General features: G+C 56.5%; 56 protein-coding genes (2 of these 56 running past the window's edge). 20 read left to right on the top strand and 36 right to left on the bottom strand.

All coding sequences use genetic code 11. The annotated features are described in order from the left end of the window. The 5 genes from WG622_RS06975 to hslO all read right to left on the bottom strand — a co-directional run. Nucleotides 1–454, bottom strand: the 5' portion of a protein-coding gene (locus tag WG622_RS06975; RefSeq protein WP_339402924.1) for a L,D-transpeptidase family protein. Its footprint begins 35 nt before the window's first position; 454 of the gene's 489 nt are visible here — the first part of the coding sequence; it begins with the start codon at nt 452–454; its stop codon lies off the left edge, out of view. A gap of 69 nt (nt 455–523) precedes the next feature. Beyond that, nucleotides 524–1,741 carry a class I SAM-dependent RNA methyltransferase gene (locus tag WG622_RS06970; RefSeq protein WP_339402923.1) on the bottom strand — a complete coding sequence of 406 codons (1,218 nt, stop codon included), beginning with the start codon at nt 1,739–1,741 and terminating at the stop codon, nt 524–526. A 92-nt stretch (nt 1,742–1,833) separates the two neighbouring features. Next, a complete protein-coding gene (locus WG622_RS06965) occupies nt 1,834–2,988 on the bottom strand; it encodes a CCA tRNA nucleotidyltransferase (protein WP_339402922.1) in 1,155 nt (384 codons plus the stop codon). Further along, nucleotides 2,985–3,581: a CoA pyrophosphatase gene (locus tag WG622_RS06960; RefSeq protein ID WP_339402921.1), complete on the bottom strand. Its 597-nt coding sequence runs from the start codon at nt 3,579–3,581 to the stop codon at nt 2,985–2,987. Before WG622_RS06960 ends, WG622_RS06965 begins: the two co-directional genes overlap by 4 nt. Then, a complete protein-coding gene (hslO, locus tag WG622_RS06955; RefSeq protein WP_339402920.1) occupies nt 3,578–4,579 on the bottom strand; it encodes an Hsp33 family molecular chaperone HslO in 1,002 nt (333 codons plus the stop codon). The genes WG622_RS06960 and hslO overlap by 4 nt, the downstream gene beginning before the upstream one ends. A 91-nt stretch (nt 4,580–4,670) precedes the next feature. On the opposite strand from hslO, the gene WG622_RS06950 reads away from it, so the two are divergent. After that, nucleotides 4,671–5,114, top strand: coding sequence for an NUDIX domain-containing protein (locus WG622_RS06950; protein ID WP_339402919.1), 444 nt, complete (start codon nt 4,671–4,673; stop codon nt 5,112–5,114). A gap of 50 nt (nt 5,115–5,164) precedes the next feature. Here the strand turns inward: WG622_RS06950 and ilvA are convergent, their stop codons facing one another. Further along, nucleotides 5,165–6,403 (bottom strand): threonine ammonia-lyase IlvA, encoded by a 1,239-nt coding sequence (gene ilvA / locus WG622_RS06945; RefSeq protein ID WP_339402918.1) that lies wholly within the window; start codon nt 6,401–6,403, stop codon nt 5,165–5,167. 69 nt (nt 6,404–6,472) lie between these two features. Continuing rightward, nucleotides 6,473–6,964, bottom strand: coding sequence for a hypothetical protein (locus WG622_RS06940; protein ID WP_339402917.1), 492 nt, complete (start codon nt 6,962–6,964; stop codon nt 6,473–6,475). Between the two features lie 387 nt (nt 6,965–7,351). Here WG622_RS06940 and WG622_RS06935 point away from each other — a divergent pair, with 387 nt between their 5' ends. Next, nucleotides 7,352–8,578, top strand: coding sequence for an argininosuccinate synthase (locus WG622_RS06935; RefSeq protein ID WP_339402916.1), 1,227 nt, complete (start codon nt 7,352–7,354; stop codon nt 8,576–8,578). A 76-nt stretch (nt 8,579–8,654) separates the two neighbouring features. Continuing rightward, nucleotides 8,655–8,933, top strand: a complete 279-nt coding sequence (locus tag WG622_RS06930; protein ID WP_339402915.1) for an SCP2 sterol-binding domain-containing protein — start codon at nt 8,655–8,657, stop codon at nt 8,931–8,933. 89 nt (nt 8,934–9,022) lie between these two features. Here the strand turns inward: WG622_RS06930 and WG622_RS06925 are convergent, their stop codons facing one another. Further along, nucleotides 9,023–9,748, bottom strand: a complete 726-nt coding sequence (locus tag WG622_RS06925) for a sulfotransferase-like domain-containing protein (RefSeq protein WP_339402914.1) — start codon at nt 9,746–9,748, stop codon at nt 9,023–9,025. A 168-nt stretch (nt 9,749–9,916) separates the two neighbouring features. On the opposite strand from WG622_RS06925, the gene msrA reads away from it, so the two are divergent. Continuing rightward, nucleotides 9,917–10,585 carry a peptide-methionine (S)-S-oxide reductase MsrA gene (gene msrA / locus WG622_RS06920; protein ID WP_339402913.1) on the top strand — a complete coding sequence of 223 codons (669 nt, stop codon included), beginning with the start codon at nt 9,917–9,919 and terminating at the stop codon, nt 10,583–10,585. A gap of 64 nt (nt 10,586–10,649) precedes the next feature. On the opposite strand, the gene WG622_RS06915 is transcribed toward msrA, so the two are convergent. Beyond that, the gene (locus tag WG622_RS06915) at nt 10,650–12,905 is read right to left on the bottom strand and encodes an NADP-dependent malic enzyme (protein ID WP_339402912.1); all 2,256 of its coding nucleotides are present in this window, start codon (nt 12,903–12,905) and stop codon (nt 10,650–10,652) included. A 176-nt stretch (nt 12,906–13,081) separates the two neighbouring features. Between WG622_RS06915 and mutS the strand changes: the two genes are divergently transcribed. Next, nucleotides 13,082–15,694 (top strand): DNA mismatch repair protein MutS, encoded by a 2,613-nt coding sequence (mutS, locus tag WG622_RS06910; RefSeq protein WP_339403011.1) that lies wholly within the window; start codon nt 13,082–13,084, stop codon nt 15,692–15,694. Here mutS and WG622_RS06905 read toward each other — a convergent pair whose 3' ends face one another. From WG622_RS06905 to hrcA, 3 genes are all read right to left on the bottom strand, one after another. Beyond that, nucleotides 15,695–16,744: a TPM domain-containing protein gene (locus tag WG622_RS06905; RefSeq protein ID WP_339402911.1), complete on the bottom strand. Its 1,050-nt coding sequence runs from the start codon at nt 16,742–16,744 to the stop codon at nt 15,695–15,697. It abuts the gene before it with no gap. A gap of 470 nt (nt 16,745–17,214) precedes the next feature. Then, nucleotides 17,215–17,775: a nucleotide exchange factor GrpE gene (locus tag WG622_RS06900; RefSeq protein WP_339402910.1), complete on the bottom strand. Its 561-nt coding sequence runs from the start codon at nt 17,773–17,775 to the stop codon at nt 17,215–17,217. A gap of 9 nt (nt 17,776–17,784) precedes the next feature. Beyond that, nucleotides 17,785–18,849: a heat-inducible transcriptional repressor HrcA gene (gene hrcA / locus WG622_RS06895; protein ID WP_339402909.1), complete on the bottom strand. Its 1,065-nt coding sequence runs from the start codon at nt 18,847–18,849 to the stop codon at nt 17,785–17,787. 116 nt (nt 18,850–18,965) lie between these two features. On the opposite strand from hrcA, the gene rph reads away from it, so the two are divergent. The 4 genes from rph to WG622_RS06875 are packed head-to-tail and all read left to right on the top strand — an operon-like array spanning nt 18,966 to nt 21,795. After that, nucleotides 18,966–19,679: a ribonuclease PH gene (gene rph / locus WG622_RS06890; protein WP_339402908.1), complete on the top strand. Its 714-nt coding sequence runs from the start codon at nt 18,966–18,968 to the stop codon at nt 19,677–19,679. Further along, on the top strand, nt 19,676–20,287 hold the full coding sequence (gene rdgB, locus WG622_RS06885; RefSeq protein WP_339402907.1) for an RdgB/HAM1 family non-canonical purine NTP pyrophosphatase: 612 nt from the start codon (nt 19,676–19,678) through the stop codon (nt 20,285–20,287). The genes rph and rdgB overlap by 4 nt, the downstream gene beginning before the upstream one ends. Then, complete coding sequence (gene hemW / locus WG622_RS06880; RefSeq protein WP_339402906.1) at nt 20,280–21,437, top strand: radical SAM family heme chaperone HemW; 1,158 nt, start codon at nt 20,280–20,282, stop codon at nt 21,435–21,437. The genes rdgB and hemW overlap by 8 nt, the downstream gene beginning before the upstream one ends. Nucleotides 21,438–21,441: 4 nt before the next feature. After that, nucleotides 21,442–21,795, top strand: coding sequence for a YbaN family protein (locus tag WG622_RS06875; RefSeq protein WP_339402905.1), 354 nt, complete (start codon nt 21,442–21,444; stop codon nt 21,793–21,795). A gap of 74 nt (nt 21,796–21,869) precedes the next feature. Here the strand turns inward: WG622_RS06875 and WG622_RS06870 are convergent, their stop codons facing one another. The 7 genes from WG622_RS06870 to hemJ all read right to left on the bottom strand — a co-directional run bounded on the left by WG622_RS06870 (nt 21,870) and on the right by hemJ (nt 29,243). Next, nucleotides 21,870–22,766 carry a ParB/RepB/Spo0J family partition protein gene (locus WG622_RS06870; RefSeq protein ID WP_339402904.1) on the bottom strand — a complete coding sequence of 299 codons (897 nt, stop codon included), beginning with the start codon at nt 22,764–22,766 and terminating at the stop codon, nt 21,870–21,872. Nucleotides 22,767–22,782: 16 nt separating this feature from the next. Then, on the bottom strand, nt 22,783–23,595 hold the full coding sequence (locus WG622_RS06865; RefSeq protein WP_209357785.1) for a ParA family protein: 813 nt from the start codon (nt 23,593–23,595) through the stop codon (nt 22,783–22,785). After that, on the bottom strand, nt 23,588–24,211 hold the full coding sequence (rsmG, locus tag WG622_RS06860) for a 16S rRNA (guanine(527)-N(7))-methyltransferase RsmG (RefSeq protein ID WP_339402903.1): 624 nt from the start codon (nt 24,209–24,211) through the stop codon (nt 23,588–23,590). Before rsmG ends, WG622_RS06865 begins: the two co-directional genes overlap by 8 nt. Next, the gene (mnmG, locus tag WG622_RS06855; protein WP_339402902.1) at nt 24,208–26,085 is read right to left on the bottom strand and encodes a tRNA uridine-5-carboxymethylaminomethyl(34) synthesis enzyme MnmG; all 1,878 of its coding nucleotides are present in this window, start codon (nt 26,083–26,085) and stop codon (nt 24,208–24,210) included. The genes rsmG and mnmG overlap by 4 nt, the downstream gene beginning before the upstream one ends. Nucleotides 26,086–26,088: 3 nt before the next feature. Next, nucleotides 26,089–27,405: a tRNA uridine-5-carboxymethylaminomethyl(34) synthesis GTPase MnmE gene (gene mnmE / locus WG622_RS06850; RefSeq protein ID WP_339402901.1), complete on the bottom strand. Its 1,317-nt coding sequence runs from the start codon at nt 27,403–27,405 to the stop codon at nt 26,089–26,091. Continuing rightward, nucleotides 27,398–28,669, bottom strand: a complete 1,272-nt coding sequence (gene rho / locus WG622_RS06845) for a transcription termination factor Rho (protein WP_209357789.1) — start codon at nt 28,667–28,669, stop codon at nt 27,398–27,400. Before rho ends, mnmE begins: the two co-directional genes overlap by 8 nt. Before the next feature lie 124 nt (nt 28,670–28,793). Beyond that, nucleotides 28,794–29,243 carry a protoporphyrinogen oxidase HemJ gene (gene hemJ / locus WG622_RS06840; RefSeq protein WP_339402900.1) on the bottom strand — a complete coding sequence of 150 codons (450 nt, stop codon included), beginning with the start codon at nt 29,241–29,243 and terminating at the stop codon, nt 28,794–28,796. 413 nt (nt 29,244–29,656) lie between these two features. On the opposite strand from hemJ, the gene WG622_RS06835 reads away from it, so the two are divergent. The 4 genes from WG622_RS06835 to dnaQ are packed head-to-tail and all read left to right on the top strand — an operon-like array spanning nt 29,657 to nt 32,400. After that, on the top strand, nt 29,657–30,256 hold the full coding sequence (locus WG622_RS06835) for a Maf family protein (protein WP_339402899.1): 600 nt from the start codon (nt 29,657–29,659) through the stop codon (nt 30,254–30,256). Then, a complete protein-coding gene (locus tag WG622_RS06830) occupies nt 30,253–31,086 on the top strand; it encodes a shikimate dehydrogenase (RefSeq protein WP_339402898.1) in 834 nt (277 codons plus the stop codon). The genes WG622_RS06835 and WG622_RS06830 overlap by 4 nt, the downstream gene beginning before the upstream one ends. Continuing rightward, nucleotides 31,083–31,676, top strand: coding sequence for a dephospho-CoA kinase (gene coaE / locus WG622_RS06825; protein WP_339402897.1), 594 nt, complete (start codon nt 31,083–31,085; stop codon nt 31,674–31,676). The genes WG622_RS06830 and coaE overlap by 4 nt, the downstream gene beginning before the upstream one ends. Beyond that, entirely contained in the window at nt 31,669–32,400 is a 732-nt protein-coding gene (gene dnaQ, locus WG622_RS06820) for a DNA polymerase III subunit epsilon (RefSeq protein ID WP_339403010.1), read from the top strand. Before coaE ends, dnaQ begins: the two co-directional genes overlap by 8 nt. 93 nt (nt 32,401–32,493) lie before the next feature. Here the strand turns inward: dnaQ and secB are convergent, their stop codons facing one another. Both secB and WG622_RS06810 read right to left on the bottom strand, forming a co-directional pair. Next, a complete protein-coding gene (gene secB, locus WG622_RS06815; protein ID WP_339402896.1) occupies nt 32,494–32,988 on the bottom strand; it encodes a protein-export chaperone SecB in 495 nt (164 codons plus the stop codon). Nucleotides 32,989–33,043: 55 nt separating this feature from the next. Continuing rightward, entirely contained in the window at nt 33,044–33,553 is a 510-nt protein-coding gene (locus WG622_RS06810) for an FxsA family protein (protein WP_339403009.1), read from the bottom strand. A gap of 103 nt (nt 33,554–33,656) precedes the next feature. Here WG622_RS06810 and WG622_RS06805 point away from each other — a divergent pair, with 103 nt between their 5' ends. Genes WG622_RS06805 through WG622_RS06795 form a run of 3 tightly spaced genes read left to right on the top strand, consistent with a single transcriptional unit; the run spans nt 33,657 to nt 35,937 of the window. Beyond that, nucleotides 33,657–34,313 carry a Tim44/TimA family putative adaptor protein gene (locus WG622_RS06805; protein ID WP_339402895.1) on the top strand — a complete coding sequence of 219 codons (657 nt, stop codon included), beginning with the start codon at nt 33,657–33,659 and terminating at the stop codon, nt 34,311–34,313. After that, on the top strand, nt 34,304–35,347 hold the full coding sequence (mltA, locus tag WG622_RS06800) for a murein transglycosylase A (protein WP_498371366.1): 1,044 nt from the start codon (nt 34,304–34,306) through the stop codon (nt 35,345–35,347). Before WG622_RS06805 ends, mltA begins: the two co-directional genes overlap by 10 nt. After that, on the top strand, nt 35,344–35,937 hold the full coding sequence (locus WG622_RS06795; RefSeq protein ID WP_339402894.1) for a Smr/MutS family protein: 594 nt from the start codon (nt 35,344–35,346) through the stop codon (nt 35,935–35,937). The genes mltA and WG622_RS06795 overlap by 4 nt, the downstream gene beginning before the upstream one ends. Here WG622_RS06795 and WG622_RS06790 read toward each other — a convergent pair. Genes WG622_RS06790 through hslV form a run of 4 tightly spaced genes read right to left on the bottom strand, consistent with a single transcriptional unit; the run spans nt 35,934 to nt 40,214 of the window. Further along, complete coding sequence (locus WG622_RS06790; protein ID WP_339402893.1) at nt 35,934–37,055, bottom strand: alpha/beta hydrolase; 1,122 nt, start codon at nt 37,053–37,055, stop codon at nt 35,934–35,936. The genes WG622_RS06795 and WG622_RS06790 overlap by 4 nt on opposite strands. A gap of 39 nt (nt 37,056–37,094) precedes the next feature. Further along, complete coding sequence (locus WG622_RS06785; protein WP_339402892.1) at nt 37,095–38,327, bottom strand: MFS transporter; 1,233 nt, start codon at nt 38,325–38,327, stop codon at nt 37,095–37,097. Between the two features lie 3 nt (nt 38,328–38,330). Continuing rightward, nucleotides 38,331–39,641: an ATP-dependent protease ATPase subunit HslU gene (hslU, locus tag WG622_RS06780; RefSeq protein WP_339402891.1), complete on the bottom strand. Its 1,311-nt coding sequence runs from the start codon at nt 39,639–39,641 to the stop codon at nt 38,331–38,333. 15 nt (nt 39,642–39,656) lie between these two features. Then, nucleotides 39,657–40,214, bottom strand: a complete 558-nt coding sequence (gene hslV / locus WG622_RS06775; protein ID WP_339402890.1) for an ATP-dependent protease subunit HslV — start codon at nt 40,212–40,214, stop codon at nt 39,657–39,659. A 224-nt stretch (nt 40,215–40,438) separates the two neighbouring features. On the opposite strand from hslV, the gene WG622_RS06770 reads away from it, so the two are divergent. Beyond that, nucleotides 40,439–40,621 (top strand): DUF1127 domain-containing protein, encoded by a 183-nt coding sequence (locus WG622_RS06770; protein WP_339402889.1) that lies wholly within the window; start codon nt 40,439–40,441, stop codon nt 40,619–40,621. A 117-nt stretch (nt 40,622–40,738) separates the two neighbouring features. Next, a complete protein-coding gene (locus WG622_RS06765; protein ID WP_339402888.1) occupies nt 40,739–41,644 on the top strand; it encodes a hypothetical protein in 906 nt (301 codons plus the stop codon). Nucleotides 41,645–41,696: 52 nt separating this feature from the next. Here WG622_RS06765 and trxA read toward each other — a convergent pair whose 3' ends face one another. The 8 genes from trxA to regB form a co-directional block, all read right to left on the bottom strand. Next, the gene (gene trxA, locus WG622_RS06760) at nt 41,697–42,017 is read right to left on the bottom strand and encodes a thioredoxin (protein WP_209357803.1); all 321 of its coding nucleotides are present in this window, start codon (nt 42,015–42,017) and stop codon (nt 41,697–41,699) included. Nucleotides 42,018–42,077: 60 nt separating this feature from the next. Further along, nucleotides 42,078–45,428 carry a double-strand break repair helicase AddA gene (gene addA, locus WG622_RS06755; protein WP_339402887.1) on the bottom strand — a complete coding sequence of 1,117 codons (3,351 nt, stop codon included), beginning with the start codon at nt 45,426–45,428 and terminating at the stop codon, nt 42,078–42,080. 2 nt (nt 45,429–45,430) lie between these two features. Further along, nucleotides 45,431–48,361: a double-strand break repair protein AddB gene (addB, locus tag WG622_RS06750; protein WP_339402886.1), complete on the bottom strand. Its 2,931-nt coding sequence runs from the start codon at nt 48,359–48,361 to the stop codon at nt 45,431–45,433. Next, complete coding sequence (locus tag WG622_RS06745) at nt 48,354–49,046, bottom strand: nucleotidyltransferase family protein (RefSeq protein WP_339402885.1); 693 nt, start codon at nt 49,044–49,046, stop codon at nt 48,354–48,356. Before WG622_RS06745 ends, addB begins: the two co-directional genes overlap by 8 nt. Continuing rightward, nucleotides 49,022–50,029, bottom strand: a complete 1,008-nt coding sequence (locus WG622_RS06740) for an aminoglycoside phosphotransferase family protein (RefSeq protein WP_339402884.1) — start codon at nt 50,027–50,029, stop codon at nt 49,022–49,024. Before WG622_RS06740 ends, WG622_RS06745 begins: the two co-directional genes overlap by 25 nt. Next, nucleotides 50,019–50,495 (bottom strand): tRNA (adenosine(37)-N6)-threonylcarbamoyltransferase complex ATPase subunit type 1 TsaE, encoded by a 477-nt coding sequence (gene tsaE / locus WG622_RS06735; protein WP_339402883.1) that lies wholly within the window; start codon nt 50,493–50,495, stop codon nt 50,019–50,021. The genes WG622_RS06740 and tsaE overlap by 11 nt, the downstream gene beginning before the upstream one ends. Nucleotides 50,496–50,540: 45 nt before the next feature. Next, nucleotides 50,541–51,938: a PAS-domain containing protein gene (locus WG622_RS06730; protein ID WP_339402882.1), complete on the bottom strand. Its 1,398-nt coding sequence runs from the start codon at nt 51,936–51,938 to the stop codon at nt 50,541–50,543. A 239-nt stretch (nt 51,939–52,177) separates the two neighbouring features. Beyond that, nucleotides 52,178–53,548, bottom strand: coding sequence for a sensor histidine kinase RegB (regB, locus tag WG622_RS06725; protein ID WP_339402881.1), 1,371 nt, complete (start codon nt 53,546–53,548; stop codon nt 52,178–52,180). Nucleotides 53,549–53,705: 157 nt separating this feature from the next. On the opposite strand from regB, the gene WG622_RS06720 reads away from it, so the two are divergent. Both WG622_RS06720 and WG622_RS06715 read left to right on the top strand, forming a co-directional pair. After that, nucleotides 53,706–54,323 carry an SCO family protein gene (locus tag WG622_RS06720; RefSeq protein WP_339402880.1) on the top strand — a complete coding sequence of 206 codons (618 nt, stop codon included), beginning with the start codon at nt 53,706–53,708 and terminating at the stop codon, nt 54,321–54,323. A 71-nt stretch (nt 54,324–54,394) separates the two neighbouring features. Then, nucleotides 54,395–54,949, top strand: a complete 555-nt coding sequence (locus WG622_RS06715) for an ActR/PrrA/RegA family redox response regulator transcription factor (protein WP_209357812.1) — start codon at nt 54,395–54,397, stop codon at nt 54,947–54,949. 57 nt (nt 54,950–55,006) lie between these two features. Here WG622_RS06715 and WG622_RS06710 read toward each other — a convergent pair whose 3' ends face one another. The 3 genes in view from WG622_RS06710 to WG622_RS06700 are tightly spaced (each overlapping or abutting the next) and all read right to left on the bottom strand, a layout consistent with a single transcriptional unit that may run on beyond the window. Continuing rightward, nucleotides 55,007–55,501, bottom strand: coding sequence for a GNAT family N-acetyltransferase (locus WG622_RS06710; RefSeq protein ID WP_339402879.1), 495 nt, complete (start codon nt 55,499–55,501; stop codon nt 55,007–55,009). After that, nucleotides 55,498–55,989, bottom strand: coding sequence for a GNAT family N-acetyltransferase (locus WG622_RS06705; RefSeq protein WP_339402878.1), 492 nt, complete (start codon nt 55,987–55,989; stop codon nt 55,498–55,500). The genes WG622_RS06710 and WG622_RS06705 overlap by 4 nt, the downstream gene beginning before the upstream one ends. Beyond that, nucleotides 55,986–56,379, bottom strand: the 3' portion of a protein-coding gene (locus tag WG622_RS06700) for an HD domain-containing protein (protein WP_339402877.1). 191 nt of this gene lie beyond the right edge of the window; 394 of the gene's 585 nt are visible here — the last part of the coding sequence; the start codon falls outside the window, past its right edge; its stop codon occupies nt 55,986–55,988. Before WG622_RS06700 ends, WG622_RS06705 begins: the two co-directional genes overlap by 4 nt.

The following is a 56,379-nucleotide window of genomic DNA, read 5'->3' as shown; positions in this document are numbered from 1 at the left end:
CCATGGCATAGATCTCGCGCATCTCGCGGTTTGTGACAGCGATACAGCCAAGCGTCCAATCAATCAGATCGCTTTGGTATTTCTTGGGACGCCCGTGGATAAAGATATCGCCCCCGGGATCGACGCCCAGCGCCTTGGCCTCGGCTATGTCTTGTTCGTTGGGATAGGAAATGCCCAGCGACAGGTAAAACTGGCTCTGCGGATTACGGCGGTCGATTTCATAGACCCCTTCCGGCGTGCGCCCGTCACCCTCTTGGACCTTATCGCCAATCGGCGCGAAGCCTAGCCCGACGTCATATTCGCGCAGCACAATTGGGCCATGCATCAGATACATTTTGCGCTCGGCCTTCTCGACCACAATCCGCGTGACCTTTGGCCCCGTATAGGTGCCATAACTTTGGCCACAGGCCGCAAGAAACAGCCCCGCCACGATGATCAGAAAAAGCGCCCGCATTTGATGCTCTGTTTGTTGTTTTGGCGGACCATATCACGAAAGCGCGGCGCGGCCCACCTCACAAATCCGTCAGCGCGCGAATGCGCCGACCAGCTCGACGTGGCTCGACCAGCGGAACTGATCGACCACCTGCACCCAGTCCAGACGATAGCCTGCGTCCACCAAGACCTTGGCATCCCGCGCGAAAGTCACCGGATTGCAGGACACAAAAGCGATCCTCGCCAACTCAGACCGCGTCAATTCCACCGTCTGGGCCAAGGCCCCTGCCCGCGGCGGATCAATCACCGCTGCGTCATACCGCAGGTCCTCAGCCATCAGCGGATTGCGGAACAGATCCCGTGTCTCAACCGAAACCCGCTTCAGCCCCTGCGCCTCGCGCCACCCTCGATCCAAAGCCTTCATCATCGCAGCCTCGCCCTCGATCGCATGGACCTCAGCGGTCGCAGCCATCGGCAAAGAAAACGTCCCACAACCGGCGAAGAGATCCACAACGGATTTCGCATGCCCCACGATCTCTTGCGCCGCCGCGACCAAAGCCGCCTCACCCTCGCGCGTCGCCTGCAAAAACGCCCCCGGAGGCGGCACAACCCGCGCCCCTCCAAAACGTTGCACCGGAGGCACCAAGGTCGCGATCACCTCACCATCCCAAGTCAGCCGCGCCACCTTCAAACGCTGCGCCTCTTGCCCCAACTGCGCCTCAAACGCTCCATCCAAAGGCTTGCCACCGGAAACAGCAATATCCAGACCCCCGTCAGACAGCGTCGCCGTGACCGATAATTCGCCTTTCCGAGACGCGCCCAAAACAGCCAACTCACGCGCGATGTCCAAGGCGGGCATCACATCAGGATGCAACACATCGCAGTCCGTGATCTCTGCGATCACTGAACTCGCCCGCATATGAAATCCGGCCATCGCCCCTTTTTTCGTGCGCCGCGCCGAGATCACAGCACGCCGCCGACTGCGCACCGGAGAGGTTTTGATCGGGCGAAACGTGGTCTCGAGCCCAACCGCCCCCAAAGCCTGCCGCACCACATCCACTTTCCAAGCGGCAACAAAGGGGTCAGAGGCGTGCTGCAACCCACAACCGCCACAGGATTTGAAATGCCCACAGGGCGCTTTCACCCGATCCTCGGACGGCGTCAAAACCCGCAAGTCCTTCAGCCGATCACCTTCCAAAACGCCACTGACGGTCTCGCCCGGCAAAGACAAAGGCGCAAAAACTGGCCCCGCAGCGATCCCGTCGCCATGGTGCCCAAGTCTCTCAATCTGGTGTTCTGTCCGTGTCATCCCGCGCCTTTAGCCCGAGGCCTACCCGAAAGCCAAGCCTCTTCATTTTGCCAAAAATACTCATATCCCTAGCACGCGGCGGGATGGCACGCCTAAAGGGAGCGCAACAGGTCGTCTTTGGTCAAAGCGAACCCCGACGCAATCCACGACGCTTCAAGGGTTTTCAAAGCCTCGCCCAACTTCACGCCCGCGAACTCTGGCATCAAATCCGCGGCCTTGACCGGAAATTCCGCCTCTGCGCCCAGCGCGATCTCTGTTTTCATCTCGGGCTGCAATGGCGTCTCAAAAACCGCCGCGCGCAATAGCGCAACGGAATGGGCCACATCCGCACCATGCCGATAGGCCACCGCGGCCAAAGCCTCCATCGAGCCGATTTCATCGCGCAGCACATCAAGTATTTCAGTCTGTTTTTTAGACAGGCGGAGGTTTTCTGAAACCGCATCCCCACCCAAATTGGCAAGACGACGCAGCGCATCCGGCGCGAGACCCGCCTCACCTTCCAAATGCACCAAGGGCGCAAGCGTGCGGTCATCGGCTCCGGGTAGGACCTGTCCCAAAACACCAGTCTGACGCATGGCCGCGACTGAGGGGGCTGGATCTGTGGCAGACAACAGCTTCAAAATATCCGCTCCGACCCGCTCTTTGGAAATCCGCTCAAGACCCTCAAAGGTCTCAGAAATCGCCGCCAAAGCCTCAGAATCCATCCCCGCCGATGGATCCCCGTACCACGCATGAAAGCGAAAATACCTCAGGATCCGCAGATAATCCTCGCGAATGCGCTGGGTTGGATCATCAATAAACCGCAAAATACGCGCCTCAAGATCAGCCATCCCGCTCAGAGGGTCCAAGACCTCTCCGTCCCGATCCACATAAAGCGCGTTCATCGTGAAATCCCGACGCCGTGCGTCATCCGTCACGCTCGTGGAAAAGGCAACGGTCGCGCGGCGGCCATCCGTGGCCACGTCTTTGCGGAAGGTCGTGATTTCATGCGGGATACCGCCGGACACGACAGTGATGGTGCCGTGATCGATACCCGTTGGTATAGCCTTGAGCCCAGCCGCTTTCGCCAATTGCACGACCTGATCTGGCAGCGCGTCAGTGCTCATGTCCACATCAGACACAGCGACGCCCATCAGCGCATTGCGCACGCAGCCACCCACCGCATAGACCTGATATCCGGCGTCTGAGAGCATCGCGAAAACAGCCTGCGTTTCCGCTCGCGTCAGCCAGTCGCCAGAGATCTTCACGCGGACATCCTCTCGGCCAACCCCCGCAAAATACGCGCGGTCGCGCCCCAGATGTAATAAGGGCCAAATGGCACAGTGTAGTAATGCCGCCTCTGACCCAACCAGCGACGGCCTTGCACGGAAAAGTTCGCCTTATCAGTCACATGACCAAGTGGAACGCGAAACACCTCTTCGACCTCTCCCTGTTCCGGCGTGATCGTAAAATCACGTTCGATCAGGCCAATCACAGGCGTCACGGTAAAACTCGTCACGGTCTCATGCGTCGGCAAGACACCCAGAACCTGCACTGCATCTTCAGGTAACCCGATTTCTTCGTGCGCCTCGCGCAGAGCGGCGGCGGTGACATCCGCGTCGCTCTCTTCCTGCTTGCCGCCGGGAAAGGCGATCTGGCCCGGGTGATGTTTCAAATGGCTCGCGCGTTTGGTCAGCAGGACCTGCGCCACGCCATCAATCACCTGAACCGGCATCAAAACGCCCGCTGGACGCAGCTTGCGTCCCTCGGGCAACACGACACCGGGGTTCAGATCGAAATCAGACGAGCTCGCGGACTCCCGCGCCAAAGCCGCAAGCAAAGGCGCGAGAGGATCGCTCATTGTTCTGCCGCCTTACGGGCCTTTTCGGCCTCTAGTCCGACAGTTTTTGGATCAAGCTGGTAATGCGTGCCGCAGAACTGACAATCCGCTGTAACCCAGCCCTCAGCCGTGGTCATCTTTTCGATGTCGCGCGACGAATAGATCGAAAGACTTTGACGCACCTTGTCCTCAGAACAGCTACAGCCAAATTTCACCGCCTGCGCGTCATAAACCCGCGGAGCTTCCTCGTGAAACAGGCGCACCAGGAGGTCCGCCGGCGTGACCGATGGGCCGATGAGCTCCAGCTCTTCCACAGAGTTCAGCAGGATATTGGCGCGGTTCCAGTTTTCCTCATCATCTTCGAACAACAGGTCCGAGGCTGTCAAAGTGCCGCCCTCGCCAGACCCACCTTCGCCAGAGGCAAAGGGCGAGGCCTTTGGCATATGCTGCAGCATTACGCCACCGGCACGCCAATGCTCTTCGCCACCAGCTTCGGTGGATTTGCCGAATTTCAGCGAGAAGCGCGTCGGCAGCTGTTCTGATTGCGCGAAATAGCCTTCGGCACTTGCGGCCAGAGACCCGCCAACCAACGGCGCAATCCCCTGATAAGGCTGCATCCCTTCGCCCTGATCGATCAGAACCGCGAAATAGCCATTGCCGAGCTGCGCAAAGCCGTCGCCCTCGGTCAGACGCTCTTCGTCAAAACTCGCATAGGCACGGATGCGCGCAGGCTCGCCTTCTTCAGACGGACCATAGTAGTCGGTCGCAATCATCCGCACCGGACCATTGGTCTGCACCTGCAAGGACAGCTTCCAGCGCAGCTTGATCGATTGACCGATCAAAGCCGTCAGCAAAGCCATCTCGGCGACCAGAGCCTCGACCATCGGAGGGTACGCGTGTTGTTTCAGGATGCCATGCAGCACCCCGTCCAGACGCGCGACGCGGCCACGGATGTCAGAATTGTCCAGTTGGAACGGCAATACGGTGTCGTCCCATGCGATTTTATTTCCAAGAGTCATGATCTGTCCTTGGGGGTTTTAGAAAGCGCCCAGAATTGGCATACCGCAGCTATATAGGTGCGACAAGACGCGTGAAAAGGCCCCCTATCTTATGATCAGACGCTTTGGAACCCCTCCTGACGGCGCGCGGCGCTATAAACGCCGGCCCGGTGCTTATGTGGCGCTTTTGCGGGGCGATGACATCTTGGTGACGCGCCAGTATCTGCCCGAGACCATGGATGCGCCGGAAATCCAGCTGCCCGGTGGCGGAATTGATCCGGGCGAGTCGCCCATCCCTGCCCTGCATCGTGAAGTCTATGAAGAGACCGGCTGGCATATGACACCCCCGCGCCGATTGGGGGCGTTTCGGCGGTTTACCTATATGCCGGAGTATGGGTTCTGGGCGGAAAAGCTCTGCACGATCTATGTGGCGCGGCCGACGGTGCGGTTGGGGCCTCCGATTGAAGCGGGGCATGAGGCGATTTGGATGCCGAAGTCGGTGGCTTTGCGCGTCTTGTTCAACGAGGGCGACGCGCATTTTCTATCCAAGCTTTAGGCTCGGATGCACCGTTCAGATTTGAGTATTTTTGGCAAGATGAAACGGCGTCAGATCACAAACTGCGCCAGCGTCTCGTCCTGCGTTATGTCGGTATAGGCCATGCCCAGTGCGTCAATCGCCGCGAAGAGGCGTTCGAAGTTCGCGGGGTCTTTGGTTTCGATCCCGATCAGGACCGAGCCAAAGTTGCGCGCGGATTTCTTGAGATACTCAAACCGCGCGATGTCATCATCGGGGCCAAGGATGCCAAGGAACTCTTTGAGGGCGCCGGGGCGTTGGGGCAGCCTGAGAATGAAATATTTCTTCAGGCCTTCGTATCGCTGTGAGCGTTCTTTGACCTCATTCAATCGCTCGAAATCAAAGTTGCCGCCTGAGGTGACACAGACCACGGTCTTGCCTTTGATCTCGTCCTTAATGTCGCGAAGAATATCGATCGCAAGCGCACCTGCGGGTTCCAGTACGATGCCTTCAACATTGAGGATCTCTAGAATAGTCGAGCAGATCCGATCCTCAGGCGCGGAGCGAACGTCGCTTGGATCGATGTCTTTTAGAGCGTCAAACGTCGTTGCCCCAATCCGCGCCACGGCCGCGCCGTCAACAAAGCTATCGACATGTTCAAGCGTTGTGGGGGCACCTTCGGCCAAAGCCGCTGCGAGGCTTTTGCCGCCTTCGGGCTCGACCAATGTGTAGGCGCAATCCTCCCCGAAATATTGCGTCACGCCCGCCGACAAGCCTCCGCCCCCAACCGGCAAAACCACACGATCCGGCACGCGACGCAACTGGTTTTCGATTTCAACGCCAACGGACGCCTGCCCCTCAATCACATCAGGATCATCAAACGGCGGTAGGAATGTCCCGCTTGCCTTAACACAATACTCCTGTGCTGCTGCCAGAGTGTCGTCGAAGTAGTCTCCGATCAGGCGCACTTCGATGGAGTCGCCACCAAAAACCTCTGTCTTAAAGACCTTCTGCTGCGGCGTGGTCACCGGCATGAAGATCACACCACGCACCCCGAAGTGGCGACACATATAGGCCATGCCCTGCGCGTGATTGCCGGCCGAGGCACAGACAAAGAGATCTTTGGTGGGATCCGCAGCCAATACCTTGCGCATCGCATTGAAGGCCCCGCGCAGTTTGTAAGACCGCACCGGGGTGAGGTCTTCGCGCTTCAGATAAATCTCAGCCCCGTATTTCTGGCTGAGGTGGTCGTTGCGCTGCAAGGGCGTCGGCTCAAAGACGCTGCGCATGGCGGTTTCTGCGACTTTGGCGAGGGTGCGGAAATTGGTCATTCCGCTTTGGTGACGCAAGCCATGACAGAGAGCAAGCCTTCGCGCCAAAGAATACCAATGAATACTGCGCTAAAGCGCCCTGTTTTCCACAGTAACACCGTAAATTGTCGTCAGGATGCTCACGCCAACCATAACCGTGAACCAAATTTGTATTGACGACAGCGCAAGGTACATGGGGCCAGAAATGTACTGAATTGGCTCAATCACGATCACCAAAACAAAGGACACAACACCAAGCAACAACACCATGACCAGAATAGCGCCAGACAGTCTGCGGGTCACATTCCATGCTCCTCTGATCGAAGCCTGTGTGTCCAATGCAGCGGCCGGAAGAACAGGTGAGAGCCTGTAGAAAACCCAAAATGCACCGACAATGACCGATATGACGATAAGGGCAGAAGCGCTTTCGCCGGCAGACGAACTGCTAAGCACAGCCAGAAGGATCGCCGTCAAAATACCTCCGCAAAGCAGCAGAAGAAAGATCTTCAGCCCTAGAGTGAAGTAAGCAACGATCCGCGCCGCGTTTAGCGAAGGTATCAGCGCCCCGCTGTCTTCTTCCATCAGGACATACCTGTGCCACGCAACCGCCACCCAGAGGCCCGCAAGAAATTGTAGAAATCCTGCGATAGTGGACGATGCGCCAGACGTGGTACCCAAGGCGTCACTGTCTGTTTGCTGCAGGTAATCGACGCCAAACACGATGGGCGACAGGACAAGCAAGAGCACCAGTGGCGATGAGAGCCGAAGGGCAACCCTCCAATTCCGCAAAATCAGGCGCACTGAATGCAGAAGTATCTTAAAACCCAACAAAACCGGCTCCAAATGCACATCGATCACTACGTTGATCGACTTTTTCTTTCGACTCGGCAACCCCGATAGGTCACACCGCTTGCCCCCTTGCGCAAAACGCGTTATCGGCCCTTCGTTGCTCGTCTGAAGGGAATGAATATGTCCGCGCCAAAGAAAGTTGTTCTGGCCTACTCCGGTGGCCTTGATACCTCGATCATCCTGAAGTGGCTGCAAACCGAATATGGTTGCGAAGTCGTCACCTTTACCGCTGACCTTGGTCAGGGCGAAGAACTGGAACCCGCGCGACAAAAGGCTGAACTTCTGGGCATCAAGCCAGAGAACATCTACATCGAAGACATCCGCGAAGAATTCGTGCGCGACTTCGTCTTCCCGATGTTCCGCGCCAATGCGGTTTACGAAGGTCTGTACCTCTTGGGCACCTCGATTGCGCGCCCGCTGATCTCCAAACGTTTGATTGAGATCGCAGAGGCCACCGGTGCCGACGCTGTCGCCCATGGCGCGACCGGCAAAGGCAACGATCAGGTCCGTTTCGAACTGGCGGCTTACGCCTTGAACCCAGAGATCAAAGTGATTGCCCCATGGCGCGAATGGGATCTCTCCAGCCGCACCAAGCTGATCGAGTTCGCCGAAGAGCACCAGATCCCAATCGCCAAAGACAAACGTGGCGAAGCGCCCTTCTCGGTGGACGCGAACCTGCTGCACACTTCGTCTGAAGGCAAAGTCCTCGAAGACCCAGCCGTAGCGGCCCCTGACTACGTCTATCAGCGCACCGTTGCACCAGAAGACGCGCCTGAAACGCCGGAATTCATCGAAATCGGCTTTGAAAAAGGCGACGCGGTCTCGATCAATGGCGAGGCGATGAGCCCGGCGACCATCCTGACCAAACTGAACGAGCTGGGCGGCAAACACGGCATCGGCCGTCTGGATTTCGTCGAGAACCGCTTCGTCGGCATGAAATCCCGCGGCATCTATGAAACCCCAGGCGGCACTGTTCTGCTCGAAGCCCACCGCGGCATCGAACAAATCACCCTGGATTCCGGCGCGGGCCATCTGAAAGACAGCCTGATGCCACGCTACGCAGAGCTGATCTACAACGGTTTCTGGTATTCTCCTGAACGCGAAATGCTGCAGGCCGCTATCGACAAATCGCAAGAAAACGTCACCGGAACTGTGAAACTGAAGCTCTACAAAGGTGCGGCAACCTGTGTAGGCCGTTGGTCTGACCACTCGCTCTATTCCGAGGCCCATGTGACCTTTGAAGAAGACGCAGGTGCTTATGACCAAAAAGACGCGGCAGGCTTTATCCAGCTGAACGCCCTGCGTCTGAAACTTTTGGCGACACGTAACAAGCGGGTCGAGAAGTAAGCTTCCCCAAAGTCATCATTGATCCATTTCCAAAGCCCGCCTACCCATGGCGGGCTTTCGTGTTAGGAGCCTCCAAATGGATCAAATCGCAGAAAAAATCGGCGCGGGCCTGTCTGGCAAAGACTTCGACGGCTCGCTGAAATTCGACTGCGGTGAGGACGGTGTGATCGTTCTGGCGGATGGCGCGGCCAGCACCGAGGATCAGGACACGGATTGCACCATCAGGATCAGCCAGGACAATCTGGTGAAGCTCCTGACCGGTAAGCTTAACCCTATGACGGGCGTCATGATGGGCAAGCTCAAAGTCTCAGGCGATATGGGCGTCGCAATGAAACTCGGCAAGCTACTGGGCTAAACGCGGGCGCTCTTTGGTGCCCGCATCGCTTTCATCTTGCCGCAAGTACTCTGGGGGAATTGGCGCGTGCCAAGGGGGCAAAGCCCCGACTACAGTTTCACCGCCGCGAGTTTTTCATAATAGGGCAATGCCGCCTCAAGCACGGGCTGCAACACGTCCGGAACCTCGGGCATCTCGCCCTCTGCTCCCGCAAATGTTTCAGAATTCCACACGGCCCCATACCAATGCGAGGCCCAAACCCCGTCATTTGGATGCCCTCCACGCGCCCAGGACATCATATTCGGTGAAAACCCGATCCCAATCGCCTCGCAAAGCGCCTCAAGTTTCTCTTGTGGCGCATCTCTTAGATCGCTGCTGTCCAGCACAACCGGCACCTGCCCCCAGCCACTGACCAAATCAAACAATTCGGCTTGTTGACGAAACCCTATATCCTCAAGCGTCGGGTTTTCCCGCTTGGCGGCATAGCTCGCGATAACCCGCGCCGGATGGCGGATCAGGAACACATTGATCACGTCACGCATCCAATCGCGCGGCACACCGTCGATCATGTGCTGGGTCATATGCTTCTGATAGTAATAGGGTTTTTGGCCTGGATTGTCCCCCATCAGGCAATCCGCAACCTTCTGAGGATCTCGGCTTTGGCTCGCCAGAATTTCATCCCGCATCGGATGATCCAACCCCGTCATGTCCAGATAAGCCGCATAAAACGGCTCATCCACCACCGCACAATCCGCGCGGCTGCCAAAGCTGTACATCATCGCCGTCGACAGATTTCGCGGCCCGCTCCACATGGCGATCTTCTTGGGGGTTTGCATCGCTACCTCGCTCGTTTTGCGCGGACGTTATGCGCCAAACCTCGGAAATCCAAGACTTAAACAAACTTCACCAAGCTGTGACGTCACGGGCCTGTGACTTGGCCGAAAAGCCCCTCTCGGGCAAGGTGCCCTCAATTTTTCGCCATCACGGTTTGAAAGGACAGGAATATGACGCGCATGGTCGCTTTGAAATATTGGCTGCTGGCTGGCTTTATCGCCATCGGCGCTTCTCTGCATCACGCGCCGGCTCAGGCTGGTACGGAAAAACTCATTGTGGCCGGCGGCTGCTTTTGGTGTGTCGAAAGCGATTTTGAATCGGTGAGCGGCGTGAAATCGGTGGTCTCTGGCTACACCGGCGGTACCCTCGCGAACCCGACCTACAAGGACGTCAGCAAGAAGGGCTCGGGCCACTATGAGGCCGTCGAGATCCGTTTTGACAACAACAAGGTCACCCGCGATGAGCTGCTCTATAAGTTCTTCCGCTCTGTGGATCCAACCGACGCTGGCGGTCAGTTCTGCGACCGAGGCGCCCCCTATCGCACAGCGATTTTCTATAAAAACGACGCGCAAAAGGCAGCCGCTGAGTCCGCCAAAGCCAAAGCCGCTTCTGACTTGGGCCGCAAAATCGTGACCCCGATCCTGCCAGCAAAAGAGTTCTACAAAGCCGAAAAGGTACATCAGGATTATTACAAAGGCACCAAGCTGGTTCTGACCCGCTTTGGTCCAAAGAAACAATCCGAAGCCTATAAACGCTATCGCCTTGCCTGCGGTCGAGATGCCCGTGTTCAGGAACTCTGGGGCAGCGACGCGCCTTTCGCTCATAAACTACTGAACTAATTCAGCAAAACTCGCATTAAAAAAGGGGGCCTAGTGGCCCCCTTTTTTGTGATTCCTAAGGTCGTTACCCGATCTTACAGGCCGCCAAGATCGCCATGTTCACGATGTCATTGGCGGTCGAGGCCGTAGAGCAAATCTGAATGTTCTGATCGATACCCGCCAAAATAGGGCCGATCACAGTGGCATCCGCCATTTCCTGCATAAGCTTCGTTGAAATGCTCGCCGAGTGGCGCGCAGGAACAACCAGGATATTTGCGGGCCCGGTCAGGCGCTGGAATGGATAGGCTTCTTGCTGAGATGGGTTCAACGCCACATCCACGGTCATTTCGCCCTCATATTCGAAGTCCACGCCGCGTTTGTCCAAAACTTGCGGCGCAATGTGCATTTTCTCGGCGCGCTCAGAAACCGGATACCCAAAGGTCGAGAAGCTGACAAAGGCAACACGCGGCTCAAGACCGATGTGACGCGCGACACCAGCGGCACGCTCTGCGATATGTGCCAGGTCGTTTTCATCGGGCCATTCATGCACCAGAGTATCGCCGATCAATACAATACGACCTTTGTGCAGCAGAGCCGTTACGCCGACAGCCCCCGCGTCCGCACTAGCATCAAACACGTGGTTGATCAGCTCCATCACATGCGCAGACTTACGCGTCGCGCCGGTCACCAGACCATCTCCGTGACCATGCGCCAGCATCAGGGACGCAAAGACATGACGATCCCGCGACGCGAGGCGATGCACGTCGGTGCGGTTAAAGCCCTTACGTTGCAGACGCTTATAAAGGAAATCCTTGTAGGTTCCCAAATGCAGCGTGTTCGCCGCGTTCACTACTTCGATCTCGGAAACCGCGTCGCCCAGACCTGCTGCTTCGAGCTTTTCGGCCACGTCGGCTTCGCGTCCAACGACAATCGCTCGGCCCAACCCGCTACGGGAATAGGTCACAGCTGCACGCAGAACACGCGGATCGTCGCCCTCGGCAAAAATCATCCGCGCCTGCGCGGACCGCGCCCGCGCGTTCAGGCTGCGCAGGATGTTGGCGGTCGGATCCATCCGCGATTTCAAGTTTTCCTCATAGGAATTCATGTCGATGATCGGACGACGCGCAACGCCGGTATCCATACCGGCCTTCGCGACCGCCGGCGGAATGATGTGGATCAAACGTGGGTCAAATGGCGTCGGGATAATGTAATCCCGACCGAAGGTCAGCTTGCGGCCATACGCCATCGCGACCTCATCAGGCACATCCGCCCGCGCGAGTTCTGCCAGCGCACGGGCACAGGCGATTTTCATCTCGTCATTGATCGCGCGCGCGTGAATATCCAGAGCACCGCGGAACAGATACGGGAAAGCCAGTACGTTGTTCACCTGGTTCGCGTAATCCGAACGGCCAGTGCCGACGATGGCATCGGGCCGCACTTTCTGCGCTTCTTCTGGAGTGATTTCCGGATCCGGGTTCGCCATTGCAAAGATCAGAGGATCCGGTGCCATGGTTTCAACCATCTCAGGCGTCACAGCACCCTTAACGGAAACGCCAAGGAAGACATCCGCGCCCTTCATGGCTTCTTCCAAAGTGCGCAGATCGGTATTCGCCGCATGCGCCGATTTCCACTGGTTCATACCTTCGGTACGCCCCTGATAAATCACGCCTTTGGTGTCACAAACGATGCAATTGTCATGCTTCGCGCCCATGGCCTTCACGAGTTCGATACAGGCAATGCCCGCAGCACCCGCGCCATTCAGCACGATCTTCACATCTTCGATTTTCTTGCCAGAGATCTTAAGCGCATTCAGAAGACCCGCCGCACAGATCACCGCCGTGCCGTGCTGGTCGTCGTGAAAGACCGGAATGTCCATCTCTTCTTTAAGGCGCTGCTCAATGATGAAACACTGAGGCGCTTTGATGTCCTCAAGGTTGATGCCGCCAAAGGTTGGGCCCATCAGACGCACCGCGTTGCAGAACTCATCGGGGTCTTCGGTGTCCAGCTCGATATCGATCGAGTTCACATCGGCAAAGCGCTTAAACAGAACCGCTTTACCTTCCATAACCGGCTTAGAGCCCAGCGCGCCGAGGTTCCCCAAACCAAGAACCGCGGTCCCGTTCGAGATCACCGCAACTAGGTTGCCTTTGTTGGTGTAGTCATAAGCCGTCGAAGGGTCTTCGGCGATCGCTTCGCAAGGCACCGCCACGCCCGGAGAATAGGCCAACGACAGGTCGCGCTGCGTGGTCATTGGAACAGTAGCGTTGATTTCAAATTTCCCGGGGGTCGGCTCTAGGTGAAAGGCTAAAGCCTCTTCTGACGTAACTTTGGTCTTGGGCATGGGTGCATTCCTTTGGATCAGAGTCGTGATATCCACAGAAAAGGTCGCCCACAACCTTGTTAGCGTCAAAACCGTATTAATTCGGCTTCCACCTCACGGCCCGAGTTTGCTACACCTGCGGGACGAAACCTTGGGGGGTTCCAGCAGTGAACGCAGCAAAGCCTGCCGTGACGCCAATGATGGCGCAATACCTAGAGATCAAAGCCGCGAATCCGGACGCCTTGCTGTTTTACCGGATGGGGGATTTCTATGAGATGTTCTTTGACGACGCAGTCGCGGCCGCCGAGGCTTTGGACATCGCACTGACCAAACGCGGCAAGCACGATGGCGACGAGATCCCTATGTGCGGCGTGCCTCACCACGCGGCGGAGGGATATTTCCTGACGCTGATCCGAAAGGGATTCCGCGTGGCCGTTTGCGAGCAAATGGAGACGCCGGCTGAGGCAAAAAAACGTGGCTACAAAGCCGTTGTCCGTCGCGAGGTCGTGCGGCTTGTGACGCCCGGCACTTTGACCGAAGACTCCCTTCTGGACGCACGCCGCCACAACTTTTTGGCCGCATTTTCACAAGTCCGGGACGAGGCTGCTTTGGCTTGGGCGGACATCTCGACGGGCGCATTGAATGTGATGGTTCTGCCACGCGTTCGGCTGGGCGCAGAGCTGGCTCGGCTGGCCCCATCAGAGCTTTTGGTGGCTGAAGGCTCGGAAGGCGGTTTAGGTGAAATAGTCTCTGATATGGGCGTTCCTTTGACCTCTGTGTCGCGTGGTGCGTTCGACAGTACATCGGCAGAAAAACGGGTGGCTGGCCTGTTCGACGCAGCCTCATTGGACGCCTTCGGCAGCTTCACACGCCCTGAAATCGGCGCGCTTGGTGCCATCGTGGACTATCTGGAAATTACCCAAAAAGGGAAACTCCCACTTCTGCGTCCTCCGCATCGAGAGACACTCGGTGGCACAATGCAGATCGACATGGCGACGCGTCGAAACCTGGAACTAACACAAGCGCTCAGCGGCGGCCGCGCGGGATCCCTTTTGGCGACTGTTGACCGCACCGTAACCTCGGCGGGCGCTCGGCTTTTGGAACGCCGGATTTCATCGCCCGCCTTGTCGCTGGATCCCATTCACGCGCGGCTGGATGCGGTGAGTTACTTCTCAGAACACGCACCCCAATCCCGCGACCTGCGCGAGATTTTGAAACGCGTCCCCGATCTTGACCGCGCCCTCTCTCGCCTATCGCTGGATCGCGGCGGCCCACGAGACCTTGCGTCCATTCGCAACGGTCTCATTCAGGCAACTGAACTTGCCGAACGCGGGCTGCCCGATGCCCCTCACCTTTTGACGGATGCATTGAATGCGCTGACGGGCCATGACGCGCTGGTTGATTTGCTCGATGCAGCCCTCGTGGCCGACCCGCCCCTGCTTGCCCGAGATGGTGGTTTCATCGCACCCGAGTACGACGAAGCCCTCGACGAGGCGCGCAAGCTGCGCGACGAAGGGCGTGGGATCATCGCTGGAATGCAAGCTGAGTTTGCGGAACTGACAGGCATCCAGTCCCTCAAGATCAAACACAACAACGTCCTTGGCTATTTCGTAGAGACCACCGCAAAACACGCCGACGCGATGATGTCGCCACCCCTATCCGAGACCTTTATTCATCGACAAACAACCGCCAACCAAGTGCGGTTCACAACGGTGGAACTGTCCGACCTGGAAACCCGTATCCTGAACGCGGGCAATACGGCGCTTGAGATCGAAAAGTGTCTCTATGACACCTTAAAAGGCGCGGTTTTGGATGCGTCTGCGCAGATCTCGACCGCGTCGCGTGCGCTCGCTGAGCTCGATGTTCAGGCCGCGTTTGCTGATCTCGCCACCTCTGAAAACTGGGCGAGACCGGTGGTCGACGACAGCCATGATTTTGCGATCACAGGCGGGCGCCATCCGGTTGTCGAAGCAGCCCTCCGGCAACAAGGCGGTGCGCCTTTCGTGGCCAACGACTGTGATCTCTCGCGCTCCGGCGACGCGCATATCTGGCTTTTGACCGGTCCCAACATGGCCGGTAAATCCACTTTCCTGCGCCAGAACGCTTTGATCGCACTCCTCGCCCAAGTCGGCAGTTTCGTTCCCGCGGACGCCGCCAAAATCGGCCTTGTCAGTCAGCTCTTTTCCCGCGTTGGCGCGTCGGATGATCTGGCCCGAGGCCGGTCGACATTCATGGTCGAGATGGTCGAAACCGCCGCGATCCTAAACCAAGCCGATGACCGCGCCGTCGTGATCCTTGACGAAATCGGCCGAGGCACCGCGACCTATGACGGGCTGTCGATTGCCTGGGCGACGCTCGAACATTTGCACGAGGTCAACAAATCCCGCGCGCTCTTCGCCACGCACTATCATGAAATGACCGCGCTGGCCGGCAAGCTTGACGGTGTCGACAACGCCACGGTCAGCGTTAAGGAATGGGACGGCGAGATCATCTTCTTGCACGACGTCAAACGTGGCGCGGCGGATCGCAGTTACGGCGTGCAAGTCGCGCAACTGGCGGGCCTACCGCCCTCCGTCGTCGAACGCGCGCGCAGTGTTTTGGAGATGCTCGAGAAGAACGAGCGTGACGGTGGCGAAACCAAGGCTCTGATTGATGACTTGCCCCTCTTTGCCGCAACACCTGCGCCAGCGCCAAAGCCTTCCGCGCCGTCGCCTGCGGTCGAAAGGCTTCAGTCGATGAATCCAGACGACCTCACGCCCCGCGAAGCCTTGGAATTACTCTATGAATTGAAAGGCTTAGCGCAGGAATAACTACCAGCTACCACTTGCGCCCCCGCCCGAAGAAGACCCGCCCCCAAAGCTCCCGCCCGAAGACGACGAGCTGCTTTTGGACTTTTTTGGGATCGTCACATGGGTCGAATAGCTGTCGTCGCAATGCTTGCAATGATAGTCGACGCGTTTCAGCCCCTCGGAGCTGGTCGTCGCATGCTCAATGATCGTCGTCGTCCCCGCCAAAGTCCGGTAGTTGCAGGTACGACAGGCGCCATAACTGCTGAACCAGCTTTTATAGGCTTCGATTGTGCGATGGTCGCATTGGTCGCAGAGCCAAACATCATAGTCGACGCTTTGAAGCTTTTCCTCGATCTTTTCGCCATCTTTTAGGTACTTGTCGTCCTCTAGCTCATCCACCCTGCGCATCACCGATCCATCCTCAGGACAGATCCGGGGCTTATTGCGTTTCCACTTGCGATACTGGCGATACCCGAGCCCCGCAAGAAAGGCATAAAGCACGGCGATCCAATCGCCGACTATCTGCCGCCCCCAAACGATCCGGTTCCAAAGCCGCTCTAGAAAAGTGGAATTGAACTCTCCGGGCCAGGTGCCGCTGACCTCGTGTATGATCGCATCGACACCGCGCTCAATTCCGCGAAAATAGTCGCCGTCGCGAAAGTTCGGTATGATCTTGTCGTCGATGATCGCCGCCATCGCGTCGTTCTTGTCATCGCCATAGCCTGACCCCACTTCGATCCGAAGCACGCGATCCAGACGCGCGACCAGCAACATGACGCCATCGTTCCGAGTCGCATCTCCGACACCCCAAGCATTGAAGAGCCCCGTCGCGAAAGGTTCGATCGCGCCTTCATGACCGTAGTCCGACATATTGTCGATCACCACGACCGTGAACTCGATGTCGGTTTCCCGGCGGAGCTCTTTCAGTTTTTCTCGCAGGACCTCTTCTTGTTCGACGGACAGCAGGTAGGCAAAGTCGTTGACATAAGGCTCGGTGTAATCGGGATAGGATTGCGCCGTCGCGCTTATCGGCAAAAGCGCCAAACAGAGCACAGCGAGACATCTAAGCATGCGAAACCACCCCTCTATGAAACCGTTAACGCAGCCATCTTTCCCTAATTTTCGTGTCTTAGATAGCTTTGGTTGTGAGATATTTGGAATGATCTGATGGTTTGGGCGCTTGAAACGGGCAAATTCGCGAAATTTACATAGCAAAAATCGAATATTGAAATAGGTGAATTTTTGGAAATTGCGGAAAATCGCTATCAAAATCCGAACATTTCGGCGTTTTCACCGCCAACCGCTGAATTGTCGCTTAATTTCAAACAGTTATCGAGCGAACTTACCGACTGTTGCCGCTAGTAGAGTATATTTGGCTGCCTGAAGCACGGATGCGGATTTTCCCAGAAATTGCCATTTACTGGTGAAATAGAGTCTAATATTTTCCTTTTAGAGCCGCATTGCGTTTCTGAAATCCATAACGAAAAAACCCCAGCTCTCTCGAGCCGGGGCTTTCGCAATTCATCGATGTGGCTTTGGGGTTAGCCGACGTTTGAACTCACACCAACCTGCGCCGGACGCAGCAGGCGATCATGCAGCATAAAGCCCTCAGCCGAGACCTGAATGATCTCGCCTGCTTTGGTACCCGGCACCGGCGCTTCGAACATCGCCTCGTGCTGGTTTGGATCGAATTTGTCGCCAACCTCGGGGCGGATCATTTCCAGCCCGTGCTTTTTGAAGACGTTCAACAGCTCGCGCATGGTCAGCTCGATGCCAGTGATCACACCGGACGCGCTTTCTTTCTGCTCGTCCGTGATCGACTCAATCGCACGTTTCATGTTGTCGTAGACCGGCAGCATGTCACGTGCCAGCTTGGACCCACCATAGTTCTCGGCATCGCGACGGGCTTTGTCCGCCCGCTTGCGGGAATTCTCGGCATCCGCCAAGGCGCGCATCCAGCGATCTTTGTAGTCGTCCCGCTCGGCTTTCAGCTCGTCCAGCTCAATTGCTTCGTCTTCAAGCTCGTCCAGATTCTGCAGAAACTCTTCGGCCTCCGCATTTGCAACGTCATCCAGAAACTCTTCTTCTTTCGGCTCTGCCATGTCTCACCTCTATGTCCGGTCAGAAATCAATTTCCCGACCAGCTGCGCCGTATAGTCCACGATGGGAACGATCCGTCCATAGTTCAGACGTTTGGGCCCAATGACCCCGACCGCACCCACAATCTTTCGATCAGCGTTCATATATGGAGACACCACCAAAGAGGAACCCGAAAGTGAAAAAAGTTTGTTCTCTGAGCCAATAAAAATGCGCACGCCTTCGCCTTGATCGGCCAATTCGAGGAAACCCGCGATGTCACGCTTGCGTTCGAGGTCATCAAAGAGGGTTCGAATCAGATCGAGGTCGCCCTCAGACTGCCCGGTGTCCAACAGATTAGAGCGCCCGCGGACGATCAGACGTTCTGGCGAGTCTCCGTCGTCGGCCCATGCGGCGAGGCCCTGGTCGATCAGAGTCCGCGACAGGACGTCGATTTCCTGCTGACGTTTTTCAATTTCGCCGCGCATCACGGTTTGCAGCTCTGACAGGGTTTTGCCTTCGATCAGAGCATTCAGGAAATTCGCGGCCTCTCGCATAGAGCTTGGCGTTTGCCCGGGCGGCGGCGTGAAAAGACGGTTCTCTACATGACCATCGGCCATCACCAGAACCACCATTGCGCGGTCGTGGCCCAAGCTCACGAATTCTATGTGCCGGATCGGTGCTTCATGTTTCGGCGCCAACACCAAGGACGCGCCCCGTGTCACGCCGGATAGCGCAGATCCCACGCGATCCAACATCGCGCCGACGTCGCCCGCGTTGTCGCCAAGCGTCGCGTCGATTTTCTGCTGGTCGGATTGGTCCAGATCCTGCACTTCAAGCAGCCCATCCACAAACATCCGCAAGCCCTGTTGCGTGGGCACGCGTCCGGCGCTGACATGAGGAGAATCCAGCAAGCCAAGATACTCCAGATCCTGCATCACATTACGGATCGTCGCGGCCGAAACTTTTTCCGACAACTCGCGCGTAAGCGTCCGTGACCCGACAGGTTCACCGGATTCCAAATAGCCTTCGACCACGCGGCGAAACACCTCGCGCGACCGGTCGTTCAGCTCATTCAGGATATCGCTTTGCTGGCTCATGCTTATTAATCTATGCGCGATGGCCCGGGGCGCAAGCGGAAAGGGCAAAGAGGGTTGCGCTTGCCGCCCCGCCGCCTGTATCCCGTGGCTAAGCTTACTATGCAAAGGAATTCCCCATGCGCCCTTCCGGACGTCAACTCGATGAAATGCGCGAGGTTTCAATCGAGACCAATGTGACCAAACACGCCGAAGGCTCTTGCCTGATCAAAATGGGCGACACCCACGTGCTTTGCACGGCGACTTTGGAAGATCGCGTTCCGCCTTTCATTAAAGGATCGGGCCTGGGTTGGGTCACCGCGGAATATGGGATGCTGCCTCGCTCGACATCTTCGCGTATGCGCCGCGAAGCGGCGGCGGGCAAGCAAGGCGGTCGCACGGTTGAAATCCAACGCCTGATTGGTCGCTCTCTGCGCGCGGGTGTGGATCGCGTTGCCTTGGGAGAACGCCAGATCACGGTGGACTGTGATGTCATCCAAGCGGACGGCGGCACGCGTTGTGCGTCGATCACAGGCGGTTGGGTCGCCCTGCGCCTTGCGGTCAATAAATTGCTGAAAGCTGGTGATATCGTCTCTGATCCTCTGCTCGATCCGGTCGCCGCGATCTCTTGCGGGATCTATGCGGGTCAGCCCGTTCTTGACCTAGATTACCCAGAGGATTCCGAGGCCGGTGTGGACGGTAATTTCATCATGCTGGGCAAGAAAACCCTGATCGAAGTTCAGATGAGCGCGGAAGGCTCTGTCTTTTCTCGTGACCAGATGAACCAGCTGATGGACCTCGCAGAAAAGGGCGTCACCGAGCTGGCCGCCGCACAATTGGCAGCCACTGCATGACCCGCAAGTTTGAGGGCAGCAAACTTCTGGTCGCCACTCATAACGAGGGCAAGCTGACCGAGATCTCTGAGATCCTCGCCCCTCACGGTGTTACCGTCGTGGGGGCTGGTGATATGGACCTGCCAGAGCCCGAGGAAACCGAAGACACCTTCGTTGGCAACGCGCGGATCAAGGCCCATGCCGCCGCGCAGGCCACGGGCCTCCCTGCCCTCGCGGATGACAGCGGCATCACCATCGATGCGCTCGGCGGCGCGCCAGGCGTCTACACGGCAGATTGGGCCGAGACCGGAAATGGTCGCGACTTCATGATGGCGATGACCCGCGCCAATGATGAGATCACCGCGAAGGGTCCGGATGCCCCCCGCACCGCGCAGTTTCGCTGCACGCTCGTAATTGCTTGGCCCGACGGGCACGACGAAGTTTTCGAAGGCGTCATGCCAGGATCCCTCGTCTGGCCGATCCGCGGAGAAGGCGGGTTTGGCTACGACCCGATGTTCATGCCCGAGGGCTACGACATCACTTGTGGGGAAATGGACAAAGCCGAGAAAAACAAAATCAGCCACCGAGGCCGCGCCCTCGCCCAATTCGTCGCGGGCTGTTTTGGCTGAGGACTGGCAAAACGGAGGCTTCGGCCTCTACATCCACTGGCCTTTTTGCCAGGCCAAATGCCCCTATTGCGACTTCAATTCCCATGTCTCTGCTCAGATTGATCAGGCCCGCTGGTGCAAGGCGCTATTGGCGGAACTGGATCGGGTGGGCGCGGAGACCCAAGGGCGCGTTCTGAATTCGATTTTCTTTGGCGGCGGCACACCTTCACTTATGGATCCCGATCTCGTGGCCTCCCTGATCGACCGCACCGCGCAGCTTTGGCCAAACGCCAATGACATGGAAATCACGCTTGAAGCCAATCCAACCTCGGTCGAGGCCGGTCGCTTTGCCGCCTATCGCACCGGTGGCGTCAATCGCGTGTCCATGGGCATTCAGGCGCTCAACGACGAAGACCTTCGCCGGCTAGGTCGTCTCCATTCCGTTGCCGAGGCGCGCGCCGCTTTCGATGTGGCCCGAACCCATTTTGATCGCGTAAGTTTTGACCTGATCTACGCACGGCAAGATCAAACTTTAGAGGCATGGGAGGCCGAGTTGCGTGAGGCGCTGTCGATGGCAATCGATCATCTCTCGCTCTACCAATTGACGATCGAATCCGGCACCGCCTTTGGAGATCGCTACGCCAAGGGCAAGCTGCGCGGCCTGCCGCATGACGATTTGGCCGCGGATATGTACCAGCGCACCGGAGAGATTTGTGCAGAGGCAGGGCTCGAGGGTTACGAAGTCTCAAACTACGCCAAGCCCGGATCCGAAAGTCGGCACAATCTGATCTATTGGCGCTACGGAGATTATGCGGGCATCGGTCCCGGCGCCCACGGTCGCCTCACCCTGGGAGGCCAGCGCCACGCGACGGAGCAATGGCGCAATCCCAATAAATGGCTAGAGGCTGCAGAAGCCGGTGGTGCAGAAAGCCAAAGGCGCTCCATTTCCCATGCGGATCAGTCCGACGAAATGATGATGATGGGTCTACGCCTGAGGGAAGGTGTCGACTTGGATCGTTGGGGGTTGCTATCAAATCGAAGCCTAAACGAGGATCGAATCTCCCATATGGAAGCAATCGGCATGTTGCGCCGGGAAGGTTCGCGGCTGTTCGCGACCCAGGACGGGCGTATGGTTTTGAATACTCTTCTCGCCGAGATATTGGTGGATTAGGCATATGCGGTATATTTGGACGAGTGCTGGCCTAATCTGTGTAGGACTCGCCCTTTTGGGAATACCCCTACCCCTTCTGCCAACGGTCCCTTTCCTGTTACTCGCCGCATTTTGTTTCGCGCGGGGGTCCAAGCGGCTGCATGTCTGGCTTACGACGCATCCGAAACTTGGCCCCCCTATCGAAGACTGGAACCAAAGAGGGGCTATTCACACTAAGGCGAAGCTGCTTGCTACTCTCTCTGTTGTTCTGGTTTTCGGTGTTTCTCTGGCCTTTGGTGTGCCAAACCATGTGCTCGCGATACAAGCCATCACACTCGGATTGGTCATGTTGTTCATTTGGACGCGCCCTAGCAAGTAGCACAAAATAAAGGGGCTCACTTTGAAAGCGGCCCCTATATCTTGGCACAGCGATGTTTCACGTGAAACAGAAAGCTAGGTAGCAGAAAGTATCCTGCAAAGCTCGTCCAGCTGATCCATGTCTTTATACTTGATCGTGATCTGTCCGGAATCGGACCCAGACTTGTGATCAATAAAGACCTTCATTCCTAGGTTCGCAGAAAGATCGCCCTCAAGCGCCTTGGTGTCTGCGTCCTTCTCGACCTTCTTCGGCTTCGGCTTATCTCGTTCCCCAGAGGCAAACTTCTTGACCATGTCTTCTGTTTGACGCACCGACAGACCATCGGACACAATCTTGCTCGCAATCTCATGAGCATGGTCAGAGGTGATCAAAGCGCGTGCGTGACCGGCGCTGAGCTTTCCTTCTTCGAGCAGGCTCTGAATATCACCCGGAAGATTGAGCAAGCGCATTAGGTTCGCGATATGACTACGGCTTTTTCCGAGCGCCTTCGATAGCTCTTCTTGGGTATGGCCAAAGCGGTCCATCAGCTGCCGATACCCAGCCGCTTCTTCGACAGGGTTCAGATCAGAGCGCTGGATGTTTTCAATGATCGCGATCTCAAGAACTTCGGTGTCGTTGAATTCGCGCAGGATGACAGGCAGTTCATGCAGCTGCGCCTTCTGAGATGCGCGCCACCGGCGTTCACCTGCTACGATCTCGTAGATCCCCGCTTCATCAGGCTTTTCGCGTACGATCAGAGGCTGGATCACGCCTTTCTCTCGGATCGAGTTCGACAGGTCCTCCAAGTGCTCGGGATCGAAACGGCGACGGGGCTGATCAGGATTCGGCACAATCTTTTCGATTGGAACCATCATATCTGGGCGGCGGCTGCCCTCTTCTGACGGATTCGCAGCCGGTGCTTCATTCACATCCGCCATCAAGGCGGACAAGCCGCGACCCAAACCCCTTGATTTCATCCTGTTTTCGGCCATGCCAAGCTCCTTATCGTTATTGTGCGGCAACCATCATGTGTTTTTGCAGCAGCTCCTGCGCCAAATCGCGATATGCCATCGCACCCTTTGACTGCGGATCATACTGCAAAACCGACTGCGCAAAAGACGGGGCTTCGGAGACCCGTACATTTCTAGGTATTTTCGTTTGGAAAACCAGATCACCCAGGTTGTCCCGCGCGTCTTCTTCGACCTGTTGCGACAGGTTATTGCGCGCATCAAACATTGTCAGGACAACGCCCTCAATCCGAAGATTTGGATTGGCAGTCTGACGCACCTCGCGCACTGACAACATAAGCTGAGACAGGCCCTCCAGGGCAAAGAACTCTGACTGCAGCGGGATCAGCACGGAATGTGCCGCGACCATCGCGTTGACCGTCAAGAGGTTCAACGAAGGCGGGCAATCGATCAGGATGTAGTCCAATTCATAGCGGTCCATGTCGGGTTGGCGAAGCGCATCGTGCAAAAGGAAGCTGCGCTTTTCCGTCGCCATCAATTCAATATCCGCAGAGCTGAGGTCGACTGTCGCCGGAACAATGAAAAGATCCGAGGACTCCGTCGGCAAAATCACCTCTTCCAAAGAGACATCGCCCACCAAAAGGTCATAGGTCGTGAACCCCCGATCTTCGGGATCCACACCAAGACCGGTAGACGCATTGCCTTGCGGATCCAAATCGACAACCAGAATGCGGGCGCCCTTCTCGGCCAAAGCTGAGGCCAGGTTTATGGTCGTGGTTGTCTTGCCAACCCCACCCTTTTGGTTCGCAATTGCGATAATTTTCGGTGTATTGCCCCGGATAGGATCAGACACGACGTATATCTCCGATCTTTAAAATAACTGCGCCCTCTTGCGTATTACTTGTAATCGCCTCGTAGGTGAAAGACCACGATTCCTCTGCAGCCAAGACTTCTTTTTTCCAGTTCACACCCTTGGGAAAAATCGCCGTTCCGCCGGTGCGCAGGTGCAATTCCGAAAACTCTAACAATTTTGCGAGGTCACTGAGGGCCCGGGCGGAAAGAATATCAGCATTTTGTGCGTCTGCGCTTTCAATTCTCTGACAAACAACTTGCCCAGGAACCCCCATTTCGCGCAAAGCGCTTCGCAAAAACGAACATTTTCGGATATCGCTCTCAATCATGGTCATTTTCAAATCAACATCTAGGTCCGGCGCGCAGGCTGCGATCACCAATCCCGGAAATCCTCCACCGCTCCCGATGTCTACCCAATCTGTGGGTGGCTGCAACGAAACACAGCTCAGAATTTGAGCAGAGTCAGCGATGTGCCTCTCCCAGAGGTTTGGGATGGTTTGGTTTGACACGAGATTAATGCGCTTGTTCCACTTGACCAGCAAGGCCGAAAGAACTTCCAATCTTTCGAATGTTTCACGTGAAACATTGAGATCAGCGGGCGAGTAGCTAGAACTCACGCTGACTTCTCCTGCTTTCTGGAGTCTTGACGCAATTTCGCGAGAAGAAGCGTCAAGGCAGCGGGCGTCATACCATCAACACGGGCTGCCTGCGCTAGGTTACCTGGCCTTGCGCGCGAAAGTTTCAGCTTCAACTCATTCGAGAGTCCATCCAACCCGTCATAGGAAAAGTCTGAAGGGATCTTCTGCGCTTCGTCTTTCCGCAATGACGCGACTTCTTTGTTTTGCCGTTCGATATAATTCGAATAGAGGGCATCCTTCGAAAGCTGATCCTGAATTTCTGGCTCCAGACGTGACAGGCCAGAAATCAGTGGTTCAAGATCTGCCATCTCTACATTCGGAAAGGCCAAAAGTTGAAATCCACTGCGTCGATTGCCATCATTGTTCACCTCGATACCAACGGCTTGCGCCTGCTTTGGGGTGAAAGTTTGATCCGACAAGAGCGACTTTCCTTCATTCAGGGCATCCATCTTGCGACTGAAAGCACTTTTGCGCTCTTCTCCAACGAGGCCAATTTCAATACCCATTCCGGTTAATCTCTGGTCCGCGTTGTCAGCACGTAGCGACAAGCGGAACTCAGCTCGGGATGTAAACATTCTATATGGCTCGGTCACGCCGCGCGTGACGAGGTCGTCAATCATAACACCAATATAACTATCCGCTCGACTGAATAAGAGTGGATCGTGCCCCATTGCTTCCAATGCGGCATTGGCACCCGCAACCAGACCCTGAGCCGCAGCTTCCTCATATCCGGTGGTTCCGTTGATCTGTCCGGCCAAGTAAAGGCCTGGCACGTCTCGCACTGACAACCGCATGTCGAGGGATCTGGGATCTACATAATCGTACTCAATCGCATAACCAGGCTGAAGGATCTTAGCGTCCTCAAGGCCATAAATCGAATGGACGTACTGCTCCTGAACATCGGCAGGCAACGAAGTTGAGATACCATTCGGGTACACTGTGTGATCAGACAGTCCTTCAGGCTCCAGAAAGATCTGATGAGAGTCCTTATCGCCAAACCTCACGATCTTGTCTTCGATAGAGGGGCAGTACCTTGGTCCTACTCCGTCTATATGCCCGCCGTACATCGCGGAACGCTCGAGGTTCGTGCGGATGATGTCGTGAGTGTTCGAATTTGTATGGGTGACACCGCAGTTTACCTGCCGAGCCTCTGGCGTTTTGTTCAGAAATGAAAACATAACCGGATCTTCATCGCCCGGCTGGGATCCTAAAATGTCCCATTTTATCGTGCGGCCGTCCAGCCTAGGAGGCGTCCCTGTCTTTAGGCGCCCCAATGGAAGTTCAAACCCATCTATCCGCTCGGCCAACTTCACAGATGGCGCGTCACCCATCCGGCCGCCGGGTTTCGACACATCTCCGATATGAATAACGCCTCGCAGGAAAGTTCCAGTCGTCAACACCACTGCGGACGCGTGAATATCTAAACCATCAGCCAATCGGACACCCCGAACAGCTTCGCCTTCCATCAAGAAATCAGCGACCTCACCCTCAATGATGTCCAAGCCAGTCTGTGCTTCCATTTCTTGAAGCATCCGCTCGCGATATATCCTTCGATCCGCCTGCGCGCGGGGTCCCTGAACCGCCGGACCCTTTCTCCGATTTAGCAAGCGGAACTGGATACCAGCAGCATCCGCGACACGCCCCATGACACCGTCAAGTGCATCGATCTCGCGAACCAAATGGCCTTTTCCCAACCCGCCAATAGCAGGATTGCAAGACATGACGCCGATGCCTAATCGTTTCAACGTAACAAGAGCCGTTCTTGCGCCCAATCGCGCAGAGGCCGCAGCAGCGTCACAACCGGCGTGACCCCCGCCAACGACAATCACATCAAAATGTTTCACGTGAAACACTCCTTACTTTCCGATGCAGAAGCTCGAGAATATTTCATCCAGGAGATTTTCGACATCAATTCGGCCCACAATCGAATCCAAAGCCCAAACGGCCGAACGCAAATCATCCGCGCCAAGGTCGTAAAATTCTTCGCCATTCGAGATATGACCAATGGCTGAAAGAATGCTCTGTTCTGCAGATTTCATAGCTACTCTATGGCGTTCGCGAGATGCAACTCCGGAACGCGCGGATCTTCGCGCAAGTGAGTCGGATATGCGATCGACCAATTCTGACACGCCCTGCCCAGTCACTGCAGAAATCGCTGACCCAGTCGCACCTGACAGATCCGACTTGGATCGCAAAAGAATATCATCGGCCGCCAACGAAACTTCAACGTCCTCGTCTCCCGCGACAAGATACACACGCAGGTCGGCCTGCTCCGCGCGTTGCTTTGCCCGCTCGATTCCGATGCCCTCAACGACATCTTCCGTCGCCCTCAAACCCGCTGTATCCAATACAGTCACCGGCAGACCGTTGAGGTCCATTCTGACCTCAATCACATCCCGCGTGGTTCCGGCGATTTCAGAGGTAATCGCAGCGTCTCGACCGGCTAAAGCATTAAGAAGTGTAGACTTTCCGACGTTAGGGGCTCCAAGGATTGCCACTTCAAAACCGCTGCGGATCCGCTCTGCGACGGAAACACCGGCTATCTCGGACCGCAGTTTCTCTACAGTCTTCTCTAGTAAAGAATTAACCTCGGGCGTTACGTCGACAGGCACATCTTCGTCGACGAAATCAATCGTCGCCTCGATCAAAGCTGCCGCGCGGATGAGATCCTGGCGCCAGACCTCTGCAGTTTTTCCCAGATCACCAGACAGAACGCGCAAGGCCTGACGACGCTGCGCTTCGGTTTCAGCGTCGATCAAATCCGCAAGGCCCTCAACCTGAGCCAAGTCCATGCAGCCGTTTTCCAATGCACGTCGCGTGAACTCCCCTGGCTCTGCCAAGCGAAGCCCATCGATGTCAGACAGAACCCGCAGTACCTGGTTCACAACCGCGACGGATCCATGCAGTTGGAGCTCTAGAACAGCCTCACCTGTAAACGACGCTTTCTCTGGAAAATAGAGAACAAGCGCCTCGTCTAAGCGAACTCCAGCAGGATCCCGCAACACCCGAAGCTGCGCAACCCGCGGCGCTGGCAAATCGCCAAACAACACATCCGCAGCAGCTCCGACCCGCGGGCCAGACAGCCGAACGACAGCGACCCCCGCTTTACCGGGGGCCGTTGCGAGTGCAAAAATTGTGTCGGATGCGCCGGTCATTTTGGGTGCATCAGGCATTCATGGAATCAAAGAACTCGCCGTTGGTCTTGGTTTGCTTGAGTTTGCCCAACAGGAATTCGATGGCATCCGTGGTGCCCATCGGATTGAGGATCCGGCGCAGAACGAAGGTTTTCTGCAGGTCTTTCGGATCGACCAAGAGGTCTTCTTTCCGGGTGCCGGACTTGAGAATATCAATCGCTGGGAAGACACGCTTGTCGGCGATCTTACGATCCAGAACGACCTCAGAGTTACCGGTCCCTTTGAATTCCTCAAAGATAACTTCGTCCATCCGCGAGCCGGTATCGATCAGCGCGGTGGAGATGATGGTCAACGAGCCACCCTCTTCGATGTTCCGTGCCGCACCAAAGAAACGCTTGGGGCGTTGCAACGCGTTTGCGTCCACACCACCGGTCAGAACCTTACCCGAGGACGGCACGACGGTGTTAAACGCCCTACCAAGTCTTGTGATCGAATCAAGAAGGATCACAACATCTCGTTTATGTTCCACCAAACGCTTGGCTTTTTCTATAACCATTTCGGACACGGCCACGTGGCGTGTGGCCGGTTCATCGAAGGTTGAGGAAATCACTTCGCCCTTCACAGAGCGCTGCATATCGGTAACTTCTTCTGGGCGTTCGTCGATCAACAGAACGATCAAATAGCACTCTGGATGGTTGGCTTCGATCGAATGCGCGATGTTTTGCAGGATCACGGTTTTACCGGTGCGCGGAGGTGCCACGATCAAAGACCGCTGACCCTTACCAATCGGCGCGACCAGATCAATGACACGCGCGGATTTGTCTTTGATGGTCGGATCTTCGATCTCCATCTTCAAACGTTCATCCGGATAAAGCGGCGTCAGGTTGTCAAAGGCGATCTTGTGCTTTGCCTTCTCTGGCGATTCAAAGTTGATCTGCGTCACCTGCGTCAGCGCGAAATAACGTTCGTTGTCATCCGGCGCTTTGATGACGCCGTCGATGGTGTCACCGGTGCGCAAAGAATGCTGACGGATCATCTCTGGGCTGACATAGATGTCATCCGGGCCCGGCAGATAGTTCGCTTCAGGCGAGCGCAGGAAACCAAAGCCGTCCTGCAGAACCTCAAGCACACCATCACCCGAGACTTCCCATCCCTCATCCGCACGTTCGCGCAGAATTTGGAACATCATCTCGCCTTTGCGCATCGTCGAGGCGTTTTCGATTTCCAGCTCTTCGGCCATCGCCAACAAGGCTTTGGGGCTTTGCGCCTTCAGATCGGAAAGCGCGAGTTTATTCTCGGACATAGAGACACCCTAGACAGCCTCACGTGAGGCCAGATTAGATTTTAATTTCATCAGGAAACACTAGCCCGGACGGGCCTGTTGAAACCTTAGATATAGGTTTTCACGTGTGAGTCAAATCACCGCGTCAGAATTTCACCACCACAGAGAGTACGATCAAGACCATCAGCAAAGTCGGGACTTCGTTCATCATGCGATATTGGCGACCAGTCAGCTTATTCTCGCCTTTCTCAAAGTCTTTGCGCCGGGCCATCAGCCAATGGTGAAACCAGGTCATTCCAAGAATTCCGACAAGCTTTGTATAAGGCCACACAGCGCTCCAATCCACGATACCAGGGGTCAGCGCCAAAAGAAGACCAAAGAGCCATACAGCCCCGCTTGCAGGCCCTATGATCACTTTCAGGAGCTTGTACTCCATGATCTGGAAAGTTTCATCAAGTTGATCCCCCTTCTTTGCCCGCTCCACGTGATACACATAGAGACGTGGCAGATAGAAAAGACCCGCCATCCAGGCGATCACAGCCATAATGTGAAAGGCTTTGATCCAAGGATAGGAAATAGCCAGGATATCGGACATGTCTTGGGACCTGCTCTGATCACTCTCAATAATAATAAATATATATAGAAAGAAAGATGATTTGGTAGTGTGACAATTTTCTGTGGATTATCGAGTTTTACGGGCCTTACCCACAGGGGTATAAAAAGCATCTCAAATTAGAATTTTCACGGGGAAACCAGCGTTAACCAAAATTAATACATAAATTTCAATGTGTTGCGAATTGTGGCAGAAATGTGGCCGTGTGGATAATTCCTTGTATAAAAATTGCAGTCGCTCGGTTTTCACATATAGACAGTTATCCATATCCAGCGCGGAGAAGATTGGAATATCACCCCCGAAAAATCCCCTATCGCGGGGAAGCTTTATCTGTCACTGACTCCTCAACAAAGAATACACGCAGACTTGCACGGTTTTTGCACCAAGTTACCCACATGACCCAAAGTTTGATCCTTGCTTCTTCTTCCGAGATCCGCGCGCAGCTTTTGCGCAACGCGGGCGTATCTTTTGAAGTGAAACCCGCGCGTGTGGATGAAGAGCTTATCAAGCAAAGCCTCATTGCCGAAGGTCACACGCCGCGTGATATCTCGGATGCTTTGGCCGAAGCAAAGGCTTTGCGTGGAAGTGCGAAATCGCCGGGGGCTTTGGTTGTGGGCTGCGATCAGGTGCTTGATTTCGAGGGGCGGCTTCTGTCTAAACCCGCGTCCATCGGTGAGGCCCGCGCGCAGCTTCTTGCTCTGCGGAACAAACGACATACTCTCTATTCAGCCGCAGTGATTTGCGAGGACGGAAAGCCGATCTGGCGGCATATTGGTCAGGTCAGATTATTCATGCGGGATTTTTCCGAGGCGTATCTGGACGACTATCTCGCGCGCAACTGGGACTCTGTTCAGTATTCGGTCGGAGGCTATAAATTGGAAGAAGAAGGCATCCGACTATTCGCACGTGTGGATGGCGATTATTTCAACGTGCTTGGCTTGCCGCTATTGGAACTTTTGTCCTTCCTGACTCTCAGAGGAGATCTGCCCAAATGAGTCACCCAAAGATCCCATTGGCCGCTATCATCGGTCATCCGGTTGCCCATTCAAAGTCTCCCAAATTGCACGGGTACTGGCTGAAGGAACATGGGCTTGAGGGGCATTATGTGCCAATCGATGTGGCGCCAGAAAACCTCGAGGCCGTTCTGCGTATGATGCCCAAGATGGGGTACGTTGGCGCAAATGTGACCATTCCCCACAAAGAACGCGCTTTGGAAATCGCTGATCAAGTCACCGACCGCGCGACATTGATAGGGGCGGCAAACACACTAATTTTCTTGGAGGATGGGAAAATTCTAGCCGACAATACAGACGGTTACGGATTTATTCAGAACCTTAGGAACGGCGCGCCCGATTGGGATCCAACCGCCGGGGCGGCTGTTGTTTTGGGTGCGGGTGGTGCCGCTCGCGCGGTTTTGGCCTCGCTTTTGGACGTTGGTGTTCCTGAAATTTTGCTGTCCAACAGAACCCGCGCCCGTGCCGAGCAATTGCGCGATGATTTCGGTGCGCGCATCAAGGTGATCGAGTGGGTGCAGGCCGGCAACGTCATGGAAGATGGAGCCACTGTTGTGAACACGACCTCGTTGGGTATGACAGGTAAACCGGAATTGCGGGTGCCACTGGATGGATTGAACGCGGATGCCGTTGTGACCGATTTGGTCTATACGCCTTTGATGACAAACTTCCTGGAAACCGCACAGGCAAAAGGATGCACGACCGTCGATGGTTTGGGCATGTTGCTGCACCAAGCGGTCCCGGGATTTGAGCGCTGGTTCGGCCCGCGCCCCGAGGTGACAGATGATGTGCGAAAAGTGATGCTCAGATGACGTTTAAACTGGGATTGACCGGCTCCATCGGCATGGGGAAATCCACCACGGCCAAGATCTTTGCGGATCTGGGCTGCGCGGTCTGGGATGCGGATGCGGCGGTGCATCGGTTATATTCCAAGGGTGGCGCGGCTGTTGCACCACTGGCGGACTTGTTCCCCACTGCTGTGCAGGACGGTGCCGTGTCTCGCGACGCGCTGAAATCGCTGATTTCAGAGGATCTCAGCGTTCTGAGAGCTCTGGAAAAGATCGTGCATCCTCTGGTGGCTCAGGATCGGGCGGACTTCATTGCGCAAAGCGAGGCGGATGTGACTGTTTTGGATATTCCATTGCTCTTTGAAACCGGATCAGAGGGAACGATGAATGCGGTGGTTTGCGTTTCCGCGCCACCAGACGTCCAAGAAGCACGCGTTTTGGCACGCGGGACCATGACCAAAGACACATTTGAGGCAATCCGCGCAAAGCAAATGCCCAACGATGACAAATGCGCCCGTGCCGATTACGTTGTGATCACCGACAGTTTGGATCACGCCAAATCGCAGGTGGAAATGATCCTAAGCACCATCAGAAAAGGCCTGCATGATGCGTGAAATCGTATTGGATACGGAAACCACCGGATTTGATCCCGAATCTGGCGATCGCATCGTGGAAATCGGCTGTGTCGAGCTGAACAACCACATGCCTACGGGCGAGACCTATCACGTCTATATCAATCCAGAACGCATGATGCCTGAAGAGGCTTTTGGGGTGCACGGTATTGGCCCGGACTTGCTGGAGCCGCCGCGAGATCCGGAACCTGCGCAGATCCTTCTGCGCGACAAGCCGGTCTTTGCCAAAGTCGGGCAGAGCTTTCTGGATTTCGTGGGCGATGCGAAGCTCGTGATCCACAATGCGGCGTTTGACATGAAGTTCCTGAACGCCGAACTAAAATGGATGAATCTACCACAACTGCCGTGGGAACGGGCGGTCGATACGCTGGCGATTGCGCGCAAAAAATTCCCGGGTTCTCCGGCGTCATTGGATGCATTGTGTCGTCGTTTTGGCATCGACAACAGCAACCGGACTTTGCACGGCGCGCTTTTGGACTCCGAAATTCTGGCCGAAGTCTATCTGGAGCTGATCGGTGGGCGTCAGCCCGATTTCGCTCTGTCAAATGTCGCCGGCGCTGGCGGTACAGGTCCCACAGCAGACGATTGGCGTCCGCAGCCTCGCAGCACTCCCTTGCCGTCTCGGATCACCGAAGAAGAGCGTGCCGCGCACAGTCAATTCGTTGAAAAGATGGGAGAAGATGCGCTCTGGGCGAAACTGACCTGACGCCCGGGTCCCGGAAATTTTGAAAATTTCCGACGTCGATGTCTTTGAAAGACATCATAGAGGGCGCTCCGATCAGGAACGCCCGCCAAATGCTTATGCGTCGAGCTTTTTCTCGCCAGCCGCCGCCTGTGCCGCCGCCAATTGCTGACGATAGAGCGCAACAAAGTCGATCTGATCCAGGTTCAGCGGCGGGAAGCCACCGTCGCGCGTGATGTCGGACACAATCCGACGCACGAAGGGGAAGATCTGACGTGGGCATTCGATCATCAGGAACGGATGCAGCTGTTCTTGCGGCACGCCTTCGACGTGGAAGATGCCGACATAATCCAGTTCCAGCACGAAAAAGACATCGTCGCCCTCTTTCGCCTTCGAGGTGATGTTCAGCTTCATGCTGATGTCAAACTGATGATCCGTTGGGCGCTTTTTCGCGTCCAGCGTCACCTGCACCTGAATGTCAGGCTGAACTTCGCCAGTCACACCCTTTTGTGCGAGGATGTTTTCAAAAGAAATGTCGCGGATGAACTGACCCAGCACGTTCATCTTGACTTGCGGCGCCTGTGGCGCGGCTGCGCCTTCGGTCTCTGCCATATTCGTCTCCACTGTTAAAACTTGCGCGGAGGCTTAGCAGGTCCGCGAGGGACCCTCAATGCTTGGTCCAGCCAGAAGGTGGATGCGTTGGCTTTTTGCCAGAGTCTGTGTCGATATCCACGTCGATATCCATGAACTCACCGTCGATCACATCATCCTTGCCGGTGCGCGCCCGGAAATGCATGGAGTTGCCGTCGCCCATGGTCTGAAACCCCTGCACATGCACGCGGGTCTTTGCGTAATTGATTATCGCCAGCCGCACGGGCGGCATCAACAGGGCAAAACCCACCGCATCGGTGAAAAACCCGGGCGTCAAAAGCAAGGCGCCTGCAAAGAGGATCATCGCCCCATGGGCCAGATGCTCGGTCGGATCACTCAGTTGTGAAAAGCTCTGACGCAGGTTTGCAAGTGCTGCGAATCCCTGTGCGCGCACCAGATATGTGCCCAGAATCGCCGTGATAATCACGATCGCCAAAGTGGGAAAAAGTCCAATGGCCCCGCCGACTTGCACGAAAAGCGCGATCTCGATCAACGGAACGGCCAAAAAGGCCACAAACAACCACATTTTCATCCACTCCTTGGCGGTTTCGGCTAAGGTGGACTTGATTGCCCACCTGACCTACATAAGTCCCCTAGGACACAGTTTAAATAGTCTACACGAGGACCGCATGAATTCGCCGATTATCCAGCTTTTGGTGCTAGCAGGCATTGCCATCTTTTTGATCCTGCGCCTGCGCAACGTGCTGGGCACACGTGATGGCTATGAGCCGCCACGCGAAATGTCGGCGCCAGCCGCGCGTCGCACTCCTGATTTCGAAGTGATCGAAGGCGGGCCGGATCTGGATATCGTCGATCACGTCCCAGAGGACAGCAATGCGGCCAAAGCCCTCGCAAGCATGAAAGCGGCTGAGCCAAGCTTTGGCGTCAGCGATTTCCTTGGCGGCGCGAAGGGCGCTTATGAGATGATCCTCATGGGCTTTGAAAACGGCGACATCGACCAGATCAAGCCGTTCATCTCTGAAGAAGTGTACGAAGCTTTCCTCAGCGTGATTGCCGCGCGCGAAGATCAGGGTCTGACTGTGGATGCACAATTCATTGGCGTGCGAGAGACCACTCTGGTGGATGCGACCTTTGACGACGCCTCGCGTTTGGCCGAAGTCACCGTGCGATTTGTGGGTGAACTGGTCTACGCCGTGCGCAACGAGGCCGGCGAGATCGTAGAAGGCGACGAGAAACAAAGCAAGAAACAAAAGGACGTCTGGACCTTTGCGCGCAGCATGGGCTCGGATGATCCAAATTGGCAGCTGGTCGCTACATCCGAGTAACCCTCGCCGCGTGGCTTGGGGTTCTGCTTTGGGGCGCTGGTGATCCGCGCCCTGCTAAGGCTGAAACGGACTATCAAATTCTGGATTTTGACGACCTGAACGGGTGGGCGGCAGACGATCATCGCGCCGCCCTTTCTGCCTTTATGGAAACCTGTCCCGATCTCAAGGACCAAGACTGGCGCACGCTCTGCGCCATTGCGCCGAGTTTCGGGGATGCGACGCTTTTCTTTGAGCTCTTGTTCCGTCCGGTGGAGATTTCCGACAAACGCGCGGCGCTGTTCACAGGCTATTTTGAACCGGAAATGAATGGGTCGCGCGTAAAAACCGCCCGTTTCCGTTATCCGGTCTATCGCAAGCCCCCTGAGGTACGCGAAGGCACGCTCTGGAAATCCCGGCGCGAGATCGAAACCACGGACATCATGAAAAACCGTGGCCTCGAGATTGCTTGGGTGGACGATCCGACAGCATTATTCTTCACGCAGATCCAAGGATCGGGGCGCATCAGATTGCAGGATGGTAGCTACATACGCCTGGGATATCGCGCCTCAAACGGGTTCCGTTATCGCTCGGTTGGTGCGGAATTGGTGCGGCGAGGGATCTACAAAAGCCATCAGGTCTCAGCCAAAGTCATCGGCACTTGGGTGCGTCGCAACGGTGCCGCCGGAGAAGAACTGCTGCGCCACAATCCGGGCTATGTGTTTTTCCGTGTAATTCGAAATGTGCCCGCCCATAAAGGACCGCTGGGTGCGATGAACCGTCCTCTCACCAAGCTCCGGTCTGCGGCCGTGGACCCGCGCTATGTGAAACTCGGCGCGCCGGTTTGGATCGAGAAACGCGGCGCTGATCCGATCAATCAGCTCTTTATCGCGCAGGACACCGGATCCGCGATCAAAGGCGCGCAGCGCGCGGACATCTTTTTCGGCACCGGCGAGGCGGCAGGTCAGGCCGCAGGACGCTTGCGTGATCCGGGGCGGATGATAGTACTGCTGCCGATTCAGCGCGCTTATGCGTTGTTGCCCGAGACGGTGATGTGACCAAACGCAAACTCAGCAAAGACGAACAGGACCTTTGGCAGAAAGTGGCAAAGACCGCAGATCCTCTGCATGATCTGCCGCCCAACTTCGCGCCAAAGACAGCCCTTCCAAAACGCATCGAGGTCTCGCCCCCCGAGGCCCCAGCGGCTTTGCCAAAATTCAAGATCGGCGCAAAATCACGCGATGCGACGCCTGGCAACAACCTCGCGCCAACTCTGTCCGAGCGTCTGGCCGAGGAACCCGTTCGCATGGACCAAAAGGCCTTTCAGCGCCTGAAGCGTGGACGCCTTTATCCCGAAGCGCGCATCGACTTGCACGGGATGACGTTGGATCAGGCCCACCCTGCCCTGACTGGATTTGTCATGCGGTCCTATGCCGAAGGCATGCGGCTGGTTCTGGTGATCACGGGCAAGGGCAAGGCGCGCGACGATGGCGGCCCGATCCCCGTGCGCTTCGGCGTTTTGAAACATCAGGTGCCACAGTGGCTAAAGATGGCTCCGCTCGGGCCGATCGTTTTGCAAGTAACCGAGGCACATCAAAAGCACGGTGGTTCCGGAGCCTATTACGTTTACCTCAGGCGCGTGCGTTAATCCGACGCGCGCTGCGGGAATAAGATCCATTGAACCGCGTTTTCCGCCCGCTTCAGAGTAGACCCCAGCAGCTGCCCACTCGCGCGCAGCTCAGTGTTGCCAAAGACCTGCGATTTAATTGCCTGTTCAAGCTGCGGGTCGCTCAGAAACTCCATCAACTCAGCGGATGATCCGACGGTGAAATGATCCCCACCGCGGCCATTACTGAACTCGGTGACATCAATCACGAGGATCGGATAGTCGCGCAACTGCTCTATATCGCTTTCTCGGCCCAGACGTTGGGGGCGGCCATTGACCAGTTCAGAAATCTCAAGGGCGCGGTCGCGTTGTGAGACAAAGACCACAAAGGGCTGCGGCAGGTTCGGGATCCGTGCGAGCTGGCTGTGGAACACGTCGATATCAATGTCGGGCGAGATCAGCACCACGCCCTGCAGGTTTCGTTTGGACCAACCCGGGCGTTCGATTTCAATCTGGCGCAGGGTTTCCATCGTCAGCATGGCACCCATGGAATGCGCCACCAAAAGCGTGCGCTTCGGGGCAACTTTGCTAACCGAAAACAACGTGTCCTGCAGCGCGTCCCGGCTGAAAATCATGCTGTCGTGATCATTGGCATAGCCCACAATCTGCGCCGCGCTGGGCCAGGAAAACAGCACAGACACGCCGGGCGGCTGCATGTCGTGATCTACTTGCGCCAGGCGAAACAGAGCTTCGGAATAGCTGGTGTTATAGCCATGCACAAATAGCGTCACATCGCGATCTGCAGAAGGGTGAGACGCCAGCGATTTTCGTAGATCGCTTTGGAAGGTAGGTTGTGAACCGAGCTCATTCTGCGCGGCGATTACAAAATCCCGCGCGGGATTTGGGTTGCGTGCGTTTGTTTGGGTTGTGCCGGCCTCATGAGTCGGTGGAACAGAGACCGTGGCCTTTAAATAGCTGGTGGTCTCTGACCGGCTTTCATCAAATGCTCCGTCCTCAGCGCGCCGCCCGCGATTGGTCGCCACATAGATCTCGTGGATCGTTCCGATCTCCTTGGCCTCAGGCAGGACGTGAAGCGTGGCGCGATCTGCGCAAGCGCCGAGCAGCAAGATAGACGCGATCACAAGGGCTGACGGGCGCATGGCACTCTCCTAAAGGACAGGCCCACTATGTGGATTGCATCACGTTGGATCAACCGGGCTTTGGATGTGGTCACGCAACTTTCGTATTCCGACAAAAAGCGCCGCCGTGACACAGGCAAAAAACACCGCAATGCCGAGGTACTGCGTTTCAAGACCGATCCCAAGGTCGATCAACCCGCCTGTCAGCCCAGGCCCAATCGCCGATCCAAATACCATGGCCGCCGCCGCCAAAGCCTTGATCGCGCCGATATGTTTGGTGCCATAGACCTCGGCCCAAAAGGCCGGAACAAGCGTGGTCGAGGCCCCCGCCGTGACGCCAAAGAACAAAAGACCCAGCCAGATCATGGGCAGACCCGACGCGAGCGCAAAGCAAATGAAGGCCAGCGCGATTGGGAGTTCATAGAACGGCAGGATCCGCGTTACACCAAAGCGATCCAGCGCCCAGCCGAAACAGGTCATCGAGGCGACAGTAACGGCGGTGAAAAACGGAAAGCTTGCGACAAGCGACAGATGCGACAGGGCTTTGACCTCGGCGAAATGCACCTGATGAAAGAAAAACGCGGTGCCAAAGGCCGAAAGGCCGACAATCGCGGGGAACATGAGCCAAAAAACCCAATGCCTCAGGGCTTCACCTCGGGTCCAATGGCGTTGATCAAGGCCCAAGGTGACGGTTGTTTCGGCCAGCTCATTGGGGCTGCGTTCGGATTTCAGAAGCTGGCGAAGCGCGGGGATCCCGAGCGCTGCCATGACCGCGGCGGCCACCCACAGAAGTCGCCAGTCGAGCCAGCCCATTAATAGAACAAAGCTGATCGGCAGAATGATCTCTGCGGTTGAAAACCCGAATGATGCAATTGCGATGGCACGTCCTCGCATCTTGGAAAACCACCGGCTCATGATCACGATGCCTAGGTGGCTCGACATGCCTTGTCCTGTGAACCTAAGCGCAAAGATGGCGAGTGGCAGCAAAGCCGCATAGGGGTTGGCGGCCATAAACAGACACGCGATGACCGAGCCAAACAGGATGACCGTGCCCAGAGTCCGCGCACGAAAGCGATCCGCCAGCGCCCCAGCCCAGACCATCACCACTGCCGAGGCGGTGGTGCCCATTGCGTAAATCGCGCCCCATTCGCCGTGGCTCAGGCCAAATTCGGCGCGGATTTCACCGGCGAAAATCGAGATGAAAAAGGTCTGCCCGAACCCTGACATAAACGTCAAAAGCGCGCCAGCAGCGAGCCAGCGCGCATTGTCGATCAGGAAACGGGCAAAGCCCATAATCTATAGAACGTAGCGGGAAACATCCGCGGATTTCGTCAGCTCGCCAAGGTTCTTTTCAACGAAAGCGGCGTCGACGGTGATTTCCTGGCCGCCTTGATCGGGCGCGTTGAAGGACAGCTCCTCAAAGACACGTTCCATGACGGTATAAAGCCGCCGCGCGCCGATGTTTTCGACCGATTGGTTCACATCCGCCGCGATCTTCGCCAGCTCGGCGATGCCCTCATCGGTGAACGTAACAGTCACCTCTTCGGTCGCCATCAGCGCCGTGTATTGGCGGGTCAGAGCGTTGTCGGTTTCGGTCAGAATGCGCACGAAATCATCCTCGGTCAGCGCGCGCAGCTCGACGCGGATCGGCAGACGACCTTGAAGTTCGGGCAAGAGGTCCGAGGGTTTCGCGATATGGAACGCACCGGACGCGATGAAGAGGATGTGGTCGGTTTTCACCGGACCGTGCTTTGTGGACACCGTGGTGCCTTCGATCAAAGGCAGCAGATCACGTTGCACCCCTTCGCGGCTGACGTCCCCACCGCGTGCATCAGAACGGGCGCAAACCTTGTCGATCTCATCCAGAAACACGATGCCATTTTCTTCAACCGAACTTAGCGCATTTCGGGTGACGGTCTCGTCATCCAAAAGCTTGTCCGCTTCTTCGCCGATCAGAACGTCATAGCTTTCCGCCACAGTCAGCTTTTTGCGCGTGGTGCGCCCGCCCATGGCTTTGCCAAAGATATCGCCAAGGTTCATCATGCCCATCTGGCTGCCCGGCTGACCCGGAATGTCAAACATGCCACCCATGGGGTTTGAGGTATCGGCAACCTCTAGTTCGATCACCGTGTCATCAAGCTCACCGGCCAAGAGTTTCTTGCGAAACATCTCGCGGGTGCCTTCGCGGGCGTCTTCTCCGGCGATGGCAGTAATCACGCGTTCCTCAGCCGCAGACCGAGCATTCGCCTTGACCTCGTCACGCATGTGCTCGCGGGTCTGCAGGATCGCGGCATCCACCAGATCGCGCACGATCTGTTCCACGTCACGGCCGACATAGCCGACCTCGGTGAACTTGGTGGCTTCAACCTTGAGAAACGGAGCTTTGGCCAGTTTCGCCAGACGCCGGGAAATTTCTGTTTTGCCGACGCCGGTAGGGCCGATCATGAGTATATTCTTGGGGTAAACTTCATCGCGCAGATCATCAGAGAGCTGCTTGCGCCGCCAACGGTTGCGCAGCGCCACGGCCACAGCACGTTTCGCGTCCTTTTGGCCGATAATGAAACGGTCCAGCTCCGAGACAATCTCGCGGGGGGTTAGGTCGGTCATAGTGGTTCCTTTGCCTTACGCCGAGATCGTTTCGACCGTCAGCCGGCCATTCGTGTAAACGCAAATATCTGCGGCAATTGCCATCGCATCGCGTGCGATGGTTTCAGCATCCTTGTCGCTGTCCATCATGCCACGCGCCGCCGCCAGAGCAAAATTTCCGCCAGAGCCGATCGCGGTCACGTCATGCTCGGGCTCCAGAACGTCCCCTGCCCCGGTGATCACTAAAAGATCGCTCCCATCCGTCACGATCAACATTGCTTCGAGCTTTTGCAGGTATTTGTCGGTGCGCCAGTCCTTGGCGAGCTCGACCGAAGCCCGCGCCAATTGGCCCGGCGTTGCTTCGAGTTTCGCTTCTAGCCGTTCCAACAAAGTAAACGCGTCCGCTGTGGATCCCGCAAACCCAACCACAACTTCATGTCCACCGGGCGTAAGCCGACGCACTTTGCGCGCGGTGCCTTTGATGACGGTTTGGCCAAGGCTGACTTGCCCGTCGCCAGCAATCACGACCTCGCCGCCCTTTTTGACGCCAATGATGGTTGTTCCATGCCAACCGGGGAAACTGTCCTCTGCCATAGTGGCCTCCTGCATTCGGTGTTCATATATGGGACGCCCCCCAAAAAGACACAAGCCCGCGGGCAAAATTGCGTAAAATCCCCGAATCTCTTGCCCAATGACAAGCTATGCAGCGCGCGCAAACCGGGGCTGTCGAACTGGCATTTGTAAAGTTCTCAAACTGCCTGTTATTTGCGCACAACAACCGACACAGGGTCGGCTGTCCCATTCAAAGGAATACTGAAATGGCAACTATCGCTCTGACCGCACAAGCGCCTTTCAAGGCAGCTGGCTCTATCTTTGCTTTTGTAGGCACCGCAGTCGCGGCTGTCGTCGCATGGAACGAAAAACGCAATGACCTGCGTGTACTTTCCAGCCTGAGCGACGCTCAGCTGGATGACATCGGTCTGTCCCGCGGCGATTTCTAATCCCCGCACCCTAAAGTACCCTCCCCAAAAAGCCGTCTGACCAAGGTCAGGCGGTTTTTTCTTTGGCGGGGGCGGTCTATGTTTGGCCTGATATAGGTTTACATCGGCTGAACACTTATGCCCGCGCCGCGCATCACACGGTTCTATTTACCCTCACCTCGGATCAAGAAGGTGCGCGCGGGTCAGGATCGATTCATTGCACGGATCACAAACGTGCTGCGCGAAGACGGGTTTGACGTCGAGCTGCACGACAACAAGACCGCGCGCAGCAGCTATGAAGGCTATTCCATTTTTAGCATGGAACCCGCAAATGCCGAGCGATCCGTCACGATTCGCGAGGCCTATCACCCATCTTTTCACCGTATAGAAGTCGAGAAGAAGCGTTGGCTCTGGGAGGTCGCACAGGCGGAATTTGACCCTTCGCGTGTCAATCCGGATCGCGCTGCGAAATTCTACGCGGATTGGCGCGCGCGATTGTTCGGAGACGCAGCGACCCAAACCCAGCGCGATGGGTCAATCCTGATACCATTGCAGGGAAAACTGACGCGCCACCGCGTTTTTCAGACCTGCAGCCCGGTCGACATGATCGCCAAAACAGCGTCGCATTTCCCTGACCGACCCATCCATGTGACCCTGCATCCGCGCGAGGTCTATTCGGGGCAAGAAACCCGAGCACTTAAGGATCTCGCGGGCGAGTTTTCAAATGTGAACCTCTCGACCCGCCTGTCGTATGAGATCGCGAAGGACTGCGATTTCATCGTGACCCAGAATTCGTCGGTCGCGTTCATGGCGAATTTCTTTGCCAAGCCTTCGGTGCTTTTTGGAAAGATCGATTTCCACCACATCGCTTTGGATGTGTCTCGGATGTCCTTCGACATGGCCTTTGACCAGATCGCCGAACACCGCCCGGACTATGCCGCCTATATCTGGTGGTTCTGGCAGCGACATTCGATCAACCTGCGCCGCATGAACGCCGACGACAAGATCCGAGCCCGCCTTCGCAAATTCGGCTGGCCGCTCTAACGAAAAAGGCGCCCCGATGGAGCGCCTTTTCCAGAATTTCGATCAGATCGGCTTAGATCGAGTCTTCGATCCAGCTTTGCAGCGCCGCTTTCGGGGCCGCGCCCGCGCGGTTCGAAATCACCTGACCGTCCTTAAAGATGAACAGCGCCGGAATGCCGCGAACGCCCATGGACGCAGCCGCGTTTGGGTTGCTGTCGACATCGACTTTGGCGATCTTGACCTTGCCTTCCATCTCGGAAGACAGCTCTTCGAGAGCTGGGCCAATTTGTTTACATGGGCCACACCATTCCGCCCAGAAATCGACGACGACTGGTATAGAGGAATTTTTGACTTCGGCGTCAAAAGTGGCATCGGTGACAGCAACGGTTGCCATGATTTTCTCCTAAAGAGGGAAGTGAGTTGGTTAAGAACCTAGGTACGAGATGCTGGGGCGTCAAGCAGCTAGCGCCCTATGGAGTGCGTCATTCACCAATTCTTGAGGCAAAAGCATGAGTTCGGTTGATTTCGTCCACAAAAGCGCGGTCTCGATGCGGCGATCAGGATAGACCTGCGCAAGCGCGTGGGCATAGGCGCCCATCTGACGCAACAGGCCCTCGGGTACGGAGTCCACACTTTGTGGCACGACCGCATTGGTCTTGAAGTCGATCGCGAGAATGCGGTCCGGCGTGATTATCAAACGGTCGATTGTGCCGTGCAGTCGGTCTGACCCCAGATGTGCAGAAATGGAAACCTCGACCAGGGCATCTTCGGCAAATACATGGGCCAGATGTTCGCTTTTGAGAACACGCGCCGCTTCTGTCAGCAGGGTGGTATCCTCTGGGTCCGCATCCGTGAGGTCGAGGATGTGCCGTGCAGCGCGTTCCCAGTCCTCGGGCGGGTGATTTGGGAGGTTTTCCAGCAATGCATGGATCGCAGACCCCCTTGTTTTGGCCGTTTCTTCGTCTAATCCGGCCTCTCCGGCTAAAGCCTTAGCGCCACCCAGCTCAGAGGGGCTGAGCGTCTTGGAGGATGCGGTCACTATCGGGGCATCTTGGGTGAAAACAGTCTCTAATTCACCAGAATTTGCTATTTTGGCCAAAGGCGCGTCCTCGATAGGCCCGCCCCATTCCCCGTGCGAATACCGAAGCCCCTGCCCGATCAAAAAGTCCTGTGGCACGGCACCTGCGGATTTCATTCCCGCTTCGATGGTCTGGTACCAAGTCTCGCCGGATTTATCCAAATCCCCGGCGGCCGCCACGATCAGCCATTTTTCTGCGCGGGTCATGGCGACATAAAGCAGCCGTTGCCGTTCCTCCATCTGACGATCCGCCAAGGCCACCCTGCGTTCAGAAACCGCCTCGGGCATCTCGGCACTTGGTCCGGTCCACAACGGCACCCCATCAGCATCAAGGATCGCCGGCGCGCTGGGCCGGTTGCGTTTACCGGTGTCGGGCAAAATCACAATCGGCGCTTCAAGCCCTTTAGAGCCATGCACCGTCATCACGCGAATACGGTCTTCGGCGGAATCCATCTGGCGTTTGATTTCCAGGTCATCAGTTTCCATCCAAACCAGAAAGCCGGTCAGACTGGGCACGGAAGACCGCTCATAAGCCAGCGCCTGGCTCAAAAGCGCATTGATCCCGTCCTCAGCCTCGGACCCCAGCCGTGACAAGAGTTTCGCACGGCCTTTGTGGCGGGTCAGAATGCGTTCGATCAGGTCGTAAGGCCTCAAGAAATCGGTTTGCCCCATGAGATCGCCGAGGATCTCCATGGTTTCCGGAAACTCGTTGCCCCGATCCCGCAGCGCTTGCCACAACAGCGGCACCTCACGTCGGTGCGCAAGATCAAACAGCGCCTGCTCGCTCCAGCCAAAGAGTGGTGACCTAAGCACCGTTGCCAAAGAGAGGCTGTCTTCCGGAGTCGAGAGGAAGCTCAACAAGGCTGCTAAGTCGCGCACCGCGAGCTCGGCTCCGACTTTCAGCCGGTCTGCCCCTGCGATGGGCAGGTCTGCAGCTTTGCAGGCGCGGATGATTTCTTGGAACAGGTCAGAGCGCCGTTGCACGAGGATCAGAAAATCCCCAGCCCGCACACGTCGCTGTCTGTAGACCCCAGTTTCATCCTTGCCAGCAGGAATTGTAGCGCCGGTCGCGATCATTCGTTTGATTTGATCCGCGATCATGCGCGCCAGATGAACCGTGTGATGCATTTCCGAGAGACGGTCTACCGGATCGAACCAGTCGCCTTCTTCCGCCTTGGCTGTGGGCTCGATCACAGGCCACAGATCGACCCGCCCCGGCATATCGCTGTTAAACGCAATGTGCTGCTCGAAATCCGTGTCCGCGCGCAGCTTGAAGCATTCATCGACCACCCGAAGAATGGCATAGGACGACCGGAACGAATGTTCGAGTTCGGATTTCTGCAATGGCGTTTGCGAGCCATCCAGCCGCGCCGCGAACTCTTCGCGCATGCGATCAAACTCGGCGGGGTCGGCCCCCTGGAAGGAATAGATCGACTGCTTCTTGTCCCCGACGACAAAGATCGTCCGCGGATGCTCCGCGTCATGCGCGCCTTCACCGGACGTGAATTCTTGCGCCAAGCGTTCGATGACCTGCCATTGCTCGGGACTGGTATCCTGCGCCTCATCGACCAGAATGTGATCGATGCCGCCATCCAATCGATACAGAACCCAAGCGGCCACGGCTGGATCATTCAACAAATCACGAGCCCGCAAGATCAGGTCGTCAAAGTCCAGCCAGCCCAATTGTTGCTTTTGATTTTCATACCTTTCGACGAAGGCATGACCAAAGCGCCAAAGGGCCATTGAACGGCGTGCATTTGCCAGGGCCAACCGCTTGGGACGTGCCTCTTCGACCCGCGCCATCAGTTTATTCAGTTTTTCCGTCAGGCCGGGGTATTCCGACTGCAATTTCTTGGTTGGTATAGATCCTATCTTGGCAGAAAACGGCGATTTCGCCGTGGCCCCTGTCAAAAAGATTCTCTCTAGGTTCGGAAGATCTCCGATCCCGAAATCAGTCACCAATGCGAGTTTTTCAGTGTTTTTCACATCGGTCGCGCTGCCTGTTTTCATCGCAGCGATGAGGGCACCGAAGAGCGCTGCCTCGTCGCCCAAAAACACTTCAGAGGCGATGACATTTTCGGACATTTGAGGATCGATCCCCAATGCCTCGCAGATTGCTTCCCAGGATGGATCCTGCGCAAAGGCTGCGCTGTGTTTCGCGACATCCTCCGAGATCTGTTGGAAATCCGTTCCCGTAAAGACCTGAGCAAATTGCGCCACCAGATCCGCGTCATCTCCCGCGGCCATTTCTTCGACAATCGTCTCCCGCAAGAGCGTTGCTGCGCGATCCTCCATCTCTCGAAACAAAGGCGAGACACCGGCCTCTAACGGAAACCGGCGCAGCAAAGACGCACAGAACGAATGGATGGTTTGGATTTTTAGCCCGCCCGGCGTTTCAATCGCGCGCGCAAACAGCGTCCGAGCATCCCGCAGTCTGGCGCGGTCCACGGGGCCATCGACGCCCAGCTCTTCAAGCTCATGCCGCAGCTCTCGATCATCCTTCATGGCCCAGGCACCAAGACGTTTGAACAGACGGTTCTGCATCTCGGATGCAGCGGCTTTGGTGTAGGTCAGGCAAAGAATATGCTGAGGCTCGACCCCCTGCAGCAAGAGCCGCGCCACGCGATCCGTTAACACACGCGTTTTACCGCTGCCCGCGTTCGCATTCAGCCATGTCGACGCCCGTGGTTGGGCTGCTTGGACCTGACGGCGTGTTGCATCGTTCATTTTCACGTCAGATCCTCCGGCTTGGGCGCGTCGGTCACTTCCCATTCCCCAAATCGCGCGAGCTGGTCATAGTCGCCGATGTCCGTATCCTTGCGCAGCGCGCGGCGGGCCGTGTAGCCCTGCTCGGGATCCTGGTATTTCGCAATCATCCGCTCGAATTCAGCCCAGATCTGCGCAGGCGGTGTGTCAACCAAAGGCGCAGCAACATCCTTCGGAGTATTCCCAAGACCAAGGTAAATCGCGGCTACCACTTCGGACGGGGTGATGCCTTCAAACCCGCCGCGTTCTGCCATCGCAGCCTCAAGCAACAGCTGCTTGTCAAAGAACTTTTGTTCCTCGGGCGACGGGGGCGTCCCGGTCTTGTAGTCATAGATCAGCAGATTACCGTTTTCGTCACGGTCGATCCGGTCGGCCGTGCCACTCAGAGTGAACCCCAGATGGGGAATTTCTGACCGGGCTCGGGTTTCAAACCCGGCGGGTTTGGCGTGTTTGCGACGAGAGGTTTCGCCCGCGATAAAATGCCCTGCGACCCGTTCCATGCGGGACATCCAGAGGGCGCGGGCGGCGTACCAAGGTACGTTTTCTGAAAGAATAGACTCTGAAATCTGCATCAAATGCGCGTGGGTCAGATTGTTTGGGTCCGCGTCCACGTCTTTGACGAATTGCTCCAGTACCTCATGCACCACGATGCCACGCAGCAGGGCATCGGGCAGCTTCATGAGTGGATCCAAGGCGCGCAAACGCAGCACATGTTTTGCGTAAATAGCATAGGGGTCGCGGATCAGCCGTTTGATCTCTGTCACGGACAATCGTGTCGGGCGCGCGCTGACGGGCGGCCGCGGGGCAGGGCGGTGCGCCGGCTCGGTTTGCGCGACGGCTTCGAGTTGCGCCACGCGGTCAAGCCAAGCCAAGCCACGAGATCGCATAGCCGCCAAAGCATCTGGCCCGCCTTGCTCCCTCAGACCGGACAAAAGGTTCGCGAGGCGGTTGATCCAGCGCGAAGGAACGGTTTCGGCCTCATCCGAGCGGATGGAGCGCGTCAACCAGACCTCTTTGGCACCGATGGCCTGCTGGAAGTCATGTGCAGACAGGCCAATCCGACGTTCTGGCAGCAAAAGCCCCGCGTCATGACGCATCTTTCGATTAAGCCAGGGGTCAGGCGACGGGCTTTCGGGCCAGCTGCCCTCATTCAGTCCGCCAAGGATCAGAAGATCGGCACCCTGCACCCGCGCTTCGAGGGTGCCCCAGATCAGGATATGCGGATGCGGTGCGTCACGATCCCGAACTTCGCCGCGCGACAAGACCGCGCCAAACAGGTCTGAATAATCGCCCGCCGTCATCGCGCCTGCGTAGCCCGCGTTGGACTGTAGTTGCGAGACAATGCGGATCGCCTCGCGACCGGCTTTCTCGTCCCAAAGACCACCGCTGCCGTCCGCAGCGGTAGAACCGCGCGCGATCCGTTCGGCCAAATCGAGGTGCGCTGTGACGCGTGCGTCCAGCGGAACTTCCCCGAGCGACACCTGATCGCAGAAGTGCGATGTAAGCCACTGTAACCAGTCCGAGGCATCTTTTTGTCCGGCACCGAAAGCCGAGAGCTTTTCAACTGTCGGAAAGGTGATCCCTTTGCGGCGAAGGTACAGTTCGAGGTCTCGCGTCAAACGAAGGTGCGTATTGCGGTCAGACCCCGAATGCGTCAGTGGGTGTTTAAGAAGAGTCAGCAAAGCCTCTGACGTCAATTCCTGCTGGAACAGAGCCGAAACATGCCGCAAAAACCGCCCCGGAGGCGACAATTGCAAAGGCGTGCCCGCCGAGTCATCGGGTAAGATGTTCCAGCGATCCAATGCCGCTGTAACCTGACGTGTCAGCATCCGATCTGGTGTGATCAAAGCCGCAGGTACCCCGTCCTCGGCCGCTTGCCTTAGGCGCATGGCAATCGCGAGGGCTTCGTCGCGCATTGACCCCGCTTCGACCAAAGTGATGCCTTCGCAGGCCGCGTCCAGATTGGTCAGACTTGGGCCTTCGGACAGCCATTGGTCTGTGACCGGCGCTGGGCGCAGGGCCAGCGACACAAGCCGATTACGCGCGGGGCTTGGCGCTTGGATCTCGGTCCAGGGTTGAACATCCATGGGCGACATATCCAAACCACGAAGGATCTTGTTGAACCGATATTGCGGGTGATCCTCTGCCGACAGCGCATCCCCAAGCGTCGCCCAAACAGAGGCCGGGGTATCAAAATCGAACCCGGGCAGGATCAAAGCCCCCTGCGGCAGCCGCGCGATAGCCTGCATCAGCAACATCGTCGTGCCCCGCGAACCGGTGGAGCCCGCCAAAATCACCGGATGATCCGGTGGCGCGACCTCCCACTGGGCAATCAGCGCCTCGACGATCTGTCTTTGGCGGGATTCCGCGTCCGGTTCCTCTGCGACGGTGGCCAGAAACTGACGGGCAATGCCAAAGAATTGCTGCGCCCGTTCCCAATGGCCCGATTGATCGCTGACATCCAACGCGGCAATCGCATCCGGGGATACGCCCTCGCCATTCATTTCGTCCATGAGCGTCGCGAGACTGTCTGCCAGATCAAAGAGCGACGCACGCGGGGCGAGATCGGGTTGTTGATCCAAAAGGCGGGCGATGATCTGGGTCAGTTCGAACCGTCGACGCAGAGGATTAACAGCCGGCGGCAGGGGGGTCTTGAGCGACTGCCCAAGGCTTGTCAGCAGCTTGACCCGCGGCAAGAGCATGGGCGGACCCTGATCAAACAATTGTCGCATCCGCCGCGCCATCCGCTGCGTGTTCACGATGACCTCAACACGCGCCATAGCCTCGGGGGGGTGGGACTGCATCCGCGCCTTGAGACCCTCGATCAGTGCGCGTGGAAAATCGACGCCGGGCGCGACGCCAAAAACGTTCGGCTTGCTGGTGATTTCAAACATCTTGCCCCCTCAAAAGCCCTTCGGCCAATGCGATCCCGTCCGGGTGTCCGACGTCGCACCATCGTCCGGGGTAGTCCAGCCCAAAGAGCCGCTTGTCCTGCGCAATCTGATCCCAGATCTCATTCAGTGAGAATGTTCGATTTGGATGGGCTCTTACACGGTCTGTTTTAATGATCTGAACGCCACCATAGACGAATTCGCCTTTTCGGGAAATCATGCCATTTTCGTCAATGCTGAAGTCCCCAGGAGAGACCCTACCAAGGCAATTTTCGACCCTAATACACCCTAAAAGCGCATCCATGCGTTTCGGGCTCCACGACTCTAACAAAAGACGAAACGGATTGGGACCGTCCCAGATGCAATCACTGTTGCTGGTGAAGACGGGGGATTGTTTCAGAAGCGGCAACGCTGCCTTCAAGCCTCCTCCGGTATCCAAAATGTCCGGTTTTTCGATGCTGATTATGGCGTCTTTGTCGGCAAAATGATCGACGATGTGATCGGCCAGATAGTGGGCATTTACAACTGTGATCTCGGGCGAAATGCTGTCAACCAAGTCCAGAGTGTGGTCGATGAGGCCTTTGCCATTTACCTTGATCAATGGCTTGGGAGTCGCGCGGGTCAGATCGCCCATGCGCGTTCCAAAACCAGCGGCAAATATCATCACTGAGGTGGGGGTGTCAGGCATTCGGTTCTCAGAAAATTCAGGTGAGTCTCGGCGGGAAATGGAAGTGTCTCATCTACAATCTTCCGCAGGTCATTGAGGCCCGGATGCGCCAAGTCGCGCTCCAGATACGCCCAGACTCGCGGAATGAAATCGACATAGCTGGGCCGGCGCAGCAGGCGCGACAGGCGAGCGAACATACCGATGATGCGCAGGTTGCGAATGGCTCCAAGGGCTGCATAGGTTGTGGTAAACTCATCCTCACTGATCGAGGCGCGTTTTCGAAAGTAGGTGCACATCTCCAGTTCGAAATCAGGAGAAATATCCCGCCGCGCATCTTGCAACAGAGACACCACATCGAAGGCGGGGTGCCCCAGCATTGCATCCTGGAAATCCAACAGACCGGCTCTTGATGTGCCATTGCGCTGGGGAAGCCACATAATGTTTTCTGCGTGATAGTCTCGTAGCATCATGCAGCTTGGCTTCGGGAGCAGGTTGTTTGCGAGCGATTCAACCAAGTCTACAACCGACTGCCCCAAGGCGTCGCGTTCTCCGGTACTGGCGGGTGCGTACCACTGCCATGCTGTGGCGGCGAGCACTCCGAGATGCGCCGCGTCACAAATGGGCAAGTCTTGCGGCGCGGGATGTGCTTGAAGATGCAACAAAGCATCAAGAGCTATCGGATAGAGGCTGCCTTGATCGCCGGGCATGTCCGCGAAACGCAGGTCACCAAAGTCCTCCAGGACCAAAAAGCCCGGGGCTTCTGCATAGATTTCCGGAGCTGATAGGTGGATCTTCCTTAAATGGCGGCCGATCTTCAGGAATCGCGCCATTTCTTCTGACGGAGCTTGGGATGCATCCATCAAAATGGCCGTGTCCCGGGTCTGCTTGGTCAGACGAAAGTATTTACGCGCGGATGCGTCCTGGGTCAGCGCGGCTACTTCGGCCGAAGCCCAATCGGAGTTCGCAAGAAAGCGAGCGCCCTCGGGGTGAAGATCAGAGGTCATCCAGACCTGCGAGTTTTTCGTCCCACTTCGCAGCCTCCCATGTGAAGGTGAGCGCACGTTGGCCGGGATGTTCTGTCATACGCATGGACACCGAAAGGGCCGAGGACGGAGCAAGCTCCGCCAGTCGGTCGGGCCATTCGACCAGACATAGCGCATCGCTGAACGCGTCAATCAGGCCCAGTTCGACCACCTCGTCCGGACTGGTCAACCGATAGAGATCCGCGTGCCAGATTTCGAATTGATACACCTCATAGATCTGGACCAGCGTAAATGTCGGCGACGGAACATCCTCTGGCTCAGGCAAAAGGCTTTGGATCAGTGCGCGCGCAAAATGGGTTTTTCCAGCGCCGATATCACCGGTGAACAGCAGCACGTCGCCCGCACCCAGACGCGGTGCGATGGTTTTTGCCAGTTGGGTGGTGGCATCCGGGTCGGTTAAATCGAGCGAAAAACTGCGCTGGGTCATAGTGCAAAGATACTACGCCCTGCCTCACCTGCAACCAGCAAGCGCCTAGCTGGGTGCGAGTTTTTTTGCGTCGATTGGGACGGGCACAGTGCCTTCGTGAAATGTCAGAATAGTGTAACCACCCATGATCGGATCCGCTTGAATTCGCAAGATCTTGCCGGACTCCTGGTTTAACTCGCGAACCCAGCCATGTCGATCGTGATATAGGCGCAAATAATTGCTGAGACTCCCGATTATCAGAGTCTCTTTCACCTTATCTTGCCAAATCTTCTCGAAATCGACCCAAGTGAAATTTGCGATGGAACTGTCAGGGTCGACATGCCACATCTTTTGGAAAGCGGCATTGGTCATCGAGAAACTCCCTCCCGGTGAGACAACGGCGATTGCTGAGGGAAGATTGTTAATGACGGCTTTTGTGATGTCCAATTGCGCACGAAATCGCCTCTCCAGAGAAAGTTCGGCGCTGATGTCTTCGAACAGAAACGCCACTGCGCCATTTGGATGCGGGCGTCCAGTAACACGAAAAGTTTCGCCCGATGGCAGTGGCCAGATTTCGCGGTAGCGGTCGTCAGTGGCATCCAGCACCATATGCATGATGCGCTCACGCCAAGATCCATAATTGCGTGGCTCGGGGATCATGCGGTCTTGGCGGAGTTTGTCAAAGAAGGCGTTTAGCGTGGGTTCGCCGCTCAGGAAACCTGCGGGCAGGCCAAATTGATCCAAAAGGGCAGGGTTGAACAAGACAAGCCGCCGGTCCCTGTCAAAGATCGCTAGGCCGGTTGAGAGTTGTGCAAATGTCTTTGCCAGCGTCTGAACAAAATTTCGTCGGGCTTCATCCGCCTGCACGGCCTTGTCTGCGTTTACCGCAAAGAAAGTGCGCGACGCGCCGTTGGCAATCATCGTTATGTCAAAATGGCGAATGCTGCCGTGATGGTCCGAGTCATAAGACACACGAAACGACTCTCCAGATTTGAGGTCATCCGGAATTCGGATCTTCATTTTATCCGCGTGTTCGCCAAGCCGAAAACGATTGCCGCATTCTTTAAAAAAGGCAGGGTTCGCCCAAATCACCTTGTTTTGATCCGACATTCTCCAAATCGGAAATGGCGAGTCCATGGATGCGTTGGTCAAAGACTCAAACTCAGATACTGGGACTCGGACGCCAGCCTTGCGTTTGTTTTGCGTAGGCCAATTGTGGAGCGAGAGCTTCGCGTATTTGTTCCATTGTTCAAGCGTTGCCCTGAGTTCTCCGGGTCTTGCGTTGATTGGATAGGTTCGGATTGGATCGTTGCTGTTGCCCAAAGAGACCGGGATTGTGGCTATACGATTGGCAACCACGCCACGGACATGGGCCCAAGTCACGTCCTTAAGGTCCTGCGTCCCCAAGAGCGCGGTTGCGTCGCGATCAGCGTCAATCAATACGCCGTTCTCAAAGAGAAGCACCAGAGGCGCCTCGTCGCGTTGGTATTGCCAACGCCGCGAAGAAGAATGCGTAAAGGCGCCTCGAATCCCCACAAGTACGAGGCCAAGCACACAAGCGCCTATAAGCCCAAGCTGAATCGCTAGTAATGCAGAGTCAGAAACCAGCATTTTTCCCTACGGCATCGCAACGCCTAAGGATCAGCAAAAATGGTTAACAAAGTATTAACGAAAAGAAGATGGCGTGGGTGGCCTAAGTTGATCTACTGGATCTGCGGGTTCTCTGCGGACAGTGGGCTATCGGCCTGCGCTTCAATTGCCTTACGGGGCCAAGACACCTCGACAATGGCGCCGCTATGTGAGGCGGTCTCATACGTGAGGTTCGAGAAGTGCAGCGTTGCGCCCGTGCGTTCCAGCAAAGTCTTGGCTATAAACAGACCCAATCCCATGCCGTCATAGCCAGGCCTGCGCTTCTTGTCCTTTTCGCTTCGTCCGCGTCGCAACATCGGGCTACCGATCCGGCCAATCACATGATTGGGAAAGCCTGGCCCGTCGTCGATCACACTGACCGAAACAAACTCATTGGTCCAAGTGGCCTCAACCCGCACCGAGGACTTCGAGAAATCCACGGCGTTTTGGATCAGGTTGCGCAGCCCGTGCACGATTTCGGCGCGGCGTTGAACCATGGGTTCCTCGCCGAGGATGTCATCCGAAATGGTTTCATCAATGGTGACATCTTTGCCGCGGTCACTATGGGGTTCGGCGGCCTCTTCGATGACGGTCAAGAGGGGCAGGCTGCGCATGTGCAGATCGCTTTTGCCGGCTCTTCCCATGGATCGCAGGATATCCCGACAGCGATCCGCTTGCTCGCGGATCAATGCCGCGTCTTCCTGCAGTTCTGGATTGTCGGAGAGCTCTTCCATCAATTCGCCGCTGGTCAGTTTGATCGTCGCCAAAGGCGTGCCCAGCTCATGCGCTGCTGCGGCCACAACGCCGCCAAGATCGGTTAGTTTTTGTTCTCGCGCTAGGGCCATCTGCGTGGCGGCGAGGGCTTCGGCCATAGACGACATTTCGGATACCACGCGCTGGGAATAGATCGACGAGAACAGCACGGCGATGACGATCCCGGCAAAGCTGCCAATCAGAAAGATCTGCTGTGTTTCCAGAATGACGCCAGATGCCGTGCGCAGTGGGAAATAGAACTGGGTCATCATGGCCACCAAAGCAATGGTAACAGAGGCCAAAATCGCGGTCATCCGCACAGAAAGCGTCGCTGCAGAGATCGTCACTGGACCGACAACAAGGATCGAGAAGGGGTTGTTCAAGCCTCCGGTCAGAAACAAAAGAAAACACAGTTGCAGTAGGTCAAACAGCAAGAGCGCAGCGTTTTCGCTTTCCGTCAAAAGCTTGTTTTCGGGAAAGGTGAAATAGCCAAGGATGTTCACCAAAGCCGACACGGCAATGGCCAGAAAGCAAAGTTCGTATTCCAGATCTAGGTGAAAGAACTGCTGGGCCACGATCAGGGCGGTAACCTGACCGATGATAGCGATCCACCGCACCATGGTGATCGTCCGCAAAGAAATCCAATTGCCACGGCGATTGCCAGAGATAAGCTGGACGGGGGTTTCGGGCATGCGGCGTCTCCTTCTTGCGCAACAGGGATAGGCTGTCTGATCCTGATAGGCAAACCATGCGGTGGATTGGCGCGGTGATGCGAATGTGAAGCTCTGCTCTCTTGCCCCATTGTGAGAAGCGGCCTACCTATCGCCGTGACTTTGAAAGGATGTCCCTATGGTTCGTGCAATTGCCGCTGTGTCTACGGTTGCGATCCTCTCTTTATTGGGTGGGGTTTGGTATGTGTCGCAAAACCCTGGAGGAGACGTCTTTGCCCAGTGCCGCGCCTCGCAAGTCGCGGGTGGTGGCGGCGCGATTGGCGGTCCGTTCACTTTGGTGGATGAGGACAATAAGACCGTGACCGACAAGGACGTGATCACTGAGCCGACGTTGGTTTATTTTGGCTATACGTTCTGTCCGGATGCTTGTCCGTTCGATGCGGCCCGCAATGCCGAAGCTGTCGAAATCCTCGAGGGGCAGGGGATCTCGACCACGCCGGTTTTTGTTTCGGTGGATCCGGATCGCGACACGCCTGAAGTGTTGAAGGAATGGACGGACTATCTGCATCCGAAAATGCTAGGCCTGACAGGCACCGTCGATCAGCTTAAAGCCGCGACGCGCGCCTATAAGTCCTATTACAAGATCAACGAAAGCGAGGACGAGTTCTATCTCGTGGATCATTCGACTTTCACCTACTTGATGTTGCCCGAGCATGGATTCGTTGAGTTTTTCCGTCGCGACGCGTCTGCGGAGCAAATGGCAGATCAGATTGCCTGCTTTGTGAACAACGCATAAGATGAATGTGTTTGACGCAAAGTCGAATAATAGGTAGTTAAAATACCAATTATGGAATTGGAGGCCCAGAGATGGTTGACCAGGCACTTCTCGAGATCGGATCTGACAATAGTCTGTTGTTGGTCGACGACGACGAGGTTTTTCTGAAACGTCTCGCAAAGGCGATGGAAAAGCGCGGGTTTGCCGTTGAAACGGCCGAGTCCGTGGCTGCCGGACGCGCAATTGCCACCGCACGGCCTCCGGCCTATGCGGTTGTGGATCTGCGTCTGGATGATGGCAACGGTTTGGATGTCGTCGAAGTCTTGCAGGACAAGCGCGAAGACTGTCGGGTTGTGATCCTAACGGGCTATGGTGCGATTGCCACGGCAGTTGCGGCTGTAAAGGCAGGCGCCACGGATTATCTGGCGAAACCGGCGGATGCTCAGGACATCGTGAACGCTCTGTTGTCTGAACGTGGCGAGCTGCCTCCTCCGCCGGAAAATCCAATGAGCGCCGATCGCGTGCGTTGGGAGCATATCCAGCGGATCTATGAGCTCTGCGATCGCAATGTGTCCGAAACGGCGCGCCGTCTGAATATGCACCGCCGGACCTTGCAGCGCATTCTGGCGAAACGCAGCCCGCGCTAAAGCGCCCTTTTCGGGCGCTGCCTGCGGCGCGAGTATTTTTGGCAAGATGAAGAGACGTCAGTCTTTGAGGTCGTAGCGTTTGTGGGTTTTGCCTACGGTCTGGCCGCTTGGCAATGTCACGTTTTCCTCGTGTCGATAGGTCCGGAACCCGCGGCTTTGATAATAGGTGAGCCCGCTTTCGTTGTCTGACCGGATGTTGGCGTTGATCCAGTCAAACCCCAGAGCCAACGCGGCCAACTTTGTGGCCTCAAAAAGTTGCGAGCCGATACCAAGCCCGGTTTGGCCGATCTTGACGAAGGTTCCGATTTCACAGGCCTCAGGGGGCAAATCCGGCCAGGGGCCGATCCATTGAAAGCCCTGCACCTTGTCTTGGTCATCCACCGCCACGTGCCAAGCCGTGCGACCGGCATCGCCAAACAGCCAGCCCTCCATCTCGTCTTTGGTGACGTCCTTGGTCAGAGCGGTTGTGCCCCCGACTTTGATGATCTCATTCAGCAACTGGGTTGCGGACCGGACGTCCAATGCGCTTCCGTGGCGAATTCGAATGGTCATGAGAGATCGAAGCGCTTGAGGGTTTTGTCGACCACATGGCCATTTGCCAGTTCGATGCCGATCTGCCGATCATAGTCCTTGAAGCCTTTTGCTGTGTAATAGGCCAAGCCACTGTCATTGTCCGATCGTATGTTGGCGTTGATCCAACTGTAGCCAAGCGAGATGGCGGCGGCTTTGGTTGCGGCAAAGAGCTTGGTGCCGATGCCAAGCCCTGTCTGGCCCGCCTTGGCGAAAGTTGCGATCTCGCAGGCCTCGGGTGGAAGGTAGGCGGCTGTGGTGATCCATTGAAAGCCAACGCAATCGCCGGAGTCATCGATGGCGACGTGCCAAGCTGAGGCGTCGGTGGCTTCGGACATCCGGCCTACCAAATAGTCCGGCGTCACGGGGTCGGTGTATGCCGTGGTACCTCCGATCTCGATGATTTCGTTGAGCACCTCGGCCATTCCGTGTGCATCCTGTGCTTGTGCCGGGCGAATTGTGATGCTCATAGCGACCTCATCAGCGTGTCATGACGTTCTGTGAAAGCGCGCCGAACCTGAACCGGAGGGCGCAGATCGATTGTCAGGCCGTCTATGATCTCGGGTTTGGGCTGTCCGAAGAGTTTGGCGGCCTCAGCTTCCGTGAAACCCGCAATTTGAACCGCTTCCATGAAGGCCGAGACTTTATCAGCGCGTTTGATTTGCGCCTTCACGGTCTTGGGAATCACCGCGGGCAGTCCGAAGCGAATGTGGATCGCCGCCGTTAATCTTTCATCCAACGCCCCATAGCCGGGTCCGACCGCGGCTTTTACCGGAGAAATCATATCCCCGATGACATATTCAGGGGCGTCGTGCAAAAGCGCGGCCAAACGCCACTTAGTCGGGGCTTTGGGGTTCATT

The sequence above is a fragment of the Cognatishimia coralii genome, assembly GCF_037478305.1.
Taxonomy (GTDB): Bacteria; Pseudomonadota; Alphaproteobacteria; order Rhodobacterales; family Rhodobacteraceae; genus Cognatishimia; species Cognatishimia coralii.
Note: the sequence above shows the minus strand (reverse complement) of the source record. Positions and strands in the feature narration are given on the sequence as shown.

Coding starts and splice junctions, on each gene's coding strand:
- WG622_RS06970 (WP_339402923.1), bottom strand. CDS start 1,741: ATGACACGGACAGAACACCAGATTGAGAGACTTGGGCACCATGGCGAC.
- WG622_RS06960 (WP_339402921.1), bottom strand. CDS start 3,581: ATGAGCGATCCTCTCGCGCCTTTGCTTGCGGCTTTGGCGCGGGAGTCC.
- hslO (WP_339402920.1), bottom strand. CDS start 4,579: ATGACTCTTGGAAATAAAATCGCATGGGACGACACCGTATTGCCGTTC.
- WG622_RS06950 (WP_339402919.1), top strand. CDS start 4,671: ATGATCAGACGCTTTGGAACCCCTCCTGACGGCGCGCGGCGCTATAAA.
- ilvA (WP_339402918.1), bottom strand. CDS start 6,403: ATGACCAATTTCCGCACCCTCGCCAAAGTCGCAGAAACCGCCATGCGC.
- WG622_RS06940 (WP_339402917.1), bottom strand. CDS start 6,964: ATGGAAGAAGACAGCGGGGCGCTGATACCTTCGCTAAACGCGGCGCGG.
- WG622_RS06935 (WP_339402916.1), top strand. CDS start 7,352: ATGTCCGCGCCAAAGAAAGTTGTTCTGGCCTACTCCGGTGGCCTTGAT.
- WG622_RS06930 (WP_339402915.1), top strand. CDS start 8,655: ATGGATCAAATCGCAGAAAAAATCGGCGCGGGCCTGTCTGGCAAAGAC.
- WG622_RS06925 (WP_339402914.1), bottom strand. CDS start 9,748: ATGCAAACCCCCAAGAAGATCGCCATGTGGAGCGGGCCGCGAAATCTG.
- msrA (WP_339402913.1), top strand. CDS start 9,917: ATGACGCGCATGGTCGCTTTGAAATATTGGCTGCTGGCTGGCTTTATC.
- WG622_RS06915 (WP_339402912.1), bottom strand. CDS start 12,905: ATGCCCAAGACCAAAGTTACGTCAGAAGAGGCTTTAGCCTTTCACCTA.
- mutS (WP_339403011.1), top strand. CDS start 13,082: ATGATGGCGCAATACCTAGAGATCAAAGCCGCGAATCCGGACGCCTTG.
- WG622_RS06905 (WP_339402911.1), bottom strand. CDS start 16,744: ATGCTTAGATGTCTCGCTGTGCTCTGTTTGGCGCTTTTGCCGATAAGC.
- WG622_RS06900 (WP_339402910.1), bottom strand. CDS start 17,775: ATGGCAGAGCCGAAAGAAGAAGAGTTTCTGGATGACGTTGCAAATGCG.
- hrcA (WP_339402909.1), bottom strand. CDS start 18,849: ATGAGCCAGCAAAGCGATATCCTGAATGAGCTGAACGACCGGTCGCGC.
- rph (WP_339402908.1), top strand. CDS start 18,966: ATGCGCCCTTCCGGACGTCAACTCGATGAAATGCGCGAGGTTTCAATC.
- rdgB (WP_339402907.1), top strand. CDS start 19,676: ATGACCCGCAAGTTTGAGGGCAGCAAACTTCTGGTCGCCACTCATAAC.
- WG622_RS06875 (WP_339402905.1), top strand. CDS start 21,442: ATGCGGTATATTTGGACGAGTGCTGGCCTAATCTGTGTAGGACTCGCC.
- WG622_RS06870 (WP_339402904.1), bottom strand. CDS start 22,766: ATGGCCGAAAACAGGATGAAATCAAGGGGTTTGGGTCGCGGCTTGTCC.
- mnmE (WP_339402901.1), bottom strand. CDS start 27,405: ATGCCTGATGCACCCAAAATGACCGGCGCATCCGACACAATTTTTGCA.
- rho (WP_209357789.1), bottom strand. CDS start 28,669: ATGTCCGAGAATAAACTCGCGCTTTCCGATCTGAAGGCGCAAAGCCCC.
- hemJ (WP_339402900.1), bottom strand. CDS start 29,243: ATGTCCGATATCCTGGCTATTTCCTATCCTTGGATCAAAGCCTTTCAC.
- WG622_RS06835 (WP_339402899.1), top strand. CDS start 29,657: ATGACCCAAAGTTTGATCCTTGCTTCTTCTTCCGAGATCCGCGCGCAG.
- WG622_RS06830 (WP_339402898.1), top strand. CDS start 30,253: ATGAGTCACCCAAAGATCCCATTGGCCGCTATCATCGGTCATCCGGTT.
- coaE (WP_339402897.1), top strand. CDS start 31,083: ATGACGTTTAAACTGGGATTGACCGGCTCCATCGGCATGGGGAAATCC.
- dnaQ (WP_339403010.1), top strand. CDS start 31,669: ATGCGTGAAATCGTATTGGATACGGAAACCACCGGATTTGATCCCGAA.
- secB (WP_339402896.1), bottom strand. CDS start 32,988: ATGGCAGAGACCGAAGGCGCAGCCGCGCCACAGGCGCCGCAAGTCAAG.
- WG622_RS06810 (WP_339403009.1), bottom strand. CDS start 33,553: ATGTGGTTGTTTGTGGCCTTTTTGGCCGTTCCGTTGATCGAGATCGCG.
- WG622_RS06805 (WP_339402895.1), top strand. CDS start 33,657: ATGAATTCGCCGATTATCCAGCTTTTGGTGCTAGCAGGCATTGCCATC.
- WG622_RS06790 (WP_339402893.1), bottom strand. CDS start 37,055: ATGCGCCCGTCAGCCCTTGTGATCGCGTCTATCTTGCTGCTCGGCGCT.
- WG622_RS06785 (WP_339402892.1), bottom strand. CDS start 38,327: ATGGGCTTTGCCCGTTTCCTGATCGACAATGCGCGCTGGCTCGCTGCT.
- hslU (WP_339402891.1), bottom strand. CDS start 39,641: ATGACCGACCTAACCCCCCGCGAGATTGTCTCGGAGCTGGACCGTTTC.
- hslV (WP_339402890.1), bottom strand. CDS start 40,214: ATGGCAGAGGACAGTTTCCCCGGTTGGCATGGAACAACCATCATTGGC.
- WG622_RS06770 (WP_339402889.1), top strand. CDS start 40,439: ATGGCAACTATCGCTCTGACCGCACAAGCGCCTTTCAAGGCAGCTGGC.
- WG622_RS06765 (WP_339402888.1), top strand. CDS start 40,739: ATGCCCGCGCCGCGCATCACACGGTTCTATTTACCCTCACCTCGGATC.
- trxA (WP_209357803.1), bottom strand. CDS start 42,017: ATGGCAACCGTTGCTGTCACCGATGCCACTTTTGACGCCGAAGTCAAA.
- addA (WP_339402887.1), bottom strand. CDS start 45,428: ATGAACGATGCAACACGCCGTCAGGTCCAAGCAGCCCAACCACGGGCG.
- addB (WP_339402886.1), bottom strand. CDS start 48,361: ATGTTTGAAATCACCAGCAAGCCGAACGTTTTTGGCGTCGCGCCCGGC.
- WG622_RS06745 (WP_339402885.1), bottom strand. CDS start 49,046: ATGCCTGACACCCCCACCTCAGTGATGATATTTGCCGCTGGTTTTGGA.
- WG622_RS06740 (WP_339402884.1), bottom strand. CDS start 50,029: ATGACCTCTGATCTTCACCCCGAGGGCGCTCGCTTTCTTGCGAACTCC.
- tsaE (WP_339402883.1), bottom strand. CDS start 50,495: ATGACCCAGCGCAGTTTTTCGCTCGATTTAACCGACCCGGATGCCACC.
- regB (WP_339402881.1), bottom strand. CDS start 53,548: ATGCCCGAAACCCCCGTCCAGCTTATCTCTGGCAATCGCCGTGGCAAT.
- WG622_RS06720 (WP_339402880.1), top strand. CDS start 53,706: ATGGTTCGTGCAATTGCCGCTGTGTCTACGGTTGCGATCCTCTCTTTA.
- WG622_RS06715 (WP_209357812.1), top strand. CDS start 54,395: ATGGTTGACCAGGCACTTCTCGAGATCGGATCTGACAATAGTCTGTTG.
- WG622_RS06710 (WP_339402879.1), bottom strand. CDS start 55,501: ATGACCATTCGAATTCGCCACGGAAGCGCATTGGACGTCCGGTCCGCA.
- WG622_RS06705 (WP_339402878.1), bottom strand. CDS start 55,989: ATGAGCATCACAATTCGCCCGGCACAAGCACAGGATGCACACGGAATG.